This window comes from Micromonospora sp. NPDC048170, assembly GCF_040652795.1.
GTDB lineage: Bacteria > Actinomycetota > Actinomycetes > Mycobacteriales > Micromonosporaceae > Micromonospora.
In genome coordinates this window covers 170977-228016 of the sequence record NZ_JBEZMR010000001.1, presented here as the reverse complement: position 1 = coordinate 228016, position 57040 = coordinate 170977, and the positions used below count along the sequence as shown (strand labels likewise).

The following is a 57040-nucleotide window of genomic DNA, read 5'->3' as shown; positions in this document are numbered from 1 at the left end:
ACCGCCGCCATTGCCGGCAGCGCCGAGCCCGCCCGCGAGGCCCGCGCCGCCGCGAGCCGCCTGCTCGACGCCGAACCGCCGGCCTGAGTCAGCTGGCGGGTCAGTCCGGCGACAGGCCCGGGGCGAGGCGGCGCAGCGACGTGAACGTGGGGACCAGCGCGTCGTACAGCTGGGAGAAGAGCGGCAGCAGGGCGGCGTACGTGGCGGCGGCGGCCGGGTCGGGGTGTGCCGTCTCGTCGATGCGCACCAGGTCGGCGGCGACGTCGACGGAGGGGATCAGCCCCAACGCCTGCATGCCGAGCAGCGCCGCGCCGAAGCCGGAGCCCTCGTGCCCGGCGGGGAAACGCACCGGCACGCCGAGCACGTCGGCGAGCATCTGCCGCCACAGCGGGCTGCGGGAGAAGCCGCCGCCGGCCCGGATCTCCCGGACCTCGTTGCCGGCGGCCCGTACCGAGGCCAGCACCAGCGCCAACTGCTGGCAGACGCCCTCCATCGCGGCCCGCACCAGGTGCGCGCGGCGGTGCCCGTGGGTCAGCCCCACGTACGCGCCGCGGGGCAGCGCGCTCCAGTGCGGGGCGCGCTCGCTGAGCAGGTACGGCAGCATGATCAGACCGCCGGAGCCAACCGGTGCCCGGGCGGCCAGCGCCAGCAGCTCCTCCTCGGCGTCCTCGCCCAGCTCCGGGGCGAGCGCGTCGCCGGCCCAGTCCAGCACGATGCCGCCGTTGTTGATCGCCCCGCCGACCACCCAGCGGTGCTCGGTCAGCGCGTAGCAGAACACCCCGCCGAGCGGGTCGACGCCGGGGCGTTCCACCACCACCCGCATCGCGCCACTGGTGCCGACCGAGCAGGCCATCACGCCCGGTGCGACGGCGCCGAGCCCGAGGTTGGCCAGCGGGCCGTCCCCGGCGCCGACGACCACCCTCGTGTCCGGGGGCAGCCCGGTCGCCTCGGCGGCCTCGGCGGTGAGGCCGGGCAGCACGGTGGTGGTGGGCACCAGATCCGGCAGCTGCTCCGCGGTGATCCCGGCGATGCCGAGCGCCTCGGAGTCCCAGGAGAGCCGGCCGAGGTTCATCAGCCCCGTGGCGGAGGCGACCGAATGGTCGGTCACCAGCGCGTCGCACATCCGCAGCAGCACCCAGTCCTTGATGCCCACCCAGTACGCCACCCGCCCGAACAGCACCGGCTCCTGCTCGGCGAACCAGAGCAGCTTGGGCAGCGGCGCCATCGGGTGCACCGGAGTGCCGGTGCGGCGGTGCAGCGCCAGCCCGGACGGGGCCGCGCGCAGCCGCTCGGCCTGCCGGCTGGCCCGGGAGTCGGCCCACGTGATCGACGGGGTGAGCGGGCGGCCGTCCCGGTCCAGCCCGATCAGGCTGTGCATCGCCGTGCCGAAGGACAGCCCGGCGACAGGCCGGTCCAGCTCCGCCACGACCGTACGGAGGGACTCCAGCACCGCCGCGTGGATGTGCCGCGCGTCCTGCTCGGCGTAGCCGGGGTGGGGCTCGTCGAGCGGATAGCCGACCGAGTGGTGGGCGAGCCGGATGCCGTCCACGTCGTACGCGATCGCCTTGGTGCTGGTGGTGCCGATGTCGACGCCGATCACCACCGGGCGGAGCGGGTCGCCCACCGGTCCCACCCCCTTGTCGAACTCGGGTGCCGCCGACGTTACCCAGCGTCCGGGCCGCCCGTAGGGGGAACAACCCGTTTCCCGTTCGGGTCTTCCTCGGCGCGACCGCACCCGGCGAGAATGCCGTCGGTGTGAACACTTCACACGTCCACCCGACGGGAGGAAGTCCCGATGAGGCCAAAGCCACTCTGTGCGGTGGTCACCGCCCTCGCCACGGTCGTCGCCACAGTGGTCACCGGCGTTCCGCCGGCCGCCGCGCAACACCGTGACGGCGGCTACTCGGCGGAGATCCGGCGGGCGTCGTACGGCGTCCCGCACATCACCGCCCGCTCCTTCGCCAGCATCGGCTTCGGCGTCGGCCACGTCCAGGCCGAGGACAACATCTGCGTCATCGCGGAGAAGGTCGTCACCGTCAACGCCGAGCGGTCCCGCTACTTCGGGGCGGCGAGCCCCACGGACGCGAACGTGCGCAGCGACCTGTTCTTCCGCAAGGCGATCGACGACGGCACGGCGGAGCGGCTGCTGCGCGGTCCCCGCGACGGTGTGCACTCCCCGTCGAACGAGATCCGCGACCAGATCCGTGGCTTCGTCGCCGGCTACAACAACTACCTGCGCCACACCGGCGCGGCGAACCTGACCGACCCGGCGTGCCGGGGCAAGCCGTGGGTGCGTCCGCTGACCGAACTCGACATGTGGCGTACGAGCTGGGCCAGCATGGTCCGGGCCGGCTCCCGGGCGGTGCTCGACGGGATCGTGGCCGCCGCCCCGCCCACGGCCACCGGCCCGGCCGCCGTCCTGGACGCGCCGGGTGCCGCCGCCGTCGTCGCCGCCCGCGACGGCGCGCCGGCCGGTGTCGGCAGCAACGCGTACGGGCTGGGCGCGCAGGCCACCACGCACGGCGGCGGGATGCTGCTGGCCAACCCGCACTTCCCGTGGGAGGGGGCGGAACGCTTCTACCGGATGCACCTGAAGGTCCCCGGCCGCTACGACGTGGAGGGCGCGGCGCTGGTCGGCGACCCGATCATCGAGATCGGGCACAACCGCACCCTCGCCTGGAGCCACACCGTCTCCACCGCCCGCCGCTTCGTCTGGCACCGCCTCGCGCTGGTTCCCGGCGATCCCACCTCGTACTACGTGGACGGCCGGGCCCGGAAGATGACCACCCGCACGGTCACCGTCCGGGTGCCCGCCCCGGGTGGCGGCACCGTGCCGGTCAGCCGCACCTTCCACGACACCCACTTCGGCCCGGTCGTCGTCGTGCCCGGCACCTTCGACTGGACCGCCACCGCCGCGTACGCGATCACCGACGTCAACGCGACCAACAACCGTGCCTTCGACGGCTGGCTCCAGATGGGCCGGGCGAAGACGGTCCGCGAGCTGAAGCAGGTCCTGGACCGCTACCAGTTCCTGCCCTGGGTGAACGTGATCGCCGCCGACGCCCGCGGCGAGTCGCTCTACGCCGACCACTCGGTGGTGCCCCGGGTCACCCACGAGCTGGCTGCCGCCTGCATCCCCGCGCCGTTCCAGCCGCTCTACGCCAGCAGCGGCCAGGCCGTCCTCGACGGCTCCCGGTCGGCCTGCGCGCTGGGTCGGGACTCCGACGCGGCGGTGCCCGGAATCCTCGGCCCGGCCAACCTGCCGGTGTCGTTCCGCGCCGACTACGTGACCAACTCCAACGACAGCCACTGGCTGGCCAACCCGGCGGCGCCGCTGGAGGGGTACCCGCGGATCATCGGCAACGAGCGCACCGAGCGCAGCCTGCGTACCCGCCTCGGCGTGGAGCAGGTGCAGGGGCGGCTCGCCGGCACCGACGGGCTGCCCGGGCGGGGCTACACCACGTCCCGGCTGTGGCAGACGGTCTTCGGCAACCGCGCGTACGGCGGCGAGTTGTTCCGCGACGACCTGGTGGCGCTGTGCGTCGCGAATCCCACCGCGACCGCCTCGGACGGGACCACCGTCGACCTGCGCGGGGCCTGCACGGCGCTGAAGGGCTGGGATCTGCGCGTGGACCTGGACAGCCGGGGAGCGCACCTGTTCACCGAGTTCGCGCTGTCCGGCGGCGTCCGGTTCGCCGACGCGTTCGACGCCGGCGACCCGGTGCACACGCCGAGCCGGCTGAACACCGCCGACCCGCGCGTGCTCACCGCGCTCGCCGACGCGGTCCGCAAGCTCGCGGGCATCCCGCTCGACGCGCGCCTGGGTGACGTCCAGACCGAACCGCGCGGCGACCGGCGCATCCCGATCCACGGCGGGCGCGCGGAGGCCGGCGTGTTCAACATGATCATCAGTCCGCTCACGCCCGGTGTCGGCTACCAGAAGGTGGTGCACGGCTCGTCCTTCGTGATGGCCGTCGAGCTGGGCCCGAACGGTCCCTCGGGGCGGCAGATCCTCACCTACTCCCAGTCGGCCAACCCGAACTCGCCCTGGTACGGCGACCAGACCCGGCTCTACTCGGGCAAGGGCTGGGACACCGTCAAGTACACGGAGGCACAGATCAAGGCCGACCCGAACCTGCGCACCTACCGGGTGGGGGAGGGCCGCCGCCACTGATCCGCCACCCGGGTCACCCCGTCGCGCCCGCCCGGTCACCCGACCGGGCGGGCGCGATCGCGTTCGCTGCCGCCGTCCTCCCCGACACGCCCGAGGACGCGAATCGGCTCGATGAAATCCGCCTATCGTCCGATTTGCTCCGCCGATCGGCCATTTTGCCCGTTCCGGCGTGTCCCTGCCGCACGCCGCCGCAGTTGACACCGGTGACACCCCGGTTGGTGGCCTGCGCGGCGAAGGAGTCGGCGTGGCAAAGACTGATTCGACGGGTTCCACGTGGCGGTACCGGTGGGTGCACCGGCAGAACGAACGGCGGCGGCGGGAGTTCCGCAGCGCCGACAGGGCATGGCGACGGCGCGACGACGAACTGCGCCGCCTGCGTACCCTCGCCGAGGGTTTCCAGGGCTCGGCGGCGGCGGGCGCCGGCCTGCCCCTGGGGCTCGCGCCCGACGAAGTGGTGTTCTGGGTGTTGCCGGCCGCGCAACTGGTGGAGGTCCGGCACGCCACCGTGCTGCCCGCGCCCGACCTGACGGTCACCCCGGCGCCCGCGCCGCTGCGGCCCCGCAGGCCCGACGGCGTCCGGGTCTCCGACGCCGGCATGGCGGTGATCACCAACCGCCGGCTGGTGCTGCTCGGCGGTCGCGGCCGGCGCGACTGGTCGTACGGGAAGATGACCGGCCTGTCCCACGACCCGCACGCGCCGGTCACCCTGATGCAGGTGCTGGACCGGCGGCGCACCTCCGGCCTGATGCTTCCCGCCGACGTCGCCGCCGACTTCCGGTTCAAGCTGACCCTGGCCTTCGCCGACGCCATCGAGCAGCGCGGCGCGGTGCTCGACCAGCTCGACGAGGCGATCGCCGAACACGCGCAGCTCAAACCGTTCCGGCCACAGATCGCCACCCCGGCGCAGGCCCGGCCCTTCGCGTTCGTGCCCGGCGGACGACGCACCGTGGCCGTCGCCGCCGGCATCGCCCTGCTGGTGCCCGCCGCGCTGCTGGACACCGACCCGTCCGACCCGGCCGGCCCCGAGGTCGCCGTCGCCGCCACCCCCGCGCCGGGCGGCTCCGCCGTCCCGCCGGTCGCCCCGCCGATCGCCCTCCCGACCACGCCGACGAAAACGCCACCGGCCGCGTCGAAGCCGCGACGCGGCACCGCCCCGCCCTCGCCGACGCCCGCCAGGGAGCGGCTCTGCGGCGCCCCCGCCAACCCGATGGGGTACGACTTCTGCGGCGGCGAGCGCATCCGCAGGCCGGCCGCCGAGATCTGCGACTGGTTCGACTGCGCGCCCGAGTTCTGGGCCGGCCGGGGCTACCTGGTGCAGTGCCGCGACGGCTCCGTCAGCCTCACCGGCGGCCGCCGGGACACCTGCGCGGAGCACGACGGGATGCGCCGTACGGTCTGGAGCTGACCTGCCGGCTACCCGGGCGTTGCGGAAGTCTTGCGGGCGTCGGCTGCGGATTCTGCGCGGTGGCTTCCGAGCAGCGTGGCGATGAGGACGGCGCCGAGCACGAGGACGGCGGCAGCGACGGTGAGTGCGAACGAGAAGCCTTCCGTCGCGGCGGCCAGCGGACTGGTCGAGTCGGCCAGGGCGTCGCTGCGGCGTGCTGCCAGGGTGACCAGTACGGCCAGGCCCACCGCGCCACCGACCTGCTGGACAGAGCTGAGGACGGCCGAGCCGAGACCGGCGTTCTCCTCGGTGGTACCCGTGACCGCGGCTACCGTCAGGGCGGGCAGGCTCAGGCCACATCCGAGGCTCGTGACGAGCATTCCCGGCAGCACGCCGGATGCATAGCTGTCGTTCGGCGCCACGCCGGACAGCAGCAGCAGTCCCGCTGCACTGATCAGGAACGACACGACGAGGATCCGGCGCATCCCGAGCCTGATCACCGCATGGGAGCAGAGCCACATGCCCGCGAGGATTCCAGCGCCGTAGGGCAGGTAGGCGACGCCCGCCTTGAGCGGGCCGTAGCCGAGCACGGTCTGCAGGTGAATCATCAGCAGGAAGGCCATGGCGTAGAAGGCGGCGGAGAACAGCAGGGTCGCGCCGTTGGCGACGGCCCGGGGCCGGAACGCCAGGAACGCCAATGGCACCAGTGGCTCGGCCGTGCGTGACTCGACCGTGAGGAACAAGACGGTCAGGACGGCGGCAAGGAGCAGCGGTCCGACGACGGCCGCGTCGTCCCAGCCCGATTCGATGGCCTGGAGCAGGCCGTAGACCAGGGACAGGACGGCGCCGGCGCCCAGCACCGCGCCCGGCACGTCGAGGCGCGCCTGGCGGGTGGCGCGGCTCTCGGCGACCAGGCGCGGGAGCAGCGCGAGGGCCAGGACGGCCACGGGCAGGTTGATCAGAAAGATCCAGCGCCAGGAGGTGAGGTCGGTCAGCGCACCGGAGATCACCAGGCCCGTCGTGCCGCCCAGACCGGCGATGCCGCCCCAGATGCTGAGCGCCTTGGCGCGCTCCCTGGTGCCGGGGAACAGGAGGGTGATCAGTGACAGCGCGGCGGGGCTGGCCATGGCCGCGCCGGTGCCCTGGGCGAACCGTCCGGCCACGAGTTGCCAGGGTTCCTGGGCGAGCCCGCAGGCGAGGCTCGCGGCACCGAACAGCGCCACGCCGCCGAGGAAGACGCGTCGGCGGCCCAGCAGGTCGGCCGCGCGTCCGGACAGCAACAGCAGCCCGCCGAAGGCGAGGAAGTACGCGTTGACGACCCAGGCCAGGCCCGCGGTGCCGAAGCCGAGATCGTCCCGGACGCTGGGGAGGGCGACGCTCACCACGGTGTCGTCCAGGACGAGCATGAACTGCACGAGGCACAGCACGATCAGCGCCGATCGGCGGCGGCCCGTGCTGGCGGCAGCCGTTGATGCTGAGGTCATGAACCATGTCCCGTGGATGTGGCGGGGGCGTCCGTACCGTGACAGCGCCAGTGGCGCGGGTGACTGATCGGCATGTGATGACGCTATTCACCGGGTCGCTCTGGCCACAATCCGTTATGAGGCCATGCGATATCGCATTGAGGACATACGGTGGGGCGCATGACCGAGGCCGTCGTAGGCGCCGTCCCACCCGGGGTGGGAGCGATCGTCGTTGGGCACTTTCCGTTGTCGTCCGGGCAGTGGATAAGCCCGCACAGCCACCCGCAGCACCAGTTGGCCTGGACGCGACGCGGTGTGCTCGGCGTCGCCGTCGACGACACCTACTGGGTCCTGCCGCCCACCCGGGCGCTGTGGTTGCCTGCGGGGATCGTCCACCGCACCGGTGCGACCCGCGACGCGGTGCTGTGCAGCCTCTACCTCCAACCAGACCGCTGCGGTCTGGACTGGACAGAGCCCACGCCGGTCGGCGTCGACGGGCTGCTGGCCCACCTGATCGGCTACCTCAGCCGAGACGACCTCGCCGATGACGCGCGACTGCGGGCCGAGGCGGTCGTACTGGATCTACTGCGCCCTCTGCCGGTCATGCCCATCGACGTGCCGCGTCCCGTCGACGAACGCGTCTGCGCCGTGGCCGACACGGTGTTCGCGGATCCCGCCGACCCGCGCGGCCTCGAAGCGCACGCTCGGGCCGTCGGAGTGAGCCGACGCACCCTGACACGGCTGTTCGTCCGCGATACGGGCATGAGCTTCGATCGCTGGCGTACCCACGTGCGGCTACGGGCCGCCCTGCCCCTCCTCGCGGAAGGCCAGCCCGTGTCCCGGGTCGCACACGGCGTGGGATACGCGACACCGAGCGCGTTTCTTGCGGCGTTCCGCCGCACCGTCGGCACCTCCCCGGGGCGCTACCTCAACGGCGACGCCGTATTCGAGGCGCCTGACCCGAGGGTGGCGCGGCCGTCGCATGATGTTCCCCGTGATCAATGTGAAGCATGACCCGCACCGCAGGAAGAGTCGCAAGAAGAAGAGCCGCTTCGACAACTGCGACGCGTGCAACTGCGACATACCCTGCTGCGACCTGGGGCTCTTCTCGTTCCTGCTCACCCTCGGCGCGCTGCTCGCCCGGCTCGTGGCACCCGGCCGAACCTCGGCGCCGCCGACGGCCGTGGCAGGGCGGGCGCCGCTCGTGGACCGGGCCGGGCGGGCCGCGATCGTCGGCTACCGGCGCTGGCTGTCGCACCGCTGGCCGGGGCAGTGCCGCTACACCCCGACGTGCAGCGCGTACGGGCTGGCCGCCGTGGAGCGGCACGGGCTGGCCGTCGGCGGACGGATGGCCGCCGACCGGCTGCGCCGCTGCCGGCCCGACGTGCCGCGCGGCACCCACGACCCGGTCCGCTGACCGGCCGTCGTGACGCCCTGAGCTGCGCGGACGTCTCCACATGAGTGGGGCGGATCGGCCATGATGGGGCGATGGAGATCCGCTCCGACGACGGCGCCCGGGTGAGGATCCGGCCGGTGGGCTACCAGCCCGGGGTCGAGCCGCCCGACGACCCGGACGAGGCGGCGGGCTGGGACGACTGGCTGCTCGTCGAGACCGACGCCCGCACGGCCGACGGGCAGGCCTGGTCGCACCTCGAACCCTGCCTGACGGTGGCCGAGGCGTACACGCTGGCGGGTTGGCTGCGGCAGCAGGCCGAGACGACCGGCGACCCGGCGGAGCCCTCGGCGGTGGCACGCTTCACCGAGCCCAACCTGGCCTTCCGCGCCCGGGTGCTACGGCGTCGCCGGCTGGCGCTGACCGTCGAGTTCTCGTACGAGTCGCTGCCGCCGTGGCTGCGACGGCAGCCGCTCGGCGCGGTCTACCCGTTGACGCTCATCGTGTCCGCCGACGCCCTCTCTCTGGCCGCCGAACAGTGGGCGCGGGAGGCCGACGGGTATCCCCGCCGAGTCGACTTCTGACTGCCGGCGCCCCGGCCGCGGCCCGCGACCTCCAGACTCGACGGTCCACCGTCACCGTAACGTCGAAGTCCGACGTGCCGGGGAACGCCGGTTCAGCCCTGTCCCGCCATCCGGTCGGCGAGGTGACGCAGCGCCGGGGCGGCGGCGAGCAGTGTCTCCCGGTCCGGGGTGTCCAGCTCGGCCAGGGCGGCGCCGAGCAGGTCACGCCGGTGCCGCCCGTACGCGGCGATGCGTTCCCGGGCCGCGTCGGTCAGTTCCAGGCGGACGGTGCGTCGGTCGGCCGGGTCCCGGTGCCGGTGCAGCAGGCCGGCGGTGGTCAGCTCGCCGACGAGCGTGCTGATCGTGTTCGGCGCGGTGCCGAGCCGCTCGGCGGCCTCGCGGACGCCGATCCCGGGTCGCCGCTGCACCAGCCGCAGCACCTCGACCTGGGCGTCCGGCAGGGCGACCCGGCCGGCCCGCTGGCTGGCCGCCCGGCGCAGCATCCGGTGCAGGTCGCCGAGCGCCCCGCCGAGCTGGTCGACCGTCTCGTCCGTCACAGGCATGCCCTTCACGGCTCAACAGCTCTGTTGTCAGAGCTATCGTATGCGGGCCGAGCCGCCAGCGAGGGGACCGCCATGCCGCACGCCACCGCGCCGCCCGTCCGACCGGGCGAGCGCGTCGCCGTGCCCACCGGCCGGGCCGCCGTCGGGCTGCTGGTGCTGCTCGGCGCGCTCACCGCGGTCGGGCCGCTCTCCCTGGACACCTACCTGCCGGCGTTCCCCGAGATGACCCGAGACCTGTCCGCCAGCCAGGCGCAGATCCAGCTCTCGCTGACCACCTGCCTCATCGGCATGGCCCTCGGCCAGTTCGTCACCGGCCCGCTCAGCGACCGCTTCGGGCGGCGCCGACCCGTGCTTGTCGGCGTCGGCGCGTACACCCTGTTGTCGTTGCTCTGCGCGGCCGTGCCGTCGGCCGAGACCCTGGCGGCGGCGCGGCTCGCGCAGGGCTTCGCCGGCGGCATGGGCGTGGTCGTCGCCCGCGCCGTCGTCCGCGACCTCTACGCCGGCCGGGACGCCGCGAAGTACTTCTCCCGCCTCACCCTGATCTTCGGCATCGCCCCGATGGCCGCGCCCGCCTTCGGCAGCCTGGTGCTGCGCTTCGGGGACTGGCGTACCGTCTTCGTCGCCCTCGCCGTGATCGGCGCGCTGCTCGCCGCCGCCGTCGCGTGGCGGCTGCCGGAGACGCTGCCCGCCTCGCGGCGCAGCACCGGCGGCCTCGCCGCCACGGCCGCCGCCGGCCGCTCACTGCTCACCGACCGGATCTTCCTGGGGTACGCGCTCGCGCAGGGCCTCGCCTTCGCCGCGCTGTTCGCCTACATCTCCGGGTCGTCCTTCGTGTTCCAGGACGTCTTCGGCGTCTCGGCCGGCGCGTTCAGCCTCATCTTCGGCGTCAACTCGCTCGCCCTGGTCGCCGCCGGCCAGCTCAACGCCCGCCTGCTGGACCGCTTCGAGCCCCGCCCGCTGCTGGTGTGGCCGTTGGGCGTGGGGGTGCTGGCCGCCGCCGTCCTGCTCGTGGGCACGCTGCTCGGCAGCCTGCCGCTGGTGGCGGTGACGCTCTTCGTCTTCGTCGGGTCGCTCGGCATGGTGATGCCGAACGGCACCGCGCTCGCCCTGGACCGGCATGCCGCCCACGCCGGTACGGCCGCCGCCCTGCTCGGCACGATCCAGTCGCTGGTGGCGGCGACGGCCGCGCCGCTGGTCGGGCTGGGCGGGGAGGGCAGCGCCGTACCGATGGCCGTGGTGGTCACGGGGGCGGCGGTCGCCTCCCTCGCCGTTGTCGGCACCCTGGCCCGCACCCGCCGGCACTGACCGGGGCGCTGGCCGCCGCTTCCACGTTCCTTCCACCGGGTTTCCACGCCGCGCCGCGATCGTTGACGGCAACGCGGGACGGCTGCGCGGCAACGCACCCGTCCCGACCCATCGACCAGCGGCTGGACCGTGGGACCCGGGCGGCGTTTCTCCATCTGGACGGACACCGGCACCGGCACCACTGACGGGGGCCAGCCGCTGGACAGGAGAGCGGGGAGGCATCGATCTCATGTACATCGCAACCGCCGGTGATCCGGGCCGGGGAGGTGAGCGGCGGATGACCAGAAGTGCGGGTCTACGCGGCCTCGCCATGGCGGTCGCCGCGACGACGGCGCTGTCCCTGCCGATCGCCCCGGCCAGCGCGGCCAGCCCCACCGGGGAGGTTCCGGCAGCCGCCGCGGCGGTGGTCCCCATCGCCGCCACGGAGGTGCGGAACTACGCCTGGTTCAACCAGAAGACCGACAGCGACATGCACGGCGGACTCGTGGGTCACGTCAGCCGGCTCATCAATGCCGCCCCGGCCGGGGCGACACTCTCCCTCACCCTCTATTTCTTCAACCGGCAGGAGATCGTCGACGCCCTGCGCGGTGCCGCCGCCCGGGGCGTACGGGTGCGGGTCGTCATCAACGGCAGCCAGGTCGGGACCGACCACCACACGGCGCTCAAGTCGATCCCCAACGTTCGGCTCGTGACGTGCGGCCAGCGGCGCTCCGACGGGCAGTCCACCCGTGGCTGCATGAGCACCCGTACGGGAGCGGCGCCGCTGAACAACCCGCCGCTGCTGCACGACAAGTTCATGACCATCTCCAGCGTGCGACTGGCGGGCGGCGGGACGGCGCGCAACGTCCTCTACGTCTCCTCGGCGAACCTCGACCACTACCGGGCCTACGAGAACGCCCTCACCATCAGCCACGCCGGCCTGTACAGCACCTACCTCGGCTACTTCAACGACCTCATGCGGTACGGCAGCTCCGGCCGGACCAGCCCCAACTACGGCCGGACCACGACGGTGGGCACGCACCGCGTCTACACCTTCCCCCGCCGGGAGGCCGCAGGCAGAACGCCGGGCAGCGCGAGCAACGACCCGATCGCCAGCCTGTTGAAGTCGACCAACTGCTCCGGGGGAACCAGCATCGACCTGGCGAACTTCCGGATCCAGCGGGCGGCCGTGGTGAAGGAGCTGAAGGCCGCGCGGAGCCGGGGCTGCCAGGTCCGGATCGTCACCGGCGCCACCTCGGGTCGGCCGCACGACGCCGGCCCGCCGATGAAGGCACTGGTGGATCTCGCCCGCGCGATGCCGGTCCACCTGTGCGGCTACACCGCCGCCGGAGGAATCCCGATGCACGAGAAGTTCATGATCATCCGCCGGGGCGGTCAGTCGACGCTCTACACAGGCAGCCACAACCTCACCTACCGGGCGCTGCGGCAGAACGACGAGAACATCCTGGCGCTGCGCAACCATCCGCTCGCCACGCCGTTCCAGCAGCGCTTCGAGCAGCACCACAGCACCTGCCTGCCCTATCGGCCGCCGGCGGACGCCGGGTCCACCGCCGACGTCGAGGATGCGGGCTGAGCACACCGCCAACCCGGGGGCTGGCCCAACCGGGCCAGCCCCCGGGGGGTTCACGGTGCGGGCGCCTCATTCAGCAGCGCTCGGACCTGCTCGGCGTCCGGGTGGTCGAGGCCGGTGAAGATGTCCAGCGCCTGCCGCCACGACTCCCGGGCGGCGTCGATCTCGCCGCCGCCGTGCTGGGCCTCGCCCAGGTTGCGCAGGGTGAGCGCCTCGTTCATCCGGTCGCCGAGCCCCCGGTAGAGCCCGAGGGCCCGCTGGTAGCAGGCCAGCGCCTCGCGGAGGTCGACCTGGCGGTAGGCGTACCCGAGGCTGTCCAGGGCTCCCGCCATGCCGACCGGGTCGCCGAGACGGTCGAGCAGGGCCAGCGCGCGGCGACAGTGGTCGATCGCCTGCTCGTGGTCGCCGAGCAGCGCGTGGCACCAGCCCACCGAGTTGTGCGTGTTGGCCACCCCCCGCTCGTGACCGGCGCGCTCGAACAACTCCAGCGCCCGCAGGTCGTGTCGGAGCGCGTCGCGGATGTCGCCCCGCTGCTCGCACAGCCAGCCGAGGCTGCGGCAGGTGAACCCCTGACCCACGAGGTCACCGAGCCGGCCGAACAGCTCCAGCGCCCGCCCGTAGTCCGCCCGCGCCGCGTCGAAGTCGCGCAGCCGCACGTGGGCGCCGCCCCGGATCCGGTACGCCTCCGCCTCGGCCGCCTGGTCGCCCTGCCGCCGCGCCGCGGCCACCGAGGACTCACCGACCCGCACCCAGTCCAGCCAGTGGCCCCGTCGGGCGAAGAAGTTGGCCATGGCCCAGGCGAGCCGCCACACGTGCCCGTCCAGGCCGGAGCGCTCCGCCCGGTCGAGCGCGGCGAGCAGCACCCGGTGCTCGGCGGTGAACCATCCCAGGGCCGCCTCCCGGTCCGCGAACACCTCCGGGCGTACGCCCGCGACGGCCGGGGGCGCCTCCAGCGGATCCCGGTGTGGCCAGAGCAGCCGGTCGGCACCCGTCGCCGTGTGCAGGCAGTGGTCCAGCACCCGGCGCAGCGCCGAGGGCCGCTCACCGTCGCCGGCCGGAGTCAGCTCGTCGGCGTACGCGCGCAGCAGGTCGTGCAGCGCGTACCGGCCCGGGACGTGCTCGACGACCAGGTGCGCCGCCGCCAGGTCCCGCATCGCCACCCGTGCCTCCTCGACGGGCGACACGGCGAGGCTGGCCGCGGACTCGACCGTGACGTCCGGGCCGGGGTGCAGCGCCAGCAGCCGGAACAGTCGGGCCGACGCCGGCGGCAGCGCGTGGTACGACCACGAGAACACCGCCCGGACGTCGGTGTCGCCCACGGCGAACGCGTCGAGGCCGCCCCCGCCCGCGCGCAGCTCCCCGGCGAGCGCGGCCAGGGCGAACTCGGGATGGCTCGCCGCCCGGGCCGCCACGATGGCCAACGCCAGCGGCAGCCGCCCACACGCGTCGATGATCTGCTCGACCGCCGCCGCCTCCCCGGCCAGCCGGGCCCTGCCCACCCGGCGGCGGAGCAGCTCGTGGGACTCACCCGTGGTGAGCAGGTCGAGCCGCAGCGGCCGGGCGCCCTCGGCGACCACGAGGCCGGAAAGCTGGTTGCGGCTGACCACCACCGTGGCGCAGCCGGCCGCACCCGGCAGCAGCGGGCGGGCCTGCTCGACCTCGCGGACGTTGTCGACCACGACGAGGACCCGGCGACCGGCGAGCAGGCTGCGGTAGAGCCCGGTCTGCGCCTCCAGGGTCGCCGGCACCCGCTCGGGCGGCACGGCGAGCGCGTCGAGGAAGCCGCGTACCGCCTCGCCCGGGCTCGTCGGCGTGCCGACCGGGTCGTAGCCGCGCAGGTCCACGTACAACTGGCCGTCCGGGAAGTCGTCGCGCACGCTGTGGGCCAGGCACACCGCGAAGAGGGTCTTGCCCACGCCGGCCAGCCCGCTGACCAGGACGGTCGGGGAGCCGTCCGGTGCGTCGAGCAGGAGCCGCCGGGCCGCGGCGAGTTCCCCGGCGCGGCCGACGAACTGCGGCGGGTCGGGCGGCAGCAGGCACGGCCGGGCCGGCTTCACCTGCTCCGCCGGTACGCGAGGCGACGGCAACCGGCGGCGGAGGATGTCCCGCTGGAGGGCCTGCAACTCCGGCGCGTCCAGCCCCCGTTCGCCCAGCAGTACGAGGCCCTCCCGGCACACCTCGGCGGCCTCGTCGACCCGCTGCTCGGCGTAGAGCGCCAACGCGAACAACCGGCGCACCCGCTCGTCGTACGGGTCGTCGACGAGGGCTCCGGACAGTTGCGTGATCGCCTCGGCGTGCCGCCCGAGCGCGGCGAGCCCTTCGGCGCAGTCGCGGCGGGCCGCCCGGCGTGCCGCCTCCAGCCGCGCGACCCTCGGCCGTACGAACGGGCGGTCGGCCACGTCGGCGAAGGCCGGGCCACGCCACAGCGCCAGCGCGCCCCGGAGTCTCGCCACGCCCTGCTCGGTCAGGTCGTTCTCGCCGGCCGAGACGAGTCGGCGGCCCTCCACGCACCAACGCTCGAAGCGGTCGGCGTCGACGGCGTCGTCCGGCAGGTCGAGGCGGTAGGCGACACCGCCTCCCGATCCGACCGTCCGCAGCACCGGATCGCCGTCGGCCCGCAGCGCCCGGCGCAGGTGGTACACGTGGCTCCGGAGTGTCGCCCGGGCGCCCGCCGGTGACGTCACGCCCCACATCAGCTCGACGACCCGGGACGCCGGCACCGCCGAACCCGCCTCGACCAGGAGGATCGCGAGCAGTTCCACCAGTTTCGGCCCCAACCGTACGGGTCGGTCGCCGTCGGACACCTGCACCGGACCGAGCACGCTGATGCGCAACACTCAGGACTCACGCTCCCATCGCCGCATCCGGACTACGGTAACGGTCGATTTGATTACCGTGTGTACGGCATGTCCGGCGTCCCGGATGGCGGGCGGCGTGAGCCGTGGCGGTGAGTCAGCGGACCGTCACGGTGTTGCGTGGAAGGGCGCCTCGGCGACCGTACGAACGACAGGGGTCGGGCTCGTGGAGCCCGACCCCTGTGCCCGTGAACCGATCAGCGGAGCGTGGCGGCCCCCGCGTCGGCGTACCGCTCGTCGAGGTCGCCCGAGGGTGCGCCGCCGACCCCGATGGCGCCGACGACCTGCTGGTCGACGGAAACCGGCACGCCGCCGGCGAGGAACAGCGTCCCGGGCATGTCGCGCAGGGTGGCGCCCGGCCCGGTGACCCGGCCGGCGAGCGCGGAGGTCGGCTGGCCGAACGAGGCGGCGGTGAACGCCTTGCGCGTCGCGGACTCGGCGGTCTGCGGGCCCGCGCCGTCGCCCTTGAGCTGCACCTGGACGGTGCCGGACCGGTCGAGGACGACGACGGTGACCCGGTGGCCGTCCTTCTCGGCCGCCTTCAGGGTCGCCTGCGCCGCGCGCAGCGCCGCGTCGATGTCGAGCGACGGGTTGGCGACGACGTCGCCCCGGGCGGCCGGCGCGGCGGGCTTCGCCGCCACCACCGACCCGGTGGTGGTCTTCGCCTCCGCTGCCGGCCCGGCGGCGGAGGCGTTGACGGCGACGCCGGTGACGGCGACGAGGCCCAGGGCTCCGGCGCCCAGGCCGAGCGCCGCCCGGCGGCGGATGTTCTTGATCATGTGGTGCTCCTCCGGTCGAGGCGTCAGGTCGAACTGGCACCTCCCACCCTCGCCGCGACGCGGGGTGCCCACATGGCGCGCTCGATGCAACCCCGTTACATCGGATGGTTGATTCATCCGGGCCAAAACTGCCGTACGCTGGACTTTGTCAAGATCATCTGATCGTGGGGCGGGAGGTGGACACGATGCGGACGGACCCGCTGCGCCCGGCGATGCGGTGGGGATTCCTGCTCCTGCTGGCCGCCGCCGCCTCCCGCTATGTCGTACGCCACAGCTGGGACGACCGCACCGCCCTGGTGCTGGCGCTGACCGGGGCACTGCTGGCCGCGTACGCCGTGAACGAGCTGGGGCGGTTCGCGCCCGGAACGCGCTTCGCGGCGATGCTCGTCGTGTTCCTCGCGCTGGTGCTCGTCGCGCCGAGCTTCGCCCTCGTGTCGATCCCGCTGTTCTTCGTGGGCCTGCGCCAGCTCCCGCGCCGCGCGGTCTGGCCGCTGGCCGGGCTGCTGACCGGCGCGGTCATCGTCGCGCAGGTCCGGCTGGCCGACCGGCTCGACCCCAGCCTGGTGCTCGGGCCGGTGGGCGTGGCCGCCATCACCACCGTCGTCTTCCTCGAACTCGACCGGCAGAACCGGGCCCGGCAGCGCGCCCTCGACGACCTCCTGGCCGCCCGCGACGAGCTCGACCGCAGCCAGCACGAGGCCGGGGCGCTGGCGGAACGGGCCCGGCTCTCCCGGGAGATCCACGACACCCTCGCCCAGGGCCTGTCGAGCATGAACCTGCTGCTCCAGGCCGCCGACCACGACTGGGACGCCGAGCCGGAACAGGCCCGCGGGCACGTGCGGCAGGCCGCCGCGACGGCCCGGGAGAACCTGGCCGAGGCACGCCGCTTCGTGCGTGGCCTGGCCTCGCCGGCACTCGACGGCGCCTCCCTGACCGACGCCCTGCGGCGGCTGTGCGCGGCGGCCGAGCGCGACACCGGGACCCCGGTCCGGTTCGCCGTGACCGGCACGGTCGCGCCGCTGGGCGTCGACAACGAGGTCGCCCTGCTGCGGGTGGCGCAGAGCGCCCTGGCCAACGTCCGCAGCCACGCGCAGGCACGACAGGCCGCCGTGACGCTGACCTACGGCGACCAGGAGGTGATGCTCGACGTGTACGACGACGGCACAGGCTTCGACCCCACGGTGACCAGCGGGTTCGGGCTGACCGGCATCCGGGAGCGGATAGCGCATCTCGGCGGCACCCTCGCCGTCGAGAGCGCACCCGGCGAGGGCACCGCGCTCGCCGTCAGCCTGCCGCTGCGGGACACCCGGTGACGCCCCCGCTGCGGCTGATCCTGGTCGACGACCACCCGGTCGTCCGCGCCGGGCTGCGGGCGCTGCTGGGCAGCCGGCCGGACATGACAGTGGTCGCCGAGGCGTCCACGGCCGACGACGCCGTCCGGCAGGCCGCCGCGCTGCGCCCCGACGTGGTGCTGATGGACCTGCAACTCGGCGACGGGGTCGACGGCGCCGTCGCCACCACCAACCTCCTCGCCCTGCCCGACCCGCCGCGCGTGCTGGTCCTCACCACGTACGACACCCAGGAGGACATCGTGCGCGCCGTCGAGGCCGGCGCGACCGGATACCTGCTCAAGGACTGCCCGCCCGACGACCTCTTCCGCGCCGTGCACGCCGCCGCGGCCGGGCAGACCGTCCTGTCCCCGCCGGTCGCCGCCCGCCTGATGAACCGGATGCGCGGCCCGCAGGAGAACCTCAGCGCCCGGGAGGTGGAGATCCTCACGCTGCTCGCCCGCGGCCACGCCAACAAGGAGATCAGCCGACGGCTGTTCATCAGCGAGGCCACCGTCAAGACCCACCTGGTCCGCATCTACGCCAAGCTCGGCGTCGACTCGCGTACCGCGGCGGTGCACGCCGCCGTCGAACGGAAGCTGATCCGACTGTGAGACGCCGCGCCCGCGCCCTGCTCGCCCTCGCCCTCACGCTCTCCCTCGCGACGGCCGGCTGCACCCGGCCCGAGACCACACCCGCCCCGGAGGCCACCATGACCGCATCCACCGACCAGGACCTGCTCGCCGCCGCGAACACCGGCGACCCGACGACGGTACGCGCGGCGCTGGCCGCCGGCGCCGACATCGAGGCCCGCGACGCCCGACGGCGTACGCCGCTGCTGCTGGCCGCCGCGAACGACCACGTCGAGGCCGCCCGGATCCTCGTCGAGGCGGGCGCGGACCCGGACGCGCTCGACGACCAGCACGACACCCCGTGGCTGGTGACCGGCGTGACCGGCAGCGTCGCGATGCTGGAGGTGCTGCTGCCCGCCAAGCCGGACCTCACGATCGTGAACCGCTACGGCGGGATCTCCGTCATCCCCGCCAGCGAACGCGGCCACGTCGACTACGTCCGGCGGGTCGTCCGCACCGGCATCGACGTCAACCACGTCAACAACCTCGGCTGGACGGCCCTGCTGGAGTGCGTGATCCTCGGCGACGGCAGCCGGCCGTACCAGGAGATCGCGGAGATCCTCGTGGCCGCCGGCGCGCGCGTCCAGCAGCCCGACCGCGACGGCGTCGACGCGCTGGAGCACGCCCGTCAGCGCGGGTACGCCGAGATCGTCGCCATCCTCTCCCGCTGACCAGCGGCGCTCCCTGCCACCGGCCGCGCTGACCCGCGCTGCCCCCGGCGTCCGGTCGCGCTGACCGGCGGTGCTCCCGGCCGCCGGCTTAACCGGTCGCCGAGGCTCGCGGGCCGGCGGTAGCGTGCCGGCGTGTCCCGCATCGTGACCCTCGTCCTGGTGGATGCCACCGGCGCACCACTGGGCGCACTGCCGCCGTTCGACGTGGCGTCGCCCTGGTGGCAGGAGGTCGCTCCCGTCGTGGCGGAGGCCCGTCGGCGGTACGGCGTCGAGGTGGCCGTGCTGCGCCTGCTGACCGGAGCCGGGCCGCAGGCGACGGGTGGCGCGGTGACGTACCTCGGGCAGGTCGCCTCGCCGCCGAGCACGCCGCTCCTGCCGGCGCACGTCCCACTCGCGGCGGACCCGCTGCGGGCCCCCTACGCCGAGCCCGGCGGCCCGGCGCGCAGCCTCGCCTGGGCGACGGGAGAGCTGCGGCGGCTCGGCCGCCCGGTGGAGACCACCACCCAGCAGCGCACCTGGAACCTGTCGGCCATCTGGCGGCTCGACGGCCCGGGCGGCACGGCCTGGCTGAAGCAGGTGCCGGTGTTCTTCCGGCACGAGGCCGCCGTGCTGCGCTGGCTCGGCCGCACGGTGCCGGGGAGGGCGCCGACGCTGCTCGCCGACGACGGCGACGGCCGGATGCTGCTCGACCACGTGCCCGGCGAGGATCGCTACGGCGCGCCCATCGGGGAGCGGCTGGCGATGGCCGCCGGCTTCCACCCGGTGCAGGTGCGGTCCGTCCCGGACGTGGCGGAACTGGTCGCGACGGGCGTACCCGACCTGCGCGGCCACGCCCTGCCGGGCTGGATCCGGTCCCGGCTGGCCGGCTCCTCCACCGTGGAAGCCCTGCTGGCGGGGTTGCCGGCAAGGCTCGACGAGGTGCGCGGGTGCGGGCTGCCGGAGACGCTGGTGCACGGGGACCTGCACCCCGGCAACGTGCGCGCCTTCGCCGGCCGGCACGTGGTCATCGACTGGGGGGACTCGTTCGTGGGACACCCGGCGTTCGACGTGCTGCGGCTGGTCGAGGGGCTACCTGATGCCGCCGCCTCCCCGGTGCTCTCCGAGTGGTGTGGGCGGTGGCGGGCCGAGGTGCCGGGGTGCGAGCCGGAACGGGCCGTGGAACTGCTGCGGCCGGTCGCGGCGCTGCGGATGGCAGCGGTGTACGCGATGTTCCTCGACGGGATCGAGGAGAGTGAGCGGGTCTACCACGCGACGGACGTCGACACCTACCTTGAGCAGGCACTCACGCTGTGACTTCGCGCGAGCCGCGTTCTATATCGACCTGCTTGCGAGCAGGGGAGTGTTGCTCGGGGAGCCTCATTCTCGACAGCTCCACGGCAAGCTGCGGGAGTTGCGCTTCTACCTGGAGCGCAATGCGGTCCGGGTCACGTACTGGATAGCCTCCGAGCGGCGGATCATCCTGCTGACCGTGTTTCGCAAGACCCGTATGCGGGAGGACCGGGAGATAGAACGAGCCCGGCGAGCGCTCGAGCGATGCGTGGCGGAGTTTCACACCGTGAACGAGGGGGCGTAGCGATGAGTGATCGCGTCGACTGGAACGACCTGCGCGACCGCCGGATGGCGGAGCCCGGGGCTGCCGAAGCGTACGAGGCGACGCGCATTGCCTTCGAGCTCGGGCAGGATGTGCGACATCTGCGGGAACACAACGGCTGGAGCCAGGACCAGTTGGCGCGGGCCGCCGGCATGACCCAGTCTGCCGTGGCCCGGTTCGAGGCTGGCGGTACCGTGCCGACCCTGCCGGTCCTGGAGCGTCTCGCACGGGCTCTCGACATGCGGCTGGACGTGAGGTTCGCCCCGAACTCCGACGCCGCCTGAGCGCTCACACACCCCGCCAGGCTCGGCCGCCTCGGGGCGATCGCCCGGGCGGTGGCATACACGTCGGCGGGGGAGGGCGTGCGCCAGCCGCCAGAGGATTCGCCGGTCGGTCGCCGGTGTGCTCCTGGCGGGTCAGGTCGGCGTAGCGGTAGGCCGACGTTCTGGTTGCGGTCCGACGAAGGACGTCGACATCTACCTTGAGTAGGCACTCGCGCCCGCCGCCCCGTGACGCCGTTCCTCCGGCGGATGCAGGGACACCCGCACGCCCGGCAGGTCGGCGAGGGTGGCTTCGATCAGGGGGCGGACCTCGGCCCAGTCGAGGCCACCGTTGCCGCAGCCGAGCGCCGGAACCGCCACCGAGGCGATGTGGTTGTCGCGGAGGACGCGGACCAGATCGAGCAGCCCGGATTCGATGTCAGCGCGACGCGACTGGGAGCGCCAGTGGCCCTTGGTCGGGAAGTTGATGACGTAGCGGTGCCGGCCTGGCGCACCCGAGTCGTACACGAACATGCGCCCGAGGTGGACGGTGCCGGCGGCGCACGCGGCGCGGTATGCGGTGAAGTTCGCGGGGTGGGCCTGCTTGAAGGCGAGGGCGAGGCCCTTTCCCATCACGCCGACGGTGTTGACGGGGTTGACGAGCGCTTCGACGTCCGCGTCGAGCAGATCGCCGTGCCGAATGCTGATCATGAAGCCGTTGCTATCACCCGGCTGTGACACCGGGACCAGGTCGCCGCGTTGTGGGGCCTCGACGACGGCCCGCGCGACTAAACGCGGTGGCGGTCCGAGACTGGCGGGGGCGCACTACGCTGCGGCCCACTTCATCGAAAGGAACAACCATGCGCAGGACGCTGCTGCCGCTGGCCGCGCTCGCCCTGGTCCTCGTGGCGGGCGGGTGCAAGGTCGAGATCAACGGCGGCGCCACGTCAGGCCCCGGCGGTACGACCGTGCCGTCGGACTCACCGGTGGCCGACCCGCCGTTCGGCGACGGCAGCAGCGCGAACGACAACGTCTCGCCGCCCGCCGCGCAGCCCGCGAAGGTCCCCGCGCTGACCTGCGACCAGGTGGCCGAATCGGAGCTGGGCAGTACCAAGGTGCGGTACAACAACTACCCCGATCCGATCCCGCTGACCGAGGGGCGCTGGGCCGGTGAGGACGGCGTGGTGGTCGCCCTGCAACCGCCGTGCGCGATCGGTGACCTGACCGGCGACGGCGCCGCCGACGCGCTGCGCGCGGTCATGCTCGACGGCGGCGGGACGGGCAAGTTCTGGGGCATCGTGCTCTGGCGCAACGTCAAGGGCGCCCCGGCCTATGTCGGCACGGTCGATCTCGGCGACCGCACCCCGATCGAGAAGATCACCATCAGTGCCGGCCAGGCGCAGGTGGTCTACCTGACCCGACCCGACGACGCCTCAATGGTCGAGTTGGTGATCGAACGGACGGCCACCTACCGGCTCATTGACGACAAGCTGGAGGAGATCGGGTACGTCGACAAGCCGCATTCCTAGTCCGCGCTGAGCCGCTCCTGCGCCTGCGACCACGGCAGCTCGCTGGAGCCGTTCCGGGTGAGCTGCCCGAGCGCCAGCAACACCAGCAGCGGCTTGTGTGGCGCCCGCCGGCCGCGCTGGTGGTGCAGGCGCAGCGAGGTCAGCCGGTCTAACACCTCTTGGCGGCTGCTCATGCGGCGATGGCTCGGGCGGTGGCGTACACGTCGGCGGGAAGGGCGTGCGCCAGCCGCCAGATGATGCGCATGGGCCGATCCCCGGTGTGCTCGCGGTAGGTCATCGGGCCGGCGTAGAGGTAGGCCGGTGCGCCCAGATCGCGATCCGCCACCCGCGTCTCCCGCACGAACAGGTGCACCGTCGACCCGCGCGAGGCGTGGTGGATGTACCGCTGGCCGGTCACCGAGGCCGACGACGTGGTGCTCTGCGACTCCCACTGGAACAGGCTGTCGGTGATGGCCCGGTCGGCGTACATGGTGGTGGGGGAGTAGTGCTGCTCCGACTTGACCAGGGTGACGAAGAAGAGGTCGGCCTGGGCGTCGGGCAGCCACTTCACCCCCTCCCGCAGCGACCCCGGATTCGGCATCCCGAAGGCGGCGCACGCCTCGTTGCGGCTGTAGCGGGCATGCACCCGCAGCGGCACCGCCGCCGACAACGGCTCCGGCGTGACCCGGTGGATCCGGTCGCGCAGCACCTCGGCCACCTGCCGCAGCTCGGCGCAGCGGGCCGGTTCAGCCCAGAGCCGCGCCAGCCGCTCCTCCCGTGCGGCCAGCGAGGCGTTCGGCCCCCAGAGGTCGAAGTGCAGCATGTCCCACAGCCGCCCGGGACTGGGCCACTCGCCCGCCGCCACCCGGGACAGCAGGTCCAGGCGGTCCGGGTCGTCGAGGTGCAGCATCCGCCCGATGGCCCGGCCCAACTCCCGGTCGTCAGACCCGGGCGTCGAGGTCTCCACCCCGGCGAGCCGGCGCAGCCCGGTCCACCCACCGATGCTTGCCGACCGGTACACGTCCTCGACCTCCACGCCGGTCTCGCGCAGGAACTCGGCGAGGCTGACGTCCCCGAGGTGTCGTAGTTCCGCCAGCAGTCCGTTTTTCGACGTCGGCATGACCGTGCGCAGGTTGTCGAGCACGACTCTGCGGGCGACCGGGTCCAGTTGGATGTGGCATCCGCTGGGCAGCGAGGGGAAGTCCTGCTCGACGGCGTCCCTGATCGCCCGGCGGCTGACCCCGGTCAGCGCCCGCCAGCGCAGGTCGAAACGGAAGTTGGCGTGCTGCCCGCCGATGAAGTCGAGCACCGTCAGGCAGGGCTTGTCGTCGTCCAGGCGCAGCCCGCGGCCGAGCTGCTGAAGGAAGATCGTGGCGCTCTCGGTGGGCCGCAGCATCAGGATCGTGTCGACCATCGGCAGGTCGACGCCCTCGTTGAACAGGTCGACGGTGAAGAGCACCCGCAGCTTGCCAGCCTTGAACTCCCGCAGCAGGTCATGCTGCACCGGCCGGTCGACCTGGGAGGTCACCGCCGCCGACGGCACGCCGTGCCGGGTGAACCACTCCGCCATGAACCGGGCGTGGGCGATGCTCACGCAGAACCCGAGCGCCCGCATCCGATCCACGTCGACCGTGTCGCGTACCGCCTTCAGCACCAGCCGCGCCCGGGCGTCGTTGCCGGTGTAGAGGCCGTCGAGCTCGCCGAGGTCGTACCCCTGACCGCGCTGCCAGCGCAGCCGCGACAGGTCCACGTCGTCGTGCAGCCCGAAATACTGGAACGGCGCGAGCAACTGCCGCTCCAACGCCTCCCACAGATGCAACTCCACGGCCACCCGGCCGTCGAACCACCGCCGCACATCCCGACCGTCGGCCCGGTCGGGGGTCGCCGTCAGTCCCAGCAGTACGCGCGGCCGAAGCCGCTCCAACAGACCGGCGTACGTCGGTGCCTCCGCGTGGTGGAACTCGTCGACGATCACCATGTCGTACGCCTCGGGGTCGATCTCCCGCCGGTGCAGCGACTGGATGGAGGCGAAGACGTGCCGCCACCTGGTCGGGGTCCTGCCCCCGACCAGCGTTTCGCCGAAGCTGCCGTCGAGCATGACCTGCCGGAACGTCGCCAGACTCTGGGTGAGGATCTGCTCCTGGTGGGCGACGAAGAGCAGCGAGTCGACCTGTCCCTTGCGGTGCAGGCGCCGGAAGTCCAGCGCCGCGACGACCGTCTTGCCGGTGCCGGTCGCCATTACCACCAGGTTCCGGTGCCGGCCGTGCACCTGCCGCTCCGCGTCCAGATCGGCGAGGATCTCCGCCTGGTACGGGTACGGCCGCACGTCCAGGTTGGCGATCTGCGTCGGCGAGTCCTCGCGCCGCTCCCCGCTGAGGGCGTTCCGCAGCCGCTCGGCGTCCCTGCTGGCGTCGTAGCCCTCGAACGCCGGGTCGTTCCAGTAGTCCTCGAACGTGGCGGTGAACGTGTCGATGACGTGCGGCTGCTCGATGTTGGAGACGCGTACGTTCCACTCCACGCCGTCGATCAGCGCGGTCTTCGACAGGTTCGATGATCCGACGTACGCGGTGGTCATGCCGTTGGGGCGGCGGAACAGCCACGCCTTGGCGTGCAGCCGGGTGGTCCTGGTTTCGTAGGAAACCTTGACCTCGGCGCCCAGCTCGGCGAGCCGGTCGAGGGCCCGCTGGTCGGTCGCGCCGAGGTAGGTGGTGGTGATGACCCGCAGCTTGCCGCCCCGGGCGATTAGCTCGCGGATGGCGGGCTCGACGATGCGCAGGCCGTACCACTTGATGAACGCGCAGAGCAGGTCGACTTGCTCTGCGGACGCCATCTCGTGGGTGACCTCGTGGCCGATGCGTGGCTGGTGGCGGCCGTTTACCAGTAGGGCGCCGGTGGAGAGCGGGGTGGTGGGGCGTTGGGGGAAGGCTGGTTGTGCGGGCGGGGTGGGTGGGGCGGCGATGGCGTGCAGGAGGTGCTTGGCGTTGGTCACCTGGTCTTGTGCCGTTGATGCCTGCGGGCTTTCGGCGGCGATGGCGTCGGCGATGCGGTTGGCGAGCTCGATTTGGCGGCGGAGCTTTTCGTCGCCGTTGGGGACGGCGTGCAGGGCGCGGTGGGCCAAGGTGGCGATGTGGCGGGCGAGGGCGTCGGGGGCGTCGGCGGGGTCGAGCTTGTGGTGCTGGACGAGGGCGGGGTCGACGTGCTGGAGGCGGTCGGCCAGCTCGCGGGTGATGAGGTGCTCGTAAATGCCCCGCTCAAGATCCGCCACGACCGCAAGATACCTCCTGCGGCTGCAACGTCGCCTTATGGCAGGCAGCCCTGGACCTGATGTCGGGTCTATGACAGTTCTGCCCTCCACCGTTCGCGGAGTTGTCTATAGCGCTGTTCCCGGTGCTGCTGGCTGTGGCCTTTGCCGCTTTGACCTGGGCAACAGCGCGCTCGGGCAGGGGTTGCCTCGGGCAACATCGACGGAGTAGACCATTGACAGCGCAGATTGGCGCGATATGGGGGATGAACAGGTGAAGCCCCTAGGTCCCACTCGCAGGACTCAGGCCGGTAATGTCGCAGGCACGCCTTGTGGGGAGGTAGGGGCAGATGAGTGCTGAGCAGGAGCCGTTACGTGTGGTTGAAACAGGGCAAATCGCAACCGTGGCGCTAGAAGCGCCTTGGCGTTCTGCCCGCTCTGTCATCGAGTGCAAGTCGGAGGGCATCAACTGTCACCAGGCCAGCAGCGGTCACAGCGCGTAATGAGAATTGCAAAGCGGGTGGAGAAATTAATTATGCAGACCTGACGCGCCTACTGGTGGCGCGTCAGGCACTAACACATGGCCCTGTAGGGGGAGTGCTATGGCTGGTAGCGACATTTTCGACGCCTCAGCATCGGCGTTAGGGTATCTGCATCAGCTTCGCTTCGCGTTGCTCGCAAGCGTCAGGGAGCACATGAACGGAGTGAACTGGCATGTGTCGGTGGAAGTAGCCGACGACGTTGAGGTCATCTCCGATGAGAACAAAAGGTGGCAGCTTAAGCACCGTGCTGCGGGAACCAGATTAACTGACAGTAGCGCTGACCTCTGGAAAACTCTCCGCATCTGGAGTATTGCAGTCAAGAATCGGGAGGTGGACCTCTCGAAGACACGCTTCATCCTTCTGACAACTGGCGAAATCTCGGCCGGATCTGCTGCCCACTACATGCAGGATGAATCAAGAGATGTAGAATCAGCGATTAAGCTTCTCGCAGCAGCTGAACAAAAATCAAAGAGCAAAGATGCCAAGAAGAACTTCGATGCCTTTAATGCTCTTACGGGTGAAGAGAAGCGCGCTCTGTTGGCCCGCATAAGTGCGGTCGGCGAAAGCTTGAACATCGATCAAACTCGAACAGAGCTGCTGCGTCTTTGCGGCCTGGCGGTGGGACGGGCCAAGGCGGAACCTTTCTTGAATCGCTTAGAAGGGTGGTTCAATCAGCGCAGCATCGAGCTTATGCGCGCACCCACTGCCGCCCCAATAGATGGAATCGAATTCGATGAGCACTTTACCGATCTGCAGCAGCAGTTTCGGGCCGAAAACCTCCCGATTGATGATGATGTCGCATCCCTGACGGCAACTCGCCTCGAATACGAGCATAGGGCCTTTGTGCAGCAACTCTGCCTAATCGGCATAAAGAGCCGGCGAATCGAGCTAGCTGTTAGAGATTATTTGCGCGCCTATACGCAGCGATCGCGATGGTCGAGGGAGAGTCTCCTGCTGCCAGGCGAAATATCGCGTTACGAGCGACTCCTTACGGAAGAGTGGGCAGCTCACTTCGCCGAGATGGAAGAAGAGCTCGGATTGAGCGCTGCAGAAGATGAGAAGGTTAAGGCGGCCAGGAAGATATACGAATGGGTCGATAAAGTCGCTCGCATGCCTATACGTCCTGAATGTCGTGAGCCATTTGTGACGAAGGGGTCTTTTCATATGCTAGCCGATGAGCAACTGATTGGCTGGCATCCAGATTTCGAGGCAAGGCTGATCTCGCTACTTGAACCGGTAGGCGTCAGCCGTGGCTGACATAGGGTTCCTGAGCCGAGAAGAGCGGAGCCTCTACAATCCTGCGTTCGTCGGGATCCTAGTGATTCGCGCAACCCAGGGATATGAAGCGGAGCGCGGACGCGGTTGCCATATGGCCCTTGCAGCGACCGCCGCGACAATGTCCCTGACGCCGCAGGTGCGTTTTTCTTTGCCAAAGTCGACAGCTGCAAATGCGGTGAGTTGGATAGAAAAGGAGTCGGAGGCTATGGCGTTTCTTGCGCAAAGCGTGCCTGCCTATAGCCCTCTGGTGCGGAACGGCATGTTACATGCGATGCGCATGCGGGCGTTGGTTCTTGCTCCTCCTAGCGCTCTGCACGCTACGCGTGTCGTGCCGAAATTAATTAAAGGCGAGACAAGCGAAACGATAGAAATTCAACGAGCTGCTTATTTTCTTGGACGGTGGCTTCCTCAAGCAGGGAGCATGTCAACAATTCTTTCGCTTCTAGGGGTGAGGCCTTGAGCTTCCAAATCTCCCGCGTTTTTGTCTTTGGGATTGAGAGTCATGTCCGTCAGATCAAGTTTAGGTTGGGTCAACTTAATATTATTACTGGAGCCTCTCATAGAGGCAAGAGCTCGATTCTGAACATTATCGATTATTGCCTCGGAAGCACCGGCCATCCGGTCAAGGCCGGAGTCATTAGAGAGCACTCCCGCGGGTATGGCTTGCTTCTGGTAAAGGGCGACCAATCGTTGTTCGTTGCACGCCCAGCGCCAGAGGGTAAGAACGCGAGCACGACCCGGATGCATGTGGTCGTGAATCCTGGCGAAACCTACGCGCCAGTGTTCGATCAGTTGGAATTTAATGCCAATGTAGATTCAGTTAGGGATATCCTTAGCGAGTTTTGCGGGATTGACCGAACCATACGCATTCCGGCTATTGGAAACACGCCCCCTATTCCGCCTTCAATTAGGCACAGCTTGTTCTTTGTCTTCCAAGGGCAGAATGAGGTGGCTAATCCGGCGCTGCTTTTCCACTCGCAGGGCGATGAGTGGCGGCCCCAAGTGATACGTGCGGTTCTGCCGTATTTCTTGGGAGCTGTGAATTTCGAGCAAGCGGCGATGACTATTCGAGTGCGTACGCTGAAGAGAGAGCTCGCGAGCATGCAACGAGCTATCGCAGCGTCGTTGCATGCTGCTCGAAGTGCCGAAGGCCAGGCGCGTGCTCTGTTGGCAGAAGCGGCTCAAGTGGGGCTAGTTGATGATTGGCCAGAGGAGCTAGTTACTGAGTCTCAAGCTGTTGAGCTGCTCCGCAGCATCACTCAATTCCCTGGCGTCCCAGAGCAGCCGAGGGTTCAAGGCGATCGGCTTGTTTCGTTAGTGGAGCAACGTCGTGACCTGCGGGGCGAATACTCAGCATTGAATATGCGCTTAGCTCAGCTTCGCAGCGCTGTCAAGGAGAACGGCGAGTTTTTATCTGAGGCGCGTGAGCAGCGTGGTCGGCTGGCAACGCTGGGCCTGTTCAAGGGATCGAATGATGACCTGCTGGACGAATGTCCAGTATGTGGAAGTGACGTAACCAGCCATAATCAGGTCGTTGTCGACATGTCGGCTGAACTAATGCGGCTCACCGCAGAGATAAGTTCTGTCAGAATAGACACCCCGCGCATCGATTCGATGATTGCTGAACTTGAATCTCAGATTCAACTCCTAGTTGAGAGAATGCGGGCGAATCGGGCCGAGATTGACGAGCTGGAGGCAGCGAATCGCGCCCTTTCGCAGATAGCGGCAGCATCTGCGCGTGCAGCTTTAGTGCGTGGTCGGATAGGCTACTATCTAGAAACGCTTGATCGGCAAATCTCTACCGCTGTAGTCGAAGACCGCACGGCAGACCTGGAAACAGAGATATTGGAGCTTGAGGGGCGGCTTTCGAGTAGCGGAGACGCTGACCTTCTCGCCACTTTCATTTCGTTGATCAGCCAGAACCTTTGGGTGAAGGCCCGCCAGCTCAAATTGGAGCACTCAAACTATCCGGTTCGCCTAGACGTCCGTGGCCTAACAGTAATTGCCGATACGAGAAATGGTGCTGTTCCGCTTGACGAAATGGGAAGTGGTGAAAACTGGCTAGGTTATCATATTGCAGCATTGTTGGCTTTGCATGAATGGTTTGTGGAAGAAGCGCGTCCCGTCCCGGGTGTTCTGGTCCTCGACCAACCTTCGCAAGTCTACTTTCCTTCTGACTACGCTGGCGATGGGACCCAGGTTTTGCTAGATGATGACCGTGCGGCCCTAGTACGGGCGTACCAAGTTCTGAGAGATTCTGTAGCCAGGCTCTCCCCGAACTTCCAAGTAATCGTGATGGAGCACGCAGATCTGGAGGAGCGCTGGTTTCAGGACTCAATCATTGAGCGCTGGCGGGAAGATGGGGACGCTCTTATCCCAGATGGATGGATTTCGGGCGAGCAGGACTAGCTCGTCATGCGCAGGTGGAGGGCCGCGGGCTCGGTAAAGGCTGCTTCACGAGGACGTCATACGTGGGCGCGTGCTCCCAGCCGGGCCGGAGCTTGATGACCTTTCGCCAACCCCAGCTCCGATAGGCGGACTGGGCTGGGGTGTTGTCTGGCTCAGCCAGAAGAGTGCCCCGTTCCTCGGTACGCCCAGCGAGTAGCTCGTCGTGCAGCGAACTGGCGATCCCTCGGCGGCGCCAGCCGGGGGCGACCATCAGCTCGCTGATGGCGAACGTCCGCCTGCCGTCCTCGTCGGTGAACCCGGCCGGGATGGGTTCGTGGATGCCGCCCCACCACCTGGTCTCGGCGGGTAGCGGGAACCCGTAGATGTAACCGACCAACTCGCCGTCGACGGTGGCAGTGACGAGAGACCAGCCATCGCGCTGCATGTGGCCGGCGAGCTGGCGGCGGTACCGGTCCTCGCTGTGGAACTCGCCGCCGTCCACATACACCAGAAGGTAGAGCTCGACGAGCCGGTCGATGAGCCCGTCCGCCTGTTCGATGGTGTGGTGCCGCACTACCAAGCCGTCGGTCATCCGTGCACCGCCTCGTCGTATGCCTGGAGGAACTTCCGGGTGGCGGCGGTCGACCGCCGTGGCTGCCCCAGGTTGGACCGGATTTGCGCGAGGTGAAGACTCACCCGCGCTGAACTCACCTGACCGATGTCAGGCAGCAGGCTCATCGCCGTGTACGCAGCCTCGTCGAGATTGCCCTGTCGGTAGGCGGCGTCAGCGAGCTGAACCGAGTAGTAGATCTGGTTGCGCCGGAGAACGGGGGAGGGGTTCTCCGTAATGGTCCGGAAGGCGCTGGCGGCACGTTCGGGCCTGCCCAGGGCCAGGTAGGCGAGGCCCTCGATGCCCTTGACCTCCTGCGCGGTGACGAAGTGAAGGAACGGCATGTCGTCTTCACTGGCACCACGCTCGAACTCGCGGTGAGCCTTGCTCATCGCTCGATGGAAACCGCTCATGTCGTTCAGGGCGGCGTACGTTCTCGCAATACGCAGGTGCAGCAGCGTGGCCAGCCGTGGGGTGCCCCACCCAGCGGAGGATCGGAGGGCTGCTTCGGCGGCGTGCAGTGCCTCACCGGGACGGTCCCGACAGGTCAGCAGCGCGAGATAGGCGAAGGCGCGCACCTCCATCCGCGGGTCATCGGAGAACCTGGCTCTGGTGATCGCTTCATTGAGGTAGGCCCTGGCTTCCGGGCGGCGGTCCGCGTCGATCGTGAGCCAGGCGGTTTCTATGGCCAGGTCGGCGATGGTGGCTTGGAGGGCTTCACCGACATCCCGGCTGTAGGTGGCCTTCGCCGCCCACTCCGACAGCTGTGCGTGCACCCGGATGGCGAGGCCGCAGAGCTGGTTGGCGCCGACCGCCGCGTCGGCGCGGCGGAACTCGTCCACCAGCGAGCTGGCGTAGCGCACCTGCTCCATGCCGATGCTCCCCGCGTCGTGCGATCCGGCGAGCAGGTCGGGGCCGCCGGTCGCGGCAATGCCCCCGAGAGCGGCGAGGGCATGGAACTGTCGGCGGTCCGTAGTGCCACCTCCTTGCTCTGAAGCCGCTACGTCGGCATCAGTCAGTGCTGGCGGGGTTGTCATTCTGGCCTGATGCACGGGTAGGGCGGCGTGTTGCGTGACCTCGTTCGACCGGCCGGGAAGGCTGAACCACAGGAATCGGGGCGGGATCCGGAGCAACTGCGCCCAGTGCGACAGCCGATCCAGGTGCACCAGCGGCGGCCCGTTCTCCACCCGGCTCAGCTGCGCCTGCGTGATCCCCAGCCACCCCGCCACCACGGTCTGCGGCAACACGCCCCGCCCGTGGTACGGATGGCACCGGTACGCCCGGATGACCCGCCCGAGATGCCGCTCCGCCAGCGCCCGCCGCACCGGCTCGTGTTCCCAGAAGGTCGCCGGCACCACCGGCGGCGTGCTCAGTCTGTCCCGCTCGGCGGCCTGGCACGGCGCGCAGCGTCCACTGTCGTTGTCGCGGGCCAGTCGTCCGCCACATCGAGGGCAGTTCGCGTGTGTCACCGGCAACCTCGCCATGCGCAGGTGGCTCCGTCCGTCTCGCCTCGTCGAGCCTATCCATTGAAGCCGTTCCGTGGAGGCTCGGTATACGCAGCGCGCATATCGATGATGCTCGCGCCGTCATCTGTCGCAGAGCAGCCGAGCCGCAGTCTGGGCGCAGACCCGCTCAACGGAAGGAGCGCCATGCTGCTCACCGCCGACCAGACCCGCACCGGCCGAACCCTCGTACCGGACGAGCTGTTCGACCGGCTGACCGCCCGCATCGCCCACGACCACCCGGAGCTGGCCCCGGACCTGCCGGCCAGGATCGCGGACCAGGCGTTGGCCTTCCTCGGCGCGTGCGCCGTCACCGCCGAGCCGATCGGGCCGACCGATCTGGTGGACATCGGTTGGCACACCTTCATCCTCCACACCCGCGACTACGCCGAGTTCTGCGACCGCGTCGCCGGCCGCTTCATCCACCACCAGCCCGAGCCCGTGCCCGACGACAACCGTCCGTCCGCACCGGAGCCCATCGGCACCCCTATCTCCCGGACGGTCGCCGCGATCACCGCCGCCGGCTTCGCTCTCGACGCGCCGCTCTGGGCGGTGCGGGCCGCCGACTGCAGTTCGAAGTGCAACCAGTGCCACGCCGGCTGCCACGACAGCCCCAAGAAGTAGGCCGGTTGACCAGCGGTCCCGGGCATAGACTGCCCGGGACCGCGCGCGCCGGGAGGTCCGCCACATGCCACGCCGCCACTGGGAGGAGCTTCCCCACGGGGTACGGCGTGACGTCGAGCAGCACACCGGCCTGATCCGTACGGCCAGCATGATCCCGGCCGGCGCAGCCAGCGACATCGCCGTCGCCCTCGACACCGATGCCGGCCCCGTTTTCTGCAAGGGCGGCGAGGTCGACGGCCCGTTCGGCTGGCTCTATCGCAACGAGGCCCGGGTCAATCCGTGGCTGCCTGCGGTGGCCCCCCGGCTGCTCTGGACCGTCGAGCGCGACGGCTGGCTGCTCCTGGGCTTCGAGCATGCCCCCGGCCGTCATCCCGAGCTTGCCCCGGGCTCACCCGATCTGGCCCCGCTGGCGGCCCTTCTCGGTGACCTGGCACGACAGCTCACACCGTGCCCGCCCATCGCCGTGCCATCCTTCGCCGACCGCTGGCGCATGCTCATCGCCCCCGAGCTGGTCGACGGCGACACCCTCCTGCACACCGACATGACACCCCGGAACTTCCTGATCGAGACCCGATCAGGTGGTGATACGGGGGAGGCCCCGACCATCCGGCTCGTCGACTGGTCCGGTCCCGCCCGTGGTGCCGCCTGGATCGACACCGCACTCCTGCTGCTGCGTTTGATCCGCGCCGGCCACGAACCGGTAGTCGCCGAGAAGTGGGGCCGGCAGGTGCCCGCCTTCGCCGAGGCGCCCGAGGCTGCGGTGACCGCCTTCGCCGAGGCCCTGGTCGTGCTCTGGCAGCGCAAGCAGCAGGCCGCTCCGGCACCTCACCACGGCCCGATCCTCGACGCCGCCCGCCGCTGGGCCGCTCACCGGGCGTGCCCGCATAGACGGGGCAGCTCGACAGCGTCGGCAGCGTGAAGGGCAAGCGCTGACGGCGATTCGCTGCACCGCCTGCTCCGAAGCGTAGGCCCCTCAGTGAGCAGCCGTATACACACCGTGTATCGACGCCACGATCATCGCCGCATACCAGGTGCCGTGGCCGACGGCGAAGGTCGACTCATGGCCCGGGGCGGGTGCTGGCTCCGGAGTTGCGTCGACCCGAACGACACAACTCCGCTCCCGCCCGCCCCGGCGCCACTCCACCTGTCGACAGGGGCCCGAACAGTCCCTAAACACAAGGAGCCCGGCATGCCCACCCTGCTCGATGACTTCCCGGTGCTCACCCCGGTCACCGACGAGGATTTCGCCATCGCCGTCCGGGCGGTGCGTACCCACGTGCCGGAGAGCTGGCCGGAGGGCGAGCTGTGCCGCAGCGAGCGCGTCCCGTACCCGTGCCGTCTCGCCCGCTGGGGCCGGGCCACCCTGAAGGCCGCCGGCCTCACGGAAGCCCAGGTCGAGCAGGGCGGCTGGGCATGACCGCACGGGAGGCAGTCGGCCAGTGGCTGCGCCTCGTCGTGGCGGATGCGGAGCTGTCGCCGTACCTCATCGGGGTCGACCTGGAGCGGCTCGGTGCGCACCTGGCGGCAAGCCTCACCGCCGCGCTCGACAACGAGCCAGCGGCGGACGCCTGGCGCGGGCTGGGCCTGTCGGAGGAGCAGCACCGGCGGATCGTCGACTACCTGGCCGGGGTGCTCTGGGCGCTCGACGTGCCGGACGACCGGATCGCCCGCGCCCGCCGGGCCTTCGCTGGCGAGGTGGGCGCGTGACCATCGTCGCCGCCTGGGAGGCGGCCGTCGACCAGGGCGCGGACGACTTCTGGTGCACCCTGGCGGACCGCCGCCCCGGGCTGCTCCCCGAACGGGACGCGCCGCTGTTCTTCGCCGCGCTCGGCCGCCTCACGGTCGGCGGCGACGACCCGGCCGGGCGGGCGGCGCTGATGGCGGTGCTCGGCCGCGCGTACCGCCGGCACGACCTGCTGCCGCACGCCGCCACCGTCGGCGACGCGCTGCTGGCGGCCGTCGCCCGGCACGCCCGCCCACTGTGGACGCCGCAGCTCACCGACGCCTGGGAACGCGCCGGTCGCCGCGCTGCCGAGGCCGTGCGCCGCGCCGCCGCCCGAGCAGACGACGGCCCGGCCTGGTGGCCCGCCGAGGTGATCGGCCACGACCGGCCGTGCGACACCATCGCGATCCTGACCGTACGCCCCTGGCAGCGCCTACCCTTCCAGCCCGGCCAGGCGGTCTCGGTCAGCACGCCACGCCGGCCCGGCCGCTGGCGCTGGCTCTCCCCGGCCAACGCCCCGCGCCCGGACGGCACCGTCGAGCTGCACGTCCGCGCCATCGCCGCCGGCACCGTCGCCCACAGTCTCGTCCACGACGTACGCCCCGGCGAACTGCTCTGGCTCGGCCCACCGCGCGACGCCGGCCTGCGCCTGGACCCGTCCACGAAGAGAGACCTGCTGCTCGCTGCCGGCGGCACCGGCCTCGCGCCGCTGCGCGCCCTGGTCGAGCAGGTCGCCGCCGCACCCGACGGCCGGCGGGTGACCCTGGTCGTCGGCGCGCGCACCTTCGCCGACCTCTACGACGCGCCCAGCCTCGACCGGCTCCAGCATGCCCACGACTGGCTGACCGTCGTGCCGGCCTTCAGCCACGACCCCGCCGCCGAGCCCGCCGAGCAGGGCGACGCCCTCACCATCGCCCTCGACCACCACCACGCCGAGGATGACGTGTACGTCTGCGGCCCGCCGCCGATGCTCGCCGGTGCGCGGCTGCGGCTGCTCGCCGCCGGGGTGCCTGCCGAACGCATCCACCTGCCGGCGGAGATGGTGCCCTGATGGCCGTCTACCGCAGCCGGCACTCCCAGCCCGGCCCACTCACCCCGGACCGGGTCCTCGGCGTCGCGCTGCCGCGTACCCCGCTCGGCCGGCGCGGCTACCGGGTCGACGAGGTCGACGCCCTGCTGTACCGCCTCGTCCACGAGCTGCGCGACCGCAGCCGCCAGCTCGACCTCACCCGCGCCGAGAACCACCGCATCAAGGAGGCGCTGCGCACCTGGCAGGCCCGGCAGGCCGAGGAACGCTCGCAGGCCCGGCAGGCCGGCTGATCCTGAGTGGAGGGTGGTGATGGCGCCCGATCAGCCACGAATGTGGCGATCACTAGGATCGGCGCCGTGATCATCAAACGACGGCTCCCGATAGTCCTGCTAGGACTGTTGGCCGCCTTCTCGACACTGGGCGTGCCTCCCGCCTACGCCGACGAGCACGAGACCGAACCCGTCGAACCGCCCAAAGTGGAGCTGGTGCTCGACGTGAGTGGTTCGATGCGCGCCAAGGACATCGGCGGGCGTACCCGTATCGCGGTTGCCCAGGAGGCGTTCAACGACGTCGTGGACGCGCTGCCCGAGACGACGGATCTCGGCATCCGCGTCCTCGGCGCCACCTACGGTGGCGACGACAAGAAGGTCGGCTGCCAGGACACCCAGCAGCTCGTACCGGTCGGCCCGGTCGATCGGGTGAAGGCCAAGAACGCCATCGCCACCCTGCGCCCGACCGGCTTCACCCCGGTCGGGTTGGCCCTGCGCGAGGCGGCCAAGGACCTCGGCACCGGCGAGACCACCCGACGCATCGTGCTCATCACCGACGGCGAGGACACCTGCGCGCCGCCGGACCCCTGCGAGGTGGCCCGGGAACTCGCCGCCCAGGGCACCCACCTGGTGGTCGACACGCTCGGCCTCATCCCCGACGAGAAGGTACGCAAGCAGCTCGTCTGCATCGCCTCGGCGACCGGCGGGACGTACACCTCCGCGCAGAGCAAGGACGACCTGACCCGGCGGATCAAGCAGATCGTGGAACGGGCCAAGGACACCCACACCAGGACGCCGGCGAAGGTGACCGGCACCGACGTCTGCGCCAAGGCGCCCGTGCTCACCCCCGGTGTCTACACCGACCGGGAGCGGTTCGAGGAGCACCGGTGGTACCGGATCCCGGTCCAGCCGGGGCAGGAACTGCGGGCCTCGGTGAGCATCGGCCTGGACCGGCCGTTGAACCGGGACTACGGCGTGCTGCTGCGGGCCACCGCCACCGACGGGCGGGAACTGGTCCGGGGCAACGACGCCGGCAGTGGTCGTACCGACGTGCTGTCGACCGGCCTGCGCTGGTCGGCGGCGGAGGACGACGAGGACGAGGCGCTGGACGACGACAAGGGCGGCCTCTTCACGGACTCGACCGAGAAGGCCCCCGAGCCCACCGTCGTCTGCCTGGTGGTCAGCAACTCCTTCTCCGCGAAGGCGGGTGCCGGTCAGGCTCCGGGCATGCCGCTCGAACTGACCGTCGACCTGGTCGACGCGTCGCCCGCCCCGAACAGCCCGGGTCTCGGTCGAGGTTGGGTGCTGTTGGGCGTACTGACCCTCGCGGGTCTGCTCAGTGGGTTGATCGTCGGTTGGCTGACCCGTTGGTGGGTAGCGGTCTGGAGGACCCGATGAGGATGCGGAACGCTCCGATCTCAGCCCGCCGGGCGGCGGTGCTGCTCGCCGCCACCGGTGTCGCCGTCGCGCTGCCGGCCGCCGCCAGCGCGGACACGCCCACCCCGTCACCCGGGGCTGCCACCATCAACAAGGCCGGCACCTCGTTCCTCACCGCCGCCGGGATCAGCCCCGGCCAACCGGTACGGGTCGGCGCCTCCGTGGGCGACTACCTGTACTGGTCGTTCACGGCCTCGGCGGGGGACACCCACCACGTGGCGGCAACCGTGTCGCTGCCCGCTGCGGCGAGCCGGAAGGGCGATTCCACCTGGACGATCGAGGTCTTCGACGGGCTGCGCCGCCGGCAGGCGTGTGTCGCGGGGGCGCAGACCCCGGTGGCGTCGAAGAGCGCCGCCACCGTCGAACTCGACTGCGAGCTACGCCAGGTGCGCTCGTGGGCCGAGCCGTGGTCGGGCGACCCGTTGCCGGGCACCTACTACGTCCGGCTGTCCGGCACCGAGTTGCCGGAGCAGGAGTTGGGCCTGCCGATCGAGGTGAGCCTGCTCGTCGGGGTGGAGTCCGACGGCGACACCGAGCCGGAGGGCGGCGACCTGAAGGAGCCCCTGGTCCCGGCGGTGCACCCGGGCAAGGTGCTCGCTGCCGATCCGACCACCAGCACGCCGGACCCGGCGGCGACCGGTGAGGAGGAGGACGGCTGGTTCGACTGGGTCCGGTGGCCGAGCCTGTCGTCCCGCTGGTACTGGACCATCGCGGGCGGCATCCTGGCCGCCGTCGCGGGTGTGGTCGGCTTCGCCCTGACCCGCCCCCGCCAGCGCGTCGGCTGACCCTTCGCGTTGATCAAGAGGTTTGCGTCAGCCCGGAACCGGGATCCTGACGCAAACCTCTTGATCAACCGTTGCTGCCGGAACGGGGCGAACTCGGCGATGTGCGGAAGCTCCCGGTGTCGCACCAGATCGCGGGCCGACGTGCACAACCTCTTCGACCGTGGCCAGGATGCCGTAAGGCGCCGGCCCGACCACTGTCACCGCAGCGGGCACACCTCCAGATTGCGCTGAAGGGCGCATCGGCGTCCGCAGGGTTGGCGATTTCACGGCGGTGACCAAACGCCGAGGAAGAGTCGCCCGATAGTGGAGTGTGTTGGATATCCCTTCCCCAAGGCACGACACGTTGACGGTGCTGGCGGTTCTGAGCGCGGGCACCCTGACCTGGCAGTCGGCCGCGCTGATGGCGGGCCTGATGGCCGTCTGGACCGCGATGGGCCTGCTCGTCGAGTGGCAGGCGCGGCGCACCCTGATCACCCTCGCCCAGGCGGTTCCCGCAGGGCTGGTCACAATCCGTTGGGACGCCCCTGGGAGGCAGGTTGCTCGGTTGGTATGGGGTGCCGGCTCGGATCACCACGGCCAGCAGTCAAGGCCATGACGTGGGTTCCTCCGAGTCACGGCCGAAGCTCACCAGGGCACAGATCGACCAGATCGAGCGCCTCTACCGGCAGGAAGCCGATGATCTGTACAGGTATGCCTGCTCGAACTCGCTGGGCCGGATATCCGAGAGTTGGGATCTGGTCCAGACGACGTTCCACGAGGCGATCCACGCCTGGCAGAAAATCGGCCGGTACGGTCCCGACGAACGCAGGAAGTGGCTGCGCCGGGTGCTGAAGAACAAGGCGATCGACCTCTGTAGAAAACAACACGTGGTCGATCTGACCGCCGACGTCTCCCACCCGCACCCTCGCTCCGACGACACGGGCGAACGCGCGGAGTTCTCCATCGCCCTGGCCAACTGCTGGAGGGTGATCGAACAGATGCCGCCGGTACGGCGGAACGTCGTGTCCCTCGTCTGGGGCGAGTCGTGGACACCGAAGCGCGTCGCCGAGCATCTCGGGCTGGCACCGAGCACCGTTCGCGGTCATTTGCTGGAGGCACGCAAACAGTTGAGGGCCAGCGTCGGCCATCTGGTGCCGTTCATCGACGACGAGGAAGAACAGGAGCCTGCTTCATGAACAACAACGAGGAGCGGATTCCGCTCACGTTCGCTGAGGTCTACCGGCGTGCCCGTGCCGTCGGGCCTGGGGCGTTCCCGCCCTTCGATCTTCAGCGCGGCCTGGACGACCTGAAGACGTGGATCGATCGGGAAGTCGACCTCGTCGAGGAGACGGGACAGCACGACACCTCTGTTGCGGCGCGGAGGTCGCCGGCCGAGCTTCGAGGGCGCCACGACCTTCTGGAGGAATTGGTGGCATTGGCGCGGCGGCCTGAGGACGGCCCTGCCGTGCTCGTCGGGCCAGGCGGTGCGGGGAAGTCGACGCTGGCCGCCGCCCTGGCCGAGCAGGCGCGGAGTTGGGATCGGCAGGTCTGGTGGGTCTCCGCCGCCGACCTGGCCGGGCTCTCCGCGGGACTCACCAGCGTGGTGCGTGACCTTGGCGGATCACGCACCGACGTGGAGTCGATCAGCAAGGGGGCAGCTGACGGTCCGGACCGGCTCTGGCGCCTGCTGGAAGGCTCGTCGCGGAATTGGCTGCTCGTCATCGACAACGCCGACGATCCCTGGACGCTCGCCGCGGCGGACTCGCCAGCGGGTGTGCAGGATGGCGCGGGTTGGGCGCGCGCGTCGAGGCGTGGCCTGGTCGTGGTGACCAGCCGGGAGACCGACGAACGTATGTGGACAGGGGCACGAATCTTCGATGTCGGTCATCTGGGCATGGCCGATGCCGCCCAGGTCCTTCGCGATCTCGCACCGGATGCGGGTGACGAGACCGAGGCGCGGGCCCTGGCACGACGGCTCGGCGGGCTTCCCCTCGCCCTTCACCTGGCGGGGAAGTATCTGCGCTCCGGGGTCGCGCAGTGGCCCACCTTCGCCACGTACGACCAGGCCCTCGGCAGCCTGGAGGGGACCATGGTGGACCGTACCGCCGAACTCTCCCTGGACGGGCTGGCCCGCCACGGCGTTCCCCAGGCCCGGGAGCTGATGCGGCTGGCCAGCTGCTACGCGCCCGAGTCGATCCCGACCCGCATCCTGCCCAGGACCGGCTTGAAGGAGGCGCTGGACGGGCTGAGAGGCGTCGGCCTGATCCAGGAGAGCCCGGCGTCGATCACGCTTCACCCTGTCGTCACCGACACCAACCGCGCCCACCTCGAAGGACCGGAGGTCTGGCATTCCGCGATCGCGTACCTGGTGGGGGCGCTGGGAGAGCTCAGCTTCGGCCGACCGGAGCACTGGCCGCAGTATCGGCTGCTCGGCCAGCACCTGCTGGCCATGCTCGACACCGCCGCCGATCGAGTGGACCAGGAGCATCTCGCCCTGCTCATGGATGCCGCAGCCACGACGGCCAGAGCCCTCATTCACAGCGGCGCAGGCAGGGCGGCCGGCACGCTGTGCCAGATCGCCCTGGCCAGCAGCACGGCGCTGGGCGAGGAGCATCGCGCGGTGTTGCGCGTCCGGCACCAGCTCGCCTGGGCGGTTGCCAACGCGGGGGATCTGACTCAGGCAGAGGCCATCTACCAGGACGTTCTCGGCGTTCGGCGGCGCGTGCTCGGGGATCTTGACCCTGACACCCTCGACAGCCGCCACGAGTTCGGGTGGATCGCCGGTCGTCTCGGCAGGTGGCCCGAGGCCGAGCAGCGCTATCGGGACACCCTTGGCGACCGCCTGATCCAGATGGCGCCGGACGCGCGGGACACCCTGACGACGCGCCACGAGCTGGCCTATGCGATTGCCCAGCAGGGCCGCCTCGGCGAAGCCCGCCGAGCTTTCGAGGACGTTCTGCGAGATCGGCAGCGAGTCCTACCCGACAGGGCTCCGCAAACACTCCAGACCCAGCACGCCATTGCGTGGATCACCGCCAAACAGGGCAACTGGGCGGAGGCCGAGGGCCTGTACCGTGCCCTCCTCGACCTGCGTCAGGTGCTCGAGACCGATCATCCCCACGTGCTGCTCACCCTGCACGAACTCGCGTGGACGATCGCGCGCCAGGGCCGCCGGGCCGAGGCGGAGTCCATCTACCGGCGTGTCCTGGATCGCCGCAGCCGGACCCTGGGCGACGACCACCCCGAAACCGAGACGACCCGATGGGCGCTGAGCGAACTTCGGCAGGGCAGGATCGCCGACGCCGTTCATCCCGCCTGACCAAGTGGAGGTCCACATGATCCTCGGCGATCATCTCACCACCGCCATAGACGAACTGCACCTCGCTGAGCGTCCGGTCATGCTGCACGCATCACTGCGGTCCTTTGGGACGGCGGTTGACGGCGGTGCCGACGCCCTGCTTGACGCACTGCTTGAGCGCGGATGCACCGTGATGACACCCGCGTTCACGGAGCCCCAGTTCGGGCTTTCCGCGCCCCCCGACATGCGTCCGGCACGCAACGGCCTGGACTACGCCGCCCCGTCCGAGAGGAGCACCTGCCAGGAGGGGCTTCCCTACCGCGTCGACTGCGGACTGATCAACCCCCGACTGGGTGTCCTCCCCGCGGTGCTCATCAGACGCGACGGCGCCGTACGCGGCAGGCATCCGCTGAACTCCTTCGCCGCCATCGGTCCGCAGGCAGCCGAGCTGATCGACGCCCAAAGCCCCGACGACGTGTACGGGCCGATCCGCGAGTTGGCCGACCGCGACGGCAGAATCCTGCTCGTCGGCGTGGGCCTGGATCGCATGACGGCGCTGCACCTGGCGGAACAGCGGTCCGGCCGCCGCCTGTTCCGCCGGTGGGCGCGCGACGAGGACGGCGATATCCGTACGGTCGAGGTGGGGTCCTGCTCCGGAGGGTTCACGCAGCTGGAGCCACTCCTCGGCCCGCTCGCCCAGAGTGCCGTCGTGGGTGCCTCGCGCTGGCGCGCCTACCCGGCCCGGCAGGTTCTTGCCGCCGCGACAGCCGCCATCGCCGCCCGTCAGGGCATCACCCGCTGCCCTGACGCCGAATGCGTACTCTGCCGCCACGCGATCGCCGGAGGCCCGGTGGTCTCCTGACGCACACGGCCGGCGGGCGCGATCGTACGGATCAGTGCGTGGGGTTCCGACGCCATCGCGCTGACCGTTCAGGCGCAAGTGAAGTCTGGCTGCCGGCCGGGTAACTGCTCACTTGCGCCAGGCGGGGGCCATCCGTTCGGACATCTCGCGCCAGAACGTACGCAGGTCCTTGCGGTTGACCGCCTGCCAGTCCGCCCGCGCGCCCGGGCGGAACCACTGCCCGACGAGGTCGACCTGGTGGGCGCAGAAGACCTCCTCCATCTGGTACGGCAGCTCGTCGCCCTTGGGCGGCAGCGGGCACAACCGGAACGGGCAGTCGTCGATGCAGGTGGAGCCCGGTTGGACGTCGTGCGCCTGGCGGCGGCTGAGGGTGACCCGCATGGCGGTGCGGTCGATGGTGAGGCACGGAGGCAGCTCGGGCCGACTGGCCCGGGTGAGCCGGCGGGCCCGTTCGGCGCCGTCGCGGCCCCGGTCGGCGAGGTTGAGCAGCAGCATCACGTCGGCCAGCAGCCGCTGCGCCCGCGGTTCCAGGACCGCCCAGCCGTGCGAGGCCGGCAGCCAGGAGTCCTGGAGCCGGCGGATGCCGGGCTGTGGGCTGACCGTCCCCACCCGGCTGACGATCTCCCGTTCGTCGGTCCAGCAGTGTCGCTCGGGGTGCCGGTCGACGAGCGACTCGACGCACAGGTCCGCGACCCTGCGGACGAGCGGGTGCTCGGTGCCGCTGTGCCGGTACGGGGCGCGGTCGCCGCCGCCGGCGACCGAGGTCCAGAAGTCGACCAGCCCGCGCGGGTCCGATCCGTGGCCCCGTTCGCGCAGCGTCTCGCCGGGGTCGCGGGGCAGGGCCAGCAGGGTCAGCGCCTGGATGAGCACCAGGTGGGAGTACCAGAACCGGGAGTGCCGCAGCGCCTTCTCGGCCTCCTCGATCAGCAGGCTGCGGTGCGCCGGGTAGATCCGGCAGTTCGCCGCGAGGCGGAACCCCTGGGCGAGCGTGAGCTCGTAGACGCGGGCCCCGTCGGTGGCGTCGGTGGCCAGGCGGTGCACCCAGCGCTGGAGGAACCGGTGGGCCTCGTGCCGCCAGTTCGGTTCGCCGGGGCCGTGCTCGTCGTCGGCGTAGAGGAACAGCGACGGCGTCAGCCAGGTTCGCATCTCGTCGAGGCGCTCCCGGCGCGGTGGCTCGTTCGCCTGCGGCGGCTCGAAGAGCAGGTCGCGCAGCGCGCGTACGGCCGCATTGCCGCCAGCGGCGATCTCGCGGGCCGCGGCGAGCCGAGGAAGGTAGGACGTCTCGTCGGCCATCATGAGGAAAAGCTGGTCGTACTGCGGGGTGGGCCGCTGCGACCGGAGCCCGGTGGGATCGGGCGGCCGGTCCACGAGCTGCCGGGCGGCGTCGCCGTAGCGGTGCACGAGAGCGATCTTGGCGTCTTCGAGGGGGCGGTCGGTGACGGAACCGTCGCCCTGGTAGCGGCACCAGGCGTTGCGGATGGCCTGGGCCAGTCGCCGGTGCGAGGTGTGACCGGTCGTGGCGTCCATCTCGAGCGCGGCGGCGAACATCTCCAGCGCCCGGGTGCGGTTGCGGGTGCGTGTCGCCTCGTCGCAGAGCCGCCGCAGGAGAGCGACGGACCGGTTCCGGGTGGCCCTCGTGTGCCGGCCTGTCGTGGGCAGTCCCACCTTCTGCCGGACGGCGTCGCCGAGGCGGGACAGGTTCCCGGCCCGTACGGTCGGCTGCCGTCGCCCGTCCAGCTGCTCGAACGCGCCCGCGCTGCGGGTGTGCAGGGTGAGGGCGGCCAGCAGCTCCCGCCCGGGGCCGTGGTGGTGGGCGAAGGCACGATTGAGGAAGCCGGGGTCGCGCATGGCGGCGGTGAGGAAGCGCGAGCCGAGGTACGCCTGGATGACCCCGTGCTGGAAGCGCACCCCGTCCTGCCGCTTCACCACGATGTTCAGCGCGTCCCCGGTGGTCTCGGCCAGCCCGACGTCCTGGGCGTTGCCGGCGTCGAGCTTCCGCAGCCGGTTGCGCAGCTCGGTCAGGATCCACCGCTGGCCGGCGTCGGTGGCATCGTCGCCGCCGGTGAGTTCCGTCGTCCGCACCGACAGCCGGTTGTCGCGCAGCCCGATGCAGGCGAGGGCGGAGAGCACCTCGATCGCGTCGGCCCGTTCGACCTGCGGCAGGCCGTAGTCCTCGTACAGGTCGCCGGCGACGGTGGCGTCGCGCCACTCCTCCAGCAGGCACCACCGCAGCGCGGCCCTGCCAGGGCCCACCGGCTCGATACGGTCCAACCGGTCGACCTCGTAGAGCTGCCCGATGACCCGCAGGTAGAACGGCGAGTCCGCGACGTCGGCGGCCTTGACCAGCTCGGTGATGCGGTCCCACCGGTGGCTGGCTTTCGAGCGGCGGCTGCGGGCGCGCACGTATTCGAGGGCGGGGCCCTGGGCGAGCGGCTCCAGTTGCAGCAGCAGCGCGTCCAGCCCACGCAGCGGATCGTCGGGCCGCGAGGCGACCACCAGGGGGAGGCGTTCGCGGACCGCGGCCCGGATGGCGTCGCGCAGCACGCTGTCCCGGTCGGCGGGCTGGGCGGCGTCGGCGAGGCTCTCCTCCAGCCCGTCGGCGAGCACCACGAGGCGGTTCTCCAGCCAGAGCCTCCGCCAGATCCGGTCGGCCTCGCCCGCGGCGCGCAGCCGGGTGTCGATGGTGCGTTCGAACTGTTCGACGGCGAGCTGGCGGAAGTTCAGCTTCTCCGGATCGGTGACACTTCGCAGGTCGACCCCGACCGGTACGACGTCGGCGGCCATCAGCATCTCCGCGAGCCGCGCCAGGGTGGCCGTCTTGCCGGTGCCGATGCCGCCCACCAGCAGCAGGGGACGCCGGGTCTCCCGGTCCCGGAGCCGCTGGATCAGCAGCTCACACAGCTCGTCGCGGCCGACGACGTCACTCGGGTCGAGGCCCCGTTCCGCGCTGGGCAGCACCATCCGGCTGTTGCGCAGGACGTTGCGCCGGTACCAGCGGCGGACCGGGACGTACCGCCAGTAGTAGAAGAACGCGACCCCCAGCGCCGCGACCATCAGGGGCTTGACGAAGCCCTGCACCTGCCCGCAGTAGTACGCCCTCGGCTGGTCCTCCCCGCACCACTTCGTCACCGGCAGGAGACGCGGCTCGGTGTCGATGACCGTCAGGACCAGGGAGAGCAGGGTCCAGCCGAGCAACGTCCAGGCGACGGCGACGATCGTCCACCGCAGCCAGCGACGGTACCGCCACCTCACCCGGTTGCTGGCCCGCTCGTCGGACCGTCGGCGGCGGTCCCGCTCCGTCCGGCGTTCCCGTCGGGTGCGCCACCGGCGCCGGCGCTGGCGTAGCCACAGCTGGGCCGCCCAGACCGGACCACGTTTCGGCCCGCCCACGGTCACCCCCATGATCGACATGGCCGGTTACCGGACGGAGACGCCCCCGCCTCCCCCGCACGTTCACGGTAGTGCCGTTCCCGCAGGTGGAAGCCCGGTTTCGGCATTCCCTCGCGGCCCGTCCGCGCCCGTGCCGCGGCCACGCGTAGTGTCCCGGTGATCAGGTGGGGAGGTCAGGTCGTGCGTACGAGGCTGGAGGTGCCGCCGGCGGTCGAGGCGGAGCGGGTCATCACCGCCGTACTGGCCGACCTGCGTTCCGGCGACCACCGGGGCGTGGTCGTCGACTCGCCGCCGGGTGCCGGCAAGTCGACCCTGGTGGTGCGCGCCGCCGTCGAGCTGGCCGCCGCCGGTGAGCCGCTGATCGTCGTCGCGCAGACCAACGAGCAGGTCGACGACCTCATCGACCGCCTGGCGCGCAAGGCACCCGAGCTGCGCATCGGCCGGCTCTCCGCCGCCGACTACAAGCCGTCCGAGCGGGTCAGCGGCCACGAGACCGTCCGGGTCGCCGCGAAGGTCGCCGACCTCGGCGGTCCGGCCGTCATCATCGGTACGGCCGCCAAGTGGGCCACGGTCGCCGAGGGCTCCTGGCCGTGGGCGATCGTGGACGAGGCGTACCAGATGCGCTCCGACGCCCTGCTGCGCGTCGCCGGGCGGTTCGAGCGCGCCCTGTTCGTCGGCGATCCCGGCCAGCTCGACCCCTTCTCGACGGTGGAGACGGGGCGCTGGACGGGCCTGACGTGGGATCCGATGCAGTCGGCGGTGGCGGTGCTGCTGCGGCACAACCCGGAGCTGCCGGTGCACCGCCTGCCAGTGTCGTGGCGGCTGCCCGCCTCGGCGGCGCCGGTGGTCGCGGCGGCGTTCTACCCGTTCACCGGGTTCCGGGCCGGCACCCGCCCGGACGACCGGGCGTTGTGCCTCAGCGAGCCCGGCGTGGGGGACGCCCTCGACCGGGCGGTGGACCTGGCGGCGGCCAGCGGGTGGGCGCTTTACGAGCTGCCGGCGCGGCAGACCCTGCGTACCGATGCCGAGGCCGCCTCGGCCTGTGCGGCGCTGGCGCTGCGGGTGTTGGCGCGGGGCGCGGTCGCCGTCTCCGAGCACGCGCCGCAGGGCGCGCCCGTCACCGCCGACCGGATCGCCGTCGGGGCGGCGCACCGCGACCAGGTCGCGGCCATCCGCGCGCACCTGGGACCGGCGGGCGCCGGGATCACCGTCGACACCGCCAACCGGCTCCAGGGCCGGGAGTACGACGTGACGATCGTGCTGCACCCGCTGTCGGGGCGGCGGGACGCGACCGCGTTCCACCTGGAGTCGGGGCGGCTCTGCGTGCTGACGTCGCGGCACCGGCAGGCCTGCGTCGTGGTGGCGCGGGCCGGGATCGGTGAGCTGCTGGACGCCCACCCGTCGACGGAGACCGTGCACCTCGACGTGCCGGTCAAGTTCCCGGACGGCTGGGAGGCGCACCAGACGATCCTCGCCCTGCTCGCGGGCACGACGTCGGCCGCCTGACCCGACCGCCCGCCGGCCGCGTCCCGCCGCTCCTCGCCGGATGGTGATGGCTGATCTAACATCCATCAACATCAAATTCGGCTCCGGAGGGAACCTTCCCATGACGGGTCTACTCGCCCGCGTCCTCAGCTCGGCCCGGCTGGCACTCGCCGGCGTCGGTGCCGCGCTGCTCGCCGTGGTGGGCACCATCGCCGTCGTCGCCGCGCCCGCCCAGGCGGCCGGCCCGCGACCGCACTTCCAGATGCCGTTTCCCTGCGGCGAGACCTGGCGGCTGGCCACCTACTACGGCCACGACGACTACGACATCGACATGACCTACGCCGGCGGCAGCAACGGCCGGGCGATCCTCGCCTCCTACGGCGGCACCGTCACGTTCGCCGGCTGGGGCAACAGCGGCGGCTGGTACGTGGTGATCGACCACGGTGGCGGCTGGAAGACCTTCTACCTGCACATGATCGAGTCGCCGATGGTCCGTGCCGGGCAGTGGGTGTCGACCGGGCAGCAGTTGGGCCGGGTCGGCAGCACCGGGAACTCGACCGGCCCGCACCTGCACTACGAGCAGACGCGCGACGGCGTCAAGACCGAGGCGTACTTCAACGGCGTGCCCTCCGGCATCACCTCCGACGGCAGCCCGAACACCGGGCCGCTGTACGTCTCCGGCCCGACCTCGCCGGCCCGGTACGTGACCAGCCAGAACTGCGGGCAGGTCAAAACCAACCGCCAGGTGTACGAGTCCGGCAGCCACAGCGGCTGGCAGATGCTGCCGGTCAACAGTATCACCGGCTCGGTCACCGCGTCGATGGTCATGGGCACGAACAAGCTGCTCTACACGGTCAACGACGGCCGGGTGTACGAGGCGTCCAGCGACACCGGCTGGCGCAACCTGTGGACCGGCATCTCGGGGGTCAGCAACAACGCGCTCGCCGTGATCAACGTCGACGGGGTCAAGTACATCTACACCGTGGCCGGGGGCATGGTGCACGAGGCGGCGAGCAACAACGGTTGGCGCAACCTGAACACCGGTATCTCCGGGGTGAGCGGCAACGCGTTGGCCGCGATCAACCTCAACGGCGTCAAGCACGTCTACACCGTGGCCGGGGGCATGGTGCACGAGGCGGCGAGCAACAACGGTTGGCGCAACCTCAACTCCGGTATCTCCGGGGTCAGCGCGAACGCGTTGGCGGCGATCACCCTCAACGGCGTGAAGATCGTCTACACGGTGGTCGGAGGCTCGGTCCACGAGGCGGCCAGCAACACCGGTTGGCGGAACCTGAACACCGGTATCGCCGGGGTGAGCGCGGACGCGTTGGCGGCGATCAACCTCAACGGTGTGAAGATCGTCTACTCCGTTGCCGGGGGCATGGTCCACGAGGCGGGCAGCAGCACCGGCTGGCGGAACCTCAACTCCGGCGTACGCGGCACGGCCGTGTCGGCGACGAGCGTCAGCGGGGTGAAGGTCCTCTACACCGTCTGAGGGCCGGGGCGTTCCGGCCGCACAGGTGCGTCGACCCATTGCGGACGGCAGTGCGAATGCCGGGTGAAAGCCCGGAATGGGCGTTGTCGACATCCCGCCGTAGGCCAGGGCGGTGCCACCGGCCGGCTCTGCGCGACAGCGGCGCCTGCTGGGGGTTGTGCCGCGGTGGGCGGCGCCCGGCTCAGGCGCCGCCCTGGCGGTGGACCCGCCCCTCGCGGGTGACCGTGGACCGGTCGTGGTCGCGTTCGGTGCCCGCCGCTCCCGTCGCGGTGCGCAGGTGCCGGGCCTTCGGCGAATGCTCGACGGGCGAGCCCTGGCGGCCCCGGGCGCCGCTGCCGGGATGCTGTCGGCCGCGTGCCGACTCGCCGCCAGGATCGTGCTTGTTCTCCTTGTGGCTACCCATGCGGGGCGCGTACCCGATCCGCGGTCGGCTAGTCATCGCGCGCGCCGAGCCGGCGGCCCGGCGCGTGGGTCACCGGCTCGGGGTGGCGGTCTCACCGGCGGGGCAGCTCGACAGCGCGGGGAAGCGGACATCCGGCCGGGTACCGGAGCGAAGGTGACCGACAGCACAGCGGCCGGATTTCCGCCGCCGTCGATCACCGGAATTGATGTCGGCCTACCGATAGAACAGCACCCCTGCTGATCTACGGCGGTCGATAGCGTGTCGTGGCACAGGCCGTCCATGAAAGGCGGGCCATGAACGATTCCCATACCTCACTGTCCCGGCGCCGGATCCTGCTCGGCGCTGCCGCGGCCTCGGCGGTCACCGTCGCCGGGACGACCGCCGCACACGCCGCACCACCCACCGCACCGTCCGCCGGGGAAGCGCCCCAGGCCCGTCGTCTCGTCGCCCGGGACCGGATCGCCACCGCCCGGCTTGCCGGCGGGGCCGCCCGCTTTCAGCCGGACCTCCACGAACGCCTCGACGCCTGGCTGGCCTTCTGGTCGGCCAACTCGCCCCGGGTCTGGAGCACGCCGGTGCAGGTCGAAGGTCGGGTAAGCGCCGACGGCGACGCGTTCACGCTGCACGTGATCCGGGTCATCCGCGACGACGAGACGCGGGACGCCTTCGCCGCCGGGCGGTCGGACGCCGCCCACCTGGCCACGCTCGCCAGCCTGCACCACCACTTCCCGTCGGTCCGCGTCGAGGCCGGTGGCGCGCTGCGGGTCGCAGACGGGCCCGCCGGCTGGAGCGGGTCGGCGGAACAGGTCGCGTTCGCGGTCACCGCCTGCCGCGAACTGTGGGGGCTGCGCGCCGCCGACGCGACGGACTGGCAGGAACGCGTGAGCCGGGCAGGGCACGCGGCCGACCCCGCCTCCCGCTCCGGCTGGGCGGCTTTCACCAGGGAGAGTCAGCGGCGCGGGCTGCGGACCGAATCGTACTGACCATCGGAGGTAGGAAATGGCACGCAGCGAATTCCGGTTCGTGGTCGACGGCGTCGACCTGACCACCGAACAACAGAGCCTCATCGCGAGCGAGATCCAGAAGGCGGGCCTCAACGCGCTCTCCACCGCCGGCAAGAGGCTGACCAACCCGCTCGCGGTCGGGCACGCCAACCTCAAGCTCCGCCCCGAGTGGTACGGCCTGTGGGTCATCGACGGCCCGTTCGCCGAGGAACTCGGCCAGAAGATCAACGACATCGGCTTCTGGATGCAGCGGTGACGGACGCCGCCCATCGGCCGGACCCGCCGGAGCGGATGTGCCCGAGCACCCCCGCGGCCAACGCCACGGTGTTCCTCGGCATGATCACTCCGGCGGGGCGGGTCGCCTACGTCACTCCGCCGCTGCCCGCCGAGGTCGCCCTCGCCCAGGCCGGCACGGACACCCCGGTCGAGTCCCGCTACCGGCTCGCCGGCCCGTGCGTCACCGCCAGGTGCGGCTTCTGGACCGGCGAGCACTGTGGCCTCGGCGAACGGGTGGCAGCCTCCTACCAGGAGGTCGCCGGTCCGGCGGAGAACGACCTGCCGCGCTGTGCGATCCGGCGGACCTGCCGGTGGTACGCCGAGCAGGGACGCGCCGCCTGTGCCGCCTGCTCCCACGTGGTCACCGACGCCCGTTGACCCGCGTACGCCCGCTGGCGCGGGGTGCCGCGACGTAGAGGGCTCGCGATGTCCCACCGTTCCGCTACCGTCTGGGCGTCATGGATCCGCGGTACGACGAGGCCGTCATCGGGCGGGAGCATCCCGCGGGTCTGCTGCGCGCCGAGGTCGACCGGGTGACCGCCAGCCACGGCAACCTGGTCCTCGTCGCCGGGGAGCCCGGCATCGGCAAGACGACGCTGGTCACGGCGGCGGCCGGCGAAGCCCGTCGGCGGGGCGCGCTGGTGCTCGGCGCCGCCTGCTGGGATTCCGACAGCGCGCCCGGCTACTGGCCCTGGGTCCAGGTGCTGCGTGGCCTGCGCCGCTCGGCCGACGACTGGGCACTGGCCCGGGAGGCCGCCGAGCCCGCCCTCGCGGCCCTGCTGGGCGAGGCGACCGGTGGCACCGCCGGCGAGCCGGCGGACAGCGATGCCGGGGCGGTCGACGGCGCCGCCGACGAGGAGCCCAGCCGTCCGACCGATGACGACCGCGCCGACCAGAAGGAGTTCGCGCTCCATGACGCGGTGACCACCGCGCTGGTCGCGGTGTCCCAGCGCCGGCCGGTCGTGGTCGTGCTCGACGACCTGCACTGGGCCGATCCCGCCTCGATGCGGCTGCTGCGTTTCGCCGCGCAGCACACCTGGTTCGAGCGGCTGCTGCTGATCGGCACCTACCGCGACGCCGAGGTGGAGTCCCCCGACCACCCGTTGCGCCAGCTGCTGATGCCGCTGGTGGCGAAGGCGACCACGCTCACCCTCACCGGGCTGTCCCGCGACGAGGTGGCCGCGCTGATGACCCGCACGGCCGGCCGGGCACCCGACGACGGGCTCCTCGACGAGGTGCACCGACGCACCGGTGGCAACCCGTTCTTCGTGGAGCAGACCGCCAGGATCTGGCGCGCCGACGGCCGGGTCGGCCCGATTCCTCCCGGCGTACGGGAGGCGGTGCGCCGCCGCCTCGCCCAGTTGCCGGCGACGGTCGTCGAGGCGCTCACCGCCGCCGCCGTGCTGGGCCGGGAGTTCCACCGTCAGGTCCTCGCCGCCTGCGCGGGCACGCCGGCGGCGCAGGCGGACCGACTCCTCGACCGGGCGGTGACCGCCCGGCTCGTGGTGTCCCGCGGCGGCGGCCGGTTCGCCTTCGTCCACGATCTCGTCCGGGAGACCCTCTACGACGCGTTGCCCGACGACGACCGGCGCGATCGGCACGCTGCGGTCGTCCGGGCCGTCGACCGTGCACCGGCGCTCGCCGAGCGGCTGATCCCCGCCGACCTGGCCCGGCACGCCCATCTCGCCGGCGCCCACCTCGACCCGTCCCGGGCCGCCGACCTGCTGGTCGCCGCGGCGCGGGACGCGGGCGGCCGGCTGGCCGTGGACGAGTCGGTCGTCCACTTCCGTCGGGCGCTGGAGGTGGCCGCCGACCCGGCCCAACGCGTGAAGATCATGATCGAGTTGGGCCAGCTGCTGCACCACACGGGCGGGGGCGCCGAGGCCCGACGGCTGCTCGCCGAGGCCGCCACCCTGGCCGTGGCAGTCGACGATCCGGTGGTGCTGGCCCATGTCGCCCTCGTCGTCCACCGCCGCCACGAGAAGGGCACCGGGCGGGCCACCGATCCGGAGGGCGTGCTGCGCGAGGCGTACCGGCGGCTGATCGGCGAGTCCGCGGGTGCCCTCCCGGTCAGCACGCTCGTCACCGACCTGATCGCCGCCACCGAGTCCCTCGCCCGGCGCGGTCACGACGACGAGGCGCTCACCTTCAGCCTGTGGGCCCGCCACGACACCACCTGGGGGCTCGGCTCGGCCCGCGACCGGGCCGCGATCACGGCCGAGATCCGGGACGTGGCGCGTCGCGGCGGCGACCGGGAGACCGTGCTGTGGGCGACCGGGCTGCGCTGGGTCGCGCTGCTGGAACTGGGCGACCCCCGCTACCGCGACGAGCTCACCACCTTCGTCACCGCGGCCCGCCAGGCCGACGCCCGGCACCGCTCCGCCGCCACCATGGACGACGCCATCGTCGCGGCGTTCTGTGGCGAATTCGCCCGGGCCGACGAGCTGTTCGGCGAGCTGACCGGCCTCAGCGAATGGATTCACTCCGACTCCGCCTTCATGGCCCACCACACGCGCTGGTCGCAGTTGGAGTTGCAGGGCCGGTTCGACGAGGCCGACGCCCTGCTCGACGGGCTGGCCACGAGGGGATACCCCCACCCCGAGCTGGTCCGGGGCATCACCGCCGTCGAACGCGGCGACGTCGAGGCGGCCCTACGGCTGACCACCGACATCGAGGCCGCCGGCACGACGTACGGGGGATGGGTGTCGCCGCTGTGGCTGCGGTTGCGCGCCGAGGTCGCCGCCGCGAGCCGCGACCCCCGGCGCTGCGCCGAGGCCCGCGAGGCGCTGCGACCGCACCGCGGGCAGTGGCTGTCCGCGCTGTTCGGCTGCGACCTCAGCGGCCCCGTCGACCACTGGCTGGCCCTCGTCGACGCCGCGCAGGAACGCTGGGACGACGCGGTGGCCGGGTTCTCCGCCGCCCGCGACTCCGCCGACCGGCTGGGCGCCCGCCCGTGGTCGGTCCTGGCCCGCGCCGCCCTGGCCGACGCGCTGACCGGGCGCGACGGCCCCGGCGACGCGACGGCCGCCGCCGCGCTGCGCGTCGCCGCCGCGCGTGACGCCGCCGCCCTCGGCATGCGCCAGGTGCCTGGTCGACCACCGGGGGCGCCACCCTCGTCGGGCGACGCGCCGCCCGCCGACGACCCCGTGGCCGTCACCCCAACCACCGGGCCTGATCCGGCGCAGCCGTACGAGTTCCGCCGCGACGGGCCAGTCTGGCAGCTCGCCCACGCCGGCGTGGTGGCGCACCTGCCCGACGCGAAGGGCCTACGCGACCTGCATATTCTGCTGAGCCGGCCGGGCGTCGACGTTCCGGCGGTCGAGTTGCTCGACCCGGCGGCCGGGCCGGAACTCGTCGCCGCCCGCCGGATGGGCGGCGATCCGGTTCTCGACGACGAGGCGAAGGCCCGCTACCGGCGGCACCTGGAGCGGCTCGACGACGAGATCGACCGGGCCGCCGAGCGCGGCGCCGAGCGGCGGATGGCCGACCTCGACGCCGAGCGCGACGCCCTGCTCGCCGAGCTGCGCGCCGCCGCCGGGCTGGCCGGCCGCAGCCGCCGCCTCGGCGACGAGGCCGAGCGGGCCCGCAAGACGGTGACGGCCCGCATCCGCGACGTGCTGCGCAAGCTCGACCAGCGCCACCCGGCGCTCGCCGCCCACCTGCGCGACACCGTCTCCACCGGCAGCACCTGCCGCTACCTCCCACCTGATCCGCTGCCCTGGCGCCTCTGACCCGGGGCCGACGGGCGACGCGTCGTCGGTAAACCTCGCAGCCTCCCGCGGTGTCTTGCTGACTGATGAGACCAGGAGGCCAGATGCGAGATTCGCGTGGCGCGGAGTTCGACGACTTCGTCCGCACCCGGTCGGTGGCGCTGTTGCGGGTCGCCTACCTGCTGACGGGTGACCGGCACGCGGCCGAGGACCTGCTCCAGGAGGTGCTGGAGCAGGTGTTCGTGCGGTGGCGCCGCGTCCGGACCTCCCCGGAGGCGTACGCCCGGCGCGCTCTGGTCAACCGGTCGATCAACCGGTGGCGGCGGCGCGCCCGGCGGCCGGAGCGGGCCCTGGGTGACAACGACGGGGTCGCCCGGGACCATGCCGACGACATCGCGCTGCGCCAGGCGGTCGTCGCGGCGCTACGTGTCCTGCCGCCCCGGCAACGTGCCGCCGTCGTGCTCCGTTACCTGGAGGACCTGTCGGTCGCCGACGTCGCCGCCGCGTTGTGCTGCTCCGAGGGCGCGGTGAAGAGTCACGCCTCCCGTGGGCTGGCCCGCCTCCGGGAGTCGCTGGCCGGATCGAGTCTCGTCGTCACCCTGCCGACCAACACCAGGAGTTCACGATGACCATCGAAGAGAGCGACGTACGGACCCTCCTGCGTCGGGTCACCGACGACCTCACCGGCCGGCCGACCCTGCTCGACGACGTGCGACGGGGTGGGCGTCGCCGGTTGCTGCGCCGCCGAGCCGTCCTGGCCGCCGTGTGCGCCGTCGTGGTGGCGGTGCCCGTCGGCAGCGCACTGCACCTGTCGGACGGGGCTGCGGTCGAGGTAGCCTCGCCGTTGTTCGACGGGCCCACCCGCGGCGACCTGTCCGGCGACAGAGCGTATCTGCGGCAGGTCCGCGAGGCGTGGCGGCACCGGGTGAGGCAACTCGCGCTCGACTTCCGGGGCGATCCGCACGTGGTCTGGGCGGGCGACACGCCGGCCGGGCCCGCCGCCTACGTCGCGCAGCGGACCGCCAGCAACCCGGTGGTGTCCCGGCCGGATGGTGCCCGCCAGATCGGCCTGGTCGCGTTCGTCGAGCCCACCGCCGCCGGACCGCGGGTCATGACGACCGAGACACTCGTCGACTCCGGCAGGCACCGCAACTCACAGGCCGCGCTGCTCGGGCCGGGGCGCGACGTGCTGGTCGTGCTCGACGCTGGGCATCCGGTGGAGTTCTCGCCGACGCTGGAGTACGCGGCCGACGGCCGGATCGAGCGCACCTTCCAGCGGGTGACGTTCCGGGACGGTGCGGCCGTCCTGCCCGTGCCGGCGCAGCGCGACAGGTTGACCGTGGCCCTTTCCGAGACGCCGGTCAGCATGAAGAACGTCATCCACATCACCAACGCGACGGACATCCTCTTCCCCGAAGGGAAGGACAGCACGCCACCGCGGCAGCTCACCTACACATTGCCCGGCGCGGAGCGGGCGTGGGGCGCCGACCCGGCCGGGCAGGCTGACAAGTCCGTCCACGAGACGGACGCGCTCGCCGGCTACGTCGATGCCGGCGGCACCCACAGGGCCGGGGACTCTCCCTTGTTGACCGTCTACGGGGCTACCTCCGACGGCCGACGGCTGCTGCTCGAGACGATCCAGTACGACGACGACCCTGCCCGTGTGGTCGCACTGCTCGCTCGCGGAGACGCGCCCTTCCAGGCGGCTGCCAGCGGGTTCGTCGACTGGACGGCACCGCTGCCGGTGCGGCTGAGGCTGCCGGACGGGCAGGGCGTCCTTGTCACCGCCGAGGGTGCGACGCTGAGCTACCGGGTCGGCGCCGGACGATGGCACGACGCCGGGCGGGACGCGGCACTGCTTCCGGCCGCCGCCACCGAGGTACGGCTGACCGCCGTCGACGGCACGATCGCCACCGTTCCCGTCAGTTCCTGACCCCCCGCCGGGCACCACCACCACGCCGGTGGTGGTGCCCGGCGTCCACACCGGTCAGCGGCGGTTGTAGCGGTACATCGTCAGGGTGCCGAAGACCACCACGAAACCGGCGCTCCACAGCAGCGTCCACATCATGGCCGACGCGTCCGACCCGCCCGACATCACCGCGCGTACCGAGGCCACCAACTGCGAGATCGGGTTGACGTTGACGAACGCCTGGAGCCAGCCGGGCATGGTCGAGGGGTCGACGAACACGTTGCTCAGGAACGTCAGCGGGAAGAGCACCATCATGCTCACGCCCATCACGGACTTCTCGCTGCGCAACACGAGGCCGAAGAACGTCCAGACCCAGGAGAACGCGAACGAGAAGATCACCAGCAGGCCGATCCCGGCCAGTACGCCAGGCAGGCCGCCGGCGGGCCGGAACCCCAGCGCCAGCCCGACGCCGAGGATGACCACGGCGGCCAGGACGTAGCGCAGCACGTCGCCGAAGATCATGCCGACCAGCGGGGCCGGCCGCCAGACCGACAGGGTCCGGAACCGGTCGAAGACCCCCTTCTCGATGTCGGTGTTCAGCCCGACCCCGGTGTACATGGTGATCATCACGACGCTGGTCACCATGATGCCGGGCAGGAAGAACTGGAGGTAGTCGCGCGGGCTGTCGGCGAGGGCGCCGCCGAACAGGTACGTGAACATCAGCACCATGATGATCGGGAACGCCGTCACGTCGAACAGTTGCTCCGGCACGTGCTTGATCTTCAGCAGCGCGCGCCAGCCGAACGTGAGCGACGCCGTCAGCGCGTTCGGCCTGGGCGGTCGCGCGCCGGGCGCGAGGACGGTGGACAGCGCCTCCGCCGACGGTACGTAGACGGACGGGGCCCGTCCGGTCGTGGTGGCGTTGGTCATCGGGCTGCCTCCAGCTGGTCGTCCCGCTCGTCGGCCGCGACGGCGGGGTGGTCGGTCAGGGCCAGGAAGACCTCGTCGAGACTCGGCTGGCCGAGGGAGAAGTCGTCGACGACGATGCCCGCGCGGGCCAGGTCGCCGAGCGCCTGGGCGGCCTGCTCGCTGGCGTCGAGGTCGTTGCCGTCCCCGCCGACCCGGGCGGTCAGCGCGACCGGATCGGCTTCGAGCTGCACCGCCACGCCCAGCGCCGCCCGGAGCAACTGCTCGGCCTCGGGCCGCTGCCCCGCGTCGCGCAGCCGCAGGTGGACGGTGCCGGCGCCGACCGACGACTTCAGCTCGCCCGGGGTGCCCTCCGCGATCACCCGGCCGTGGTCCACCACCGCGATGCGGCCGGCGAGCTGGTCGGCCTCGTCGAGGTACTGCGTGGTCAGCAGCACGGTCGTGCCGTGTGCCACGACAGCCCGGACGATCTCCCACACCTGGTTGCGGCTGCGCGGGTCCAGCCCCGTCGTCGGCTCGTCGAGGAACAGCAGGTCGGGGGTGTTGAGGACGCTCGCCGCGATGTCGATGCGCCGTCGCATGCCGCCCGAGTACTTCTTGACCTGCCGGTCACCCGCCTCGGTGAGGCCGAACGCGGCGAGCATGCTCTCCGCCCGCTCCCGGGCGGCCGGCTTGCCGTGCCCGAGCAGGCGGGCGAGGAGCACCAGGTTCTCCCGCCCGGTCAGGTCCTCGTCCACGGAGGCGTACTGGCCGGTCAGGCTCATCCGGGCGCGTACGGCGTCGGCCTCGGCGACGACGTCGTGCCCGAAGACCCGCGCCCGCCCGCCGTCGGGG

51 protein-coding genes and 1 pseudogene (2 of these 52 running past the window's edge) are annotated in these 57040 nt (G+C 71.4%); 38 read left to right on the top strand and 14 right to left on the bottom strand.

The genetic code is table 11. The features are described 5' to 3' along the window. Positions 1–87, top strand: partial view of a TetR/AcrR family transcriptional regulator gene (locus AB0D32_RS00960; protein ID WP_357082764.1) — the end only. It extends 474 nt beyond the left edge of the window; 87 of the gene's 561 nt are visible here — the last part of the coding sequence; its start codon lies off the left edge, out of view; the stop codon is at positions 85–87. 13 nt (positions 88–100) lie between these two features. Here the strand turns inward: AB0D32_RS00960 and AB0D32_RS00955 are convergent, their stop codons facing one another. Next, a complete protein-coding gene (locus AB0D32_RS00955; protein ID WP_357082761.1) occupies positions 101–1624 on the bottom strand; it encodes a gluconokinase in 1524 nt (507 codons plus the stop codon). 171 nt (positions 1625–1795) lie between these two features. On the opposite strand from AB0D32_RS00955, the gene AB0D32_RS00950 reads away from it, so the two are divergent. Next, entirely contained in the window at positions 1796–4174 is a 2379-nt protein-coding gene (locus AB0D32_RS00950) for an acylase (protein WP_357082758.1), read from the top strand. A 244-nt stretch (positions 4175–4418) separates the two neighbouring features. Continuing rightward, complete coding sequence (locus AB0D32_RS00945) at positions 4419–5579, top strand: hypothetical protein (protein WP_357082755.1); 1161 nt, start codon at positions 4419–4421, stop codon at positions 5577–5579. A gap of 8 nt (positions 5580–5587) precedes the next feature. Here the strand turns inward: AB0D32_RS00945 and AB0D32_RS00940 are convergent, their stop codons facing one another. Continuing rightward, on the bottom strand, positions 5588–7042 hold the full coding sequence (locus tag AB0D32_RS00940; protein WP_357082752.1) for an MFS transporter: 1455 nt from the start codon (positions 7040–7042) through the stop codon (positions 5588–5590). 159 nt (positions 7043–7201) lie between these two features. Between AB0D32_RS00940 and AB0D32_RS00935 the strand changes: the two genes are divergently transcribed. The 3 genes from AB0D32_RS00935 to AB0D32_RS00925 all read left to right on the top strand — a co-directional run bounded on the left by AB0D32_RS00935 (position 7202) and on the right by AB0D32_RS00925 (position 8998). After that, complete coding sequence (locus tag AB0D32_RS00935) at positions 7202–8035, top strand: helix-turn-helix transcriptional regulator (RefSeq protein ID WP_357082749.1); 834 nt, start codon at positions 7202–7204, stop codon at positions 8033–8035. Next, on the top strand, positions 8007–8438 hold the full coding sequence (gene yidD / locus AB0D32_RS00930; RefSeq protein WP_357084149.1) for a membrane protein insertion efficiency factor YidD: 432 nt from the start codon (positions 8007–8009) through the stop codon (positions 8436–8438). Before AB0D32_RS00935 ends, yidD begins: the two co-directional genes overlap by 29 nt. Before the next feature lie 71 nt (positions 8439–8509). Next, positions 8510–8998: a hypothetical protein gene (locus AB0D32_RS00925; RefSeq protein WP_357082747.1), complete on the top strand. Its 489-nt coding sequence runs from the start codon at positions 8510–8512 to the stop codon at positions 8996–8998. Positions 8999–9090: 92 nt separating this feature from the next. Here the strand turns inward: AB0D32_RS00925 and AB0D32_RS00920 are convergent, their stop codons facing one another. Beyond that, the gene (locus AB0D32_RS00920; protein ID WP_357084146.1) at positions 9091–9480 is read right to left on the bottom strand and encodes a MarR family transcriptional regulator; all 390 of its coding nucleotides are present in this window, start codon (positions 9478–9480) and stop codon (positions 9091–9093) included. A gap of 132 nt (positions 9481–9612) precedes the next feature. On the opposite strand from AB0D32_RS00920, the gene AB0D32_RS00915 reads away from it, so the two are divergent. Together AB0D32_RS00915 and AB0D32_RS00910 are read left to right on the top strand one after the other, a co-directional pair. Then, on the top strand, positions 9613–10845 hold the full coding sequence (locus AB0D32_RS00915; protein ID WP_357082743.1) for a multidrug effflux MFS transporter: 1233 nt from the start codon (positions 9613–9615) through the stop codon (positions 10843–10845). 277 nt (positions 10846–11122) lie between these two features. Next, entirely contained in the window at positions 11123–12418 is a 1296-nt protein-coding gene (locus tag AB0D32_RS00910) for a phosphatidylserine/phosphatidylglycerophosphate/cardiolipin synthase family protein (protein ID WP_357082740.1), read from the top strand. A gap of 50 nt (positions 12419–12468) precedes the next feature. Here AB0D32_RS00910 and AB0D32_RS00905 read toward each other — a convergent pair whose 3' ends face one another. Together AB0D32_RS00905 and AB0D32_RS00900 are read right to left on the bottom strand one after the other, a co-directional pair. Then, positions 12469–15252 (bottom strand): BTAD domain-containing putative transcriptional regulator, encoded by a 2784-nt coding sequence (locus AB0D32_RS00905; protein ID WP_357082737.1) that lies wholly within the window; start codon positions 15250–15252, stop codon positions 12469–12471. Positions 15253–15467: 215 nt separating this feature from the next. Next, a complete protein-coding gene (locus AB0D32_RS00900; protein WP_357082734.1) occupies positions 15468–16049 on the bottom strand; it encodes a heme-binding protein in 582 nt (193 codons plus the stop codon). Positions 16050–16234: 185 nt separating this feature from the next. Between AB0D32_RS00900 and AB0D32_RS00895 the strand changes: the two genes are divergently transcribed. The 6 genes from AB0D32_RS00895 to AB0D32_RS00870 all read left to right on the top strand — a co-directional run bounded on the left by AB0D32_RS00895 (position 16235) and on the right by AB0D32_RS00870 (position 20555). After that, the gene (locus AB0D32_RS00895) at positions 16235–17362 is read left to right on the top strand and encodes a sensor histidine kinase (protein ID WP_357082731.1); all 1128 of its coding nucleotides are present in this window, start codon (positions 16235–16237) and stop codon (positions 17360–17362) included. Beyond that, on the top strand, positions 17359–17991 hold the full coding sequence (locus AB0D32_RS00890; RefSeq protein ID WP_357082728.1) for a response regulator transcription factor: 633 nt from the start codon (positions 17359–17361) through the stop codon (positions 17989–17991). Before AB0D32_RS00895 ends, AB0D32_RS00890 begins: the two co-directional genes overlap by 4 nt. Beyond that, positions 17988–18680: an ankyrin repeat domain-containing protein gene (locus AB0D32_RS00885; RefSeq protein WP_357082725.1), complete on the top strand. Its 693-nt coding sequence runs from the start codon at positions 17988–17990 to the stop codon at positions 18678–18680. The genes AB0D32_RS00890 and AB0D32_RS00885 overlap by 4 nt, the downstream gene beginning before the upstream one ends. A gap of 132 nt (positions 18681–18812) precedes the next feature. After that, the gene (locus AB0D32_RS00880) at positions 18813–19973 is read left to right on the top strand and encodes an aminoglycoside phosphotransferase family protein (protein WP_357082722.1); all 1161 of its coding nucleotides are present in this window, start codon (positions 18813–18815) and stop codon (positions 19971–19973) included. Next, positions 19912–20253, top strand: coding sequence for a type II toxin-antitoxin system RelE/ParE family toxin (locus AB0D32_RS00875; RefSeq protein ID WP_357082719.1), 342 nt, complete (start codon positions 19912–19914; stop codon positions 20251–20253). Before AB0D32_RS00880 ends, AB0D32_RS00875 begins: the two co-directional genes overlap by 62 nt. A 2-nt stretch (positions 20254–20255) precedes the next feature. Next, entirely contained in the window at positions 20256–20555 is a 300-nt protein-coding gene (locus AB0D32_RS00870) for a helix-turn-helix transcriptional regulator (RefSeq protein WP_357082716.1), read from the top strand. A 192-nt stretch (positions 20556–20747) separates the two neighbouring features. Here AB0D32_RS00870 and AB0D32_RS00865 read toward each other — a convergent pair whose 3' ends face one another. Further along, on the bottom strand, positions 20748–21242 hold the full coding sequence (locus AB0D32_RS00865; protein WP_357082713.1) for a macro domain-containing protein: 495 nt from the start codon (positions 21240–21242) through the stop codon (positions 20748–20750). Positions 21243–21391: 149 nt separating this feature from the next. Between AB0D32_RS00865 and AB0D32_RS00860 the strand changes: the two genes are divergently transcribed. Then, positions 21392–22060 carry a hypothetical protein gene (locus AB0D32_RS00860; RefSeq protein ID WP_357082710.1) on the top strand — a complete coding sequence of 223 codons (669 nt, stop codon included), beginning with the start codon at positions 21392–21394 and terminating at the stop codon, positions 22058–22060. 5 nt (positions 22061–22065) lie between these two features. Here the strand turns inward: AB0D32_RS00860 and AB0D32_RS00855 are convergent. Next, positions 22066–22233 (bottom strand): annotated as a pseudogene (locus AB0D32_RS00855) (restriction endonuclease); the annotation flags it as partial. Further along, a complete protein-coding gene (locus AB0D32_RS00850; protein WP_357082707.1) occupies positions 22230–25304 on the bottom strand; it encodes a DUF3427 domain-containing protein in 3075 nt (1024 codons plus the stop codon). The pseudogene AB0D32_RS00855 and the gene AB0D32_RS00850, both read right to left, overlap by 4 nt. Positions 25305–25882: 578 nt before the next feature. Here AB0D32_RS00850 and AB0D32_RS00845 point away from each other — a divergent pair. From AB0D32_RS00845 to AB0D32_RS00835, 3 genes are read left to right on the top strand one after another with little or no spacing between them, the layout of a single operon-like run. Further along, complete coding sequence (locus AB0D32_RS00845; RefSeq protein WP_357082704.1) at positions 25883–27079, top strand: ABC-three component system protein; 1197 nt, start codon at positions 25883–25885, stop codon at positions 27077–27079. Then, entirely contained in the window at positions 27072–27560 is a 489-nt protein-coding gene (locus AB0D32_RS00840) for a three component ABC system middle component (protein WP_357082701.1), read from the top strand. Before AB0D32_RS00845 ends, AB0D32_RS00840 begins: the two co-directional genes overlap by 8 nt. Then, positions 27557–29509 (top strand): DUF3732 domain-containing protein, encoded by a 1953-nt coding sequence (locus AB0D32_RS00835; protein WP_357082698.1) that lies wholly within the window; start codon positions 27557–27559, stop codon positions 29507–29509. Before AB0D32_RS00840 ends, AB0D32_RS00835 begins: the two co-directional genes overlap by 4 nt. Positions 29510–29513: 4 nt before the next feature. Here the strand turns inward: AB0D32_RS00835 and AB0D32_RS00830 are convergent, their stop codons facing one another. Further along, entirely contained in the window at positions 29514–30080 is a 567-nt protein-coding gene (locus AB0D32_RS00830; protein ID WP_357082695.1) for a GNAT family N-acetyltransferase, read from the bottom strand. Next, the gene (locus AB0D32_RS00825) at positions 30077–31456 is read right to left on the bottom strand and encodes a hypothetical protein (protein WP_357082692.1); all 1380 of its coding nucleotides are present in this window, start codon (positions 31454–31456) and stop codon (positions 30077–30079) included. The genes AB0D32_RS00830 and AB0D32_RS00825 overlap by 4 nt, the downstream gene beginning before the upstream one ends. A 291-nt stretch (positions 31457–31747) precedes the next feature. On the opposite strand from AB0D32_RS00825, the gene AB0D32_RS00820 reads away from it, so the two are divergent. The 12 genes from AB0D32_RS00820 to AB0D32_RS00765 all read left to right on the top strand — a co-directional run bounded on the left by AB0D32_RS00820 (position 31748) and on the right by AB0D32_RS00765 (position 41607). Next, entirely contained in the window at positions 31748–32224 is a 477-nt protein-coding gene (locus AB0D32_RS00820) for a hypothetical protein (RefSeq protein ID WP_357082689.1), read from the top strand. 64 nt (positions 32225–32288) lie between these two features. Further along, positions 32289–33143, top strand: coding sequence for a hypothetical protein (locus AB0D32_RS00815; RefSeq protein WP_357082686.1), 855 nt, complete (start codon positions 32289–32291; stop codon positions 33141–33143). A gap of 270 nt (positions 33144–33413) precedes the next feature. Beyond that, positions 33414–33641, top strand: a complete 228-nt coding sequence (locus AB0D32_RS00810; RefSeq protein ID WP_357082683.1) for a hypothetical protein — start codon at positions 33414–33416, stop codon at positions 33639–33641. Beyond that, entirely contained in the window at positions 33638–33931 is a 294-nt protein-coding gene (locus tag AB0D32_RS00805) for a hypothetical protein (protein ID WP_357082680.1), read from the top strand. Before AB0D32_RS00810 ends, AB0D32_RS00805 begins: the two co-directional genes overlap by 4 nt. After that, complete coding sequence (locus AB0D32_RS00800; protein ID WP_357082677.1) at positions 33928–34998, top strand: FAD-binding oxidoreductase; 1071 nt, start codon at positions 33928–33930, stop codon at positions 34996–34998. Before AB0D32_RS00805 ends, AB0D32_RS00800 begins: the two co-directional genes overlap by 4 nt. Next, positions 34998–35267 carry a DivIVA domain-containing protein gene (locus AB0D32_RS00795; RefSeq protein WP_357082674.1) on the top strand — a complete coding sequence of 90 codons (270 nt, stop codon included), beginning with the start codon at positions 34998–35000 and terminating at the stop codon, positions 35265–35267. The genes AB0D32_RS00800 and AB0D32_RS00795 overlap by 1 nt, the downstream gene beginning before the upstream one ends. Before the next feature lie 66 nt (positions 35268–35333). Next, positions 35334–36644: a VWA domain-containing protein gene (locus tag AB0D32_RS00790; protein ID WP_357082671.1), complete on the top strand. Its 1311-nt coding sequence runs from the start codon at positions 35334–35336 to the stop codon at positions 36642–36644. Continuing rightward, positions 36641–37468, top strand: a complete 828-nt coding sequence (locus AB0D32_RS00785; protein ID WP_357082668.1) for a peptidase — start codon at positions 36641–36643, stop codon at positions 37466–37468. Before AB0D32_RS00790 ends, AB0D32_RS00785 begins: the two co-directional genes overlap by 4 nt. 343 nt (positions 37469–37811) lie before the next feature. Continuing rightward, positions 37812–38063: a hypothetical protein gene (locus AB0D32_RS00780; protein WP_357082665.1), complete on the top strand. Its 252-nt coding sequence runs from the start codon at positions 37812–37814 to the stop codon at positions 38061–38063. A 1-nt stretch (position 38064) separates the two neighbouring features. After that, positions 38065–38643 (top strand): sigma-70 family RNA polymerase sigma factor, encoded by a 579-nt coding sequence (locus tag AB0D32_RS00775; RefSeq protein ID WP_357082662.1) that lies wholly within the window; start codon positions 38065–38067, stop codon positions 38641–38643. Continuing rightward, a complete protein-coding gene (locus tag AB0D32_RS00770) occupies positions 38640–40766 on the top strand; it encodes a tetratricopeptide repeat protein (RefSeq protein WP_357082659.1) in 2127 nt (708 codons plus the stop codon). Before AB0D32_RS00775 ends, AB0D32_RS00770 begins: the two co-directional genes overlap by 4 nt. 16 nt (positions 40767–40782) lie before the next feature. Beyond that, the gene (locus tag AB0D32_RS00765; RefSeq protein ID WP_357082656.1) at positions 40783–41607 is read left to right on the top strand and encodes an AAC(3) family N-acetyltransferase; all 825 of its coding nucleotides are present in this window, start codon (positions 40783–40785) and stop codon (positions 41605–41607) included. A gap of 108 nt (positions 41608–41715) precedes the next feature. Here AB0D32_RS00765 and AB0D32_RS00760 read toward each other — a convergent pair whose 3' ends face one another. Then, complete coding sequence (locus AB0D32_RS00760; RefSeq protein WP_357082653.1) at positions 41716–45018, bottom strand: NACHT domain-containing protein; 3303 nt, start codon at positions 45016–45018, stop codon at positions 41716–41718. Between the two features lie 159 nt (positions 45019–45177). Between AB0D32_RS00760 and AB0D32_RS00755 the strand changes: the two genes are divergently transcribed. Continuing rightward, positions 45178–46503, top strand: a complete 1326-nt coding sequence (locus tag AB0D32_RS00755) for an AAA family ATPase (RefSeq protein ID WP_357082651.1) — start codon at positions 45178–45180, stop codon at positions 46501–46503. 241 nt (positions 46504–46744) lie between these two features. Beyond that, complete coding sequence (locus tag AB0D32_RS00750) at positions 46745–47977, top strand: M23 family metallopeptidase (RefSeq protein WP_357084143.1); 1233 nt, start codon at positions 46745–46747, stop codon at positions 47975–47977. Between the two features lie 181 nt (positions 47978–48158). On the opposite strand, the gene AB0D32_RS00745 is transcribed toward AB0D32_RS00750, so the two are convergent. Continuing rightward, complete coding sequence (locus tag AB0D32_RS00745) at positions 48159–48380, bottom strand: hypothetical protein (protein WP_357082648.1); 222 nt, start codon at positions 48378–48380, stop codon at positions 48159–48161. A gap of 293 nt (positions 48381–48673) precedes the next feature. Here AB0D32_RS00745 and AB0D32_RS00740 point away from each other — a divergent pair, with 293 nt between their 5' ends. The 6 genes from AB0D32_RS00740 (at position 48674) to AB0D32_RS00715 (ending at position 55303) form a co-directional block, all read left to right on the top strand. Further along, the gene (locus AB0D32_RS00740; RefSeq protein ID WP_357082645.1) at positions 48674–49363 is read left to right on the top strand and encodes a hypothetical protein; all 690 of its coding nucleotides are present in this window, start codon (positions 48674–48676) and stop codon (positions 49361–49363) included. Positions 49364–49379: 16 nt separating this feature from the next. After that, the gene (locus AB0D32_RS00735; RefSeq protein WP_357082642.1) at positions 49380–49640 is read left to right on the top strand and encodes a hypothetical protein; all 261 of its coding nucleotides are present in this window, start codon (positions 49380–49382) and stop codon (positions 49638–49640) included. Further along, positions 49637–50038 carry a hypothetical protein gene (locus tag AB0D32_RS00730; RefSeq protein WP_357082639.1) on the top strand — a complete coding sequence of 134 codons (402 nt, stop codon included), beginning with the start codon at positions 49637–49639 and terminating at the stop codon, positions 50036–50038. The genes AB0D32_RS00735 and AB0D32_RS00730 overlap by 4 nt, the downstream gene beginning before the upstream one ends. An 80-nt stretch (positions 50039–50118) precedes the next feature. Further along, entirely contained in the window at positions 50119–53391 is a 3273-nt protein-coding gene (locus tag AB0D32_RS00725) for an AAA family ATPase (RefSeq protein ID WP_357082636.1), read from the top strand. Positions 53392–53474: 83 nt separating this feature from the next. Continuing rightward, complete coding sequence (locus tag AB0D32_RS00720; protein WP_357082633.1) at positions 53475–53999, top strand: SigE family RNA polymerase sigma factor; 525 nt, start codon at positions 53475–53477, stop codon at positions 53997–53999. Continuing rightward, a complete protein-coding gene (locus AB0D32_RS00715) occupies positions 53996–55303 on the top strand; it encodes a hypothetical protein (protein WP_357082630.1) in 1308 nt (435 codons plus the stop codon). The genes AB0D32_RS00720 and AB0D32_RS00715 overlap by 4 nt, the downstream gene beginning before the upstream one ends. A gap of 54 nt (positions 55304–55357) precedes the next feature. On the opposite strand, the gene AB0D32_RS00710 is transcribed toward AB0D32_RS00715, so the two are convergent. Both AB0D32_RS00710 and AB0D32_RS00705 read right to left on the bottom strand, forming a co-directional pair. After that, complete coding sequence (locus AB0D32_RS00710; RefSeq protein WP_357082627.1) at positions 55358–56209, bottom strand: ABC transporter permease; 852 nt, start codon at positions 56207–56209, stop codon at positions 55358–55360. Next, positions 56206–57040, bottom strand: the 3' portion of a protein-coding gene (locus tag AB0D32_RS00705; protein ID WP_357082624.1) for an ATP-binding cassette domain-containing protein. 176 nt of this gene lie beyond the right edge of the window; only the last 835 of its 1011 coding nucleotides appear in the window; its start codon lies off the right edge, out of view — the gene reads right to left on this strand; it ends in the stop codon at positions 56206–56208. Before AB0D32_RS00705 ends, AB0D32_RS00710 begins: the two co-directional genes overlap by 4 nt.

Excerpts from the sequence above, each read along its gene's own strand:
- AB0D32_RS00910 (WP_357082740.1), top strand. The coding sequence starts at position 11,123 with ATGACCAGAAGTGCGGGTCTACGCGGCCTCGCCATGGCGGTCGCCGCG.
- AB0D32_RS00795 (WP_357082674.1), top strand. The coding sequence starts at position 34,998 with ATGGCCGTCTACCGCAGCCGGCACTCCCAGCCCGGCCCACTCACCCCG.
- AB0D32_RS00710 (WP_357082627.1), bottom strand. The coding sequence starts at position 56,209 with ATGACCAACGCCACCACGACCGGACGGGCCCCGTCCGTCTACGTACCG.
- AB0D32_RS00950 (WP_357082758.1), top strand. The coding sequence starts at position 1,796 with ATGAGGCCAAAGCCACTCTGTGCGGTGGTCACCGCCCTCGCCACGGTC.
- AB0D32_RS00900 (WP_357082734.1), bottom strand. The coding sequence starts at position 16,049 with ATGATCAAGAACATCCGCCGCCGGGCGGCGCTCGGCCTGGGCGCCGGA.
- AB0D32_RS00830 (WP_357082695.1), bottom strand. The coding sequence starts at position 30,080 with ATGACCGACGGCTTGGTAGTGCGGCACCACACCATCGAACAGGCGGAC.
- AB0D32_RS00770 (WP_357082659.1), top strand. The coding sequence starts at position 38,640 with ATGAACAACAACGAGGAGCGGATTCCGCTCACGTTCGCTGAGGTCTAC.
- AB0D32_RS00820 (WP_357082689.1), top strand. The coding sequence starts at position 31,748 with ATGCTGCTCACCGCCGACCAGACCCGCACCGGCCGAACCCTCGTACCG.
- yidD (WP_357084149.1), top strand. The coding sequence starts at position 8,007 with ATGTTCCCCGTGATCAATGTGAAGCATGACCCGCACCGCAGGAAGAGT.
- AB0D32_RS00750 (WP_357084143.1), top strand. The coding sequence starts at position 46,745 with ATGCCGTTTCCCTGCGGCGAGACCTGGCGGCTGGCCACCTACTACGGC.
- AB0D32_RS00785 (WP_357082668.1), top strand. The coding sequence starts at position 36,641 with ATGAGGATGCGGAACGCTCCGATCTCAGCCCGCCGGGCGGCGGTGCTG.
- AB0D32_RS00745 (WP_357082648.1), bottom strand. The coding sequence starts at position 48,380 with ATGGGTAGCCACAAGGAGAACAAGCACGATCCTGGCGGCGAGTCGGCA.
- AB0D32_RS00915 (WP_357082743.1), top strand. The coding sequence starts at position 9,613 with ATGCCGCACGCCACCGCGCCGCCCGTCCGACCGGGCGAGCGCGTCGCC.
- AB0D32_RS00760 (WP_357082653.1), bottom strand. The coding sequence starts at position 45,018 with ATGTCGATCATGGGGGTGACCGTGGGCGGGCCGAAACGTGGTCCGGTC.
- AB0D32_RS00895 (WP_357082731.1), top strand. The coding sequence starts at position 16,235 with ATGCGGACGGACCCGCTGCGCCCGGCGATGCGGTGGGGATTCCTGCTC.
- AB0D32_RS00845 (WP_357082704.1), top strand. The coding sequence starts at position 25,883 with ATGGCTGGTAGCGACATTTTCGACGCCTCAGCATCGGCGTTAGGGTAT.
- AB0D32_RS00925 (WP_357082747.1), top strand. The coding sequence starts at position 8,510 with ATGGAGATCCGCTCCGACGACGGCGCCCGGGTGAGGATCCGGCCGGTG.
- AB0D32_RS00815 (WP_357082686.1), top strand. The coding sequence starts at position 32,289 with ATGCCACGCCGCCACTGGGAGGAGCTTCCCCACGGGGTACGGCGTGAC.
- AB0D32_RS00935 (WP_357082749.1), top strand. The coding sequence starts at position 7,202 with ATGACCGAGGCCGTCGTAGGCGCCGTCCCACCCGGGGTGGGAGCGATC.
- AB0D32_RS00735 (WP_357082642.1), top strand. The coding sequence starts at position 49,380 with ATGGCACGCAGCGAATTCCGGTTCGTGGTCGACGGCGTCGACCTGACC.
- AB0D32_RS00940 (WP_357082752.1), bottom strand. The coding sequence starts at position 7,042 with ATGACCTCAGCATCAACGGCTGCCGCCAGCACGGGCCGCCGCCGATCG.
- AB0D32_RS00860 (WP_357082710.1), top strand. The coding sequence starts at position 21,392 with ATGCGCAGGACGCTGCTGCCGCTGGCCGCGCTCGCCCTGGTCCTCGTG.
- AB0D32_RS00725 (WP_357082636.1), top strand. The coding sequence starts at position 50,119 with ATGGATCCGCGGTACGACGAGGCCGTCATCGGGCGGGAGCATCCCGCG.
- AB0D32_RS00720 (WP_357082633.1), top strand. The coding sequence starts at position 53,475 with ATGCGAGATTCGCGTGGCGCGGAGTTCGACGACTTCGTCCGCACCCGG.
- AB0D32_RS00810 (WP_357082683.1), top strand. The coding sequence starts at position 33,414 with ATGCCCACCCTGCTCGATGACTTCCCGGTGCTCACCCCGGTCACCGAC.
- AB0D32_RS00865 (WP_357082713.1), bottom strand. The coding sequence starts at position 21,242 with ATGATCAGCATTCGGCACGGCGATCTGCTCGACGCGGACGTCGAAGCG.
- AB0D32_RS00715 (WP_357082630.1), top strand. The coding sequence starts at position 53,996 with ATGACCATCGAAGAGAGCGACGTACGGACCCTCCTGCGTCGGGTCACC.
- AB0D32_RS00765 (WP_357082656.1), top strand. The coding sequence starts at position 40,783 with ATGATCCTCGGCGATCATCTCACCACCGCCATAGACGAACTGCACCTC.
- AB0D32_RS00920 (WP_357084146.1), bottom strand. The coding sequence starts at position 9,480 with ATGCTGCGCCGGGCGGCCAGCCAGCGGGCCGGCCGGGTCGCCCTGCCG.
- AB0D32_RS00805 (WP_357082680.1), top strand. The coding sequence starts at position 33,638 with ATGACCGCACGGGAGGCAGTCGGCCAGTGGCTGCGCCTCGTCGTGGCG.
- AB0D32_RS00870 (WP_357082716.1), top strand. The coding sequence starts at position 20,256 with ATGAGTGATCGCGTCGACTGGAACGACCTGCGCGACCGCCGGATGGCG.
- AB0D32_RS00740 (WP_357082645.1), top strand. The coding sequence starts at position 48,674 with ATGAACGATTCCCATACCTCACTGTCCCGGCGCCGGATCCTGCTCGGC.